Below are 57,671 nucleotides of genomic sequence, written 5' to 3' on the forward strand. Positions count from 1 at the left end.
GAGAGTTTGTAACACCCGAAGCCGGTGGGGTAACCCTTTTGGGAGCCAGCCGTCGAAGGTGGGACAGATGATTGGGGTGAAGTCGTAACAAGGTAGCCGTATCGGAAGGTGCGGCTGGATCACCTCCTTTCTAAGGATATTTAACGGAATGGTTGACCTTTTGGTCAAACCAACATTAACGTTTTGTGTTCAGTTTTGAAGGTTCAGCAATGAATTTTCAAAACTTGTTCTTTGAAAACTGGATAAAACGACATTGAAAGCAACAAAATTCAAGTAATTGATTGTGTAGTTCTTAAGTCTTTTCTTTTTTAGAAAAGCAGTAACTGATCTTTATAGGTTAAGTTATTAAGGGCGCACGGTGGATGCCTTGGCACTAGGAGCCGAAGAAGGACGGCACTAACACCGATATGCTTCGGGGAGCTGTAAGTAAGCTTTGATCCGGAGATTTCCGAATGGGGGAACCCACTGTTCGTAATGGAACAGTATCTTGACGTGAATACATAGCGTCTTGAAGGCAGACTCAGGGAACTGAAACATCTAAGTACCTGGAGGAAGAGAAAGAAATTATTCGATTCCCTGAGTAGCGGCGAGCGAAACGGGAAGAGCCCAAACCAAGAGGCTTGCCTCTTGGGGTTGTAGGACACTCTATATGGAGTTACAAAGGAATGAATTAGGCGAAGCGATCTGGAAAGGTCCGCCATAGCGGGTAAAAGCCCCGTAGTCGAAAGTTCATTCTCTCTTGAGTGTATCCTGAGTACGGCGGAACACGTGAAATTCCGTCGGAATCCGGGAGGACCATCTCCCAAGGCTAAATACTACCTAGTGACCGATAGTGAACCAGTACCGTGAGGGAAAGGTGAAAAGCACCCCGGAAGGGGAGTGAAATAGAACCTGAAACCGTGTGCCTACAAGTAGTTAGAGCCCGTTAATGGGTGATAGCGTGCCTTTTGTAGAATGAACCGGCGAGTTACGATTACGTGCAAGGTTAAGCTGAGAAGGCGGAGCCGTAGCGAAAGCGAGTCTGAATAGGGCGAATTAGTACGTGGTCGTAGACCCGAAACCAGGTGATCTACCCATGTCCAGGGTGAAGGTGAGGTAACACTCACTGGAGGCCCGAACCCACGCACGTTGAAAAGTGCGGGGATGAGGTGTGGGTAGCGGAGAAATTCCAATCGAACTTGGAGATAGCTGGTTCTCTCCGAAATAGCTTTAGGGCTAGCCTCGTGATAGAGAATACTGGAGGTAGAGCACTGTTTGGACTAGGGGGGCATCTCGCTTTACCGAATTCAGACAAACTCCGAATGCCAGATATTTATACACGGGAGTCAGACTGCGAGTGATAAGATCCGTAGTCAAAAGGGAAACAGCCCAGACCACCAGCTAAGGTCCCAAAGTAATCGTTAAGTGGAAAAGGATGTGGCGTTGCTTAGACAACCAGGATGTTGGCTTAGAAGCAGCCATCATTTAAAGAGTGCGTAATAGCTCACTGGTCGAGTGACGCTGCGCCGAAAATGTATCGGGGCTAAACGATTCACCGAAGCTGTGGATGGACATCTAAGATGTCCGTGGTAGGAGAGCGTTCTAAGTGCGTTGAAGTCAGACCGGAAGGACTGGTGGAGCGCTTAGAAGTGAGAATGCCGGTATGAGTAGCGAAAGATGGGTGAGAATCCCATCCACCGTATGACTAAGGTTTCCTGAGGAAGGCTCGTCCGCTCAGGGTTAGTCGGGACCTAAGTCGAGGCCGATAGGCGTAGACGATGGACAACAGGTTGATATTCCTGTACCACCTCCCCGCCGTTTGAGTAATGGGGGGACGCAGTAGGATAAGATAAGCGTACCGTTGGTTGAGTACGCCCAAGCAGTAAGGCGTGGAAGTAGGCAAATCCGCTTCCTGTAACGTTGAGCTGTGATGGGGAGCTCTTTAGAGCGAAGTATCTGATTTCACGCTGCCAAGAAAAGCCTCTAGCGAGGCGGGAGGTGCCCGTACCGCAAACCGACACAGGTAGTCGAGGAGAGAATCCTAAGGTGTGCGAGAGAACTCTCGTTAAGGAACTCGGCAAAATGACCCCGTAACTTCGGGAGAAGGGGTGCTCTCAGCAATGAGAGCCGCAGTGAATAGGCCCAGGCGACTGTTTAGCAAAAACACAGGTCTCTGCAAAACCGTAAGGTGACGTATAGGGGCTGACGCCTGCCCGGTGCTGGAAGGTTAAGAGGAGGGGTTAGCGCAAGCGAAGCTCTGAATTGAAGCCCCAGTAAACGGCGGCCGTAACTATAACGGTCCTAAGGTAGCGAAATTCCTTGTCGGGTAAGTTCCGACCCGCACGAAAGGCGTAACGATCTGGGCACTGTCTCAACGAGAGACTCGGTGAAATTATAGTACCTGTGAAGATGCAGGTTACCCGCGACAGGACGGAAAGACCCCGTGGAGCTTTACTGTAGCCTGATATTGAATTTTGGTACAACTTGTACAGGATAGGTAGGAGCCAGAGAACTCGGAGCGCCAGCTTCGAGGGAGGCGTCGGTGGGATACTACCCTGGTTGTATTGAAATTCTAACCCATACCCGTAAGCCGGGTAGGAGACAGTGTCAGGTGGACAGTTTGACTGGGGCGGTCGCCTCCTAAAAGGTAACGGAGGCGCCCAAAGGTTCCCTCAGAATGGTTGGAAATCATTCGTAGAGTGTAAAGGCACAAGGGAGCTTGACTGCGAGACCTACAAGTCGAGCAGGGTCGAAAGACGGGCTTAGTGATCCGGTGGTTCCGCATGGAAGGGCCATCGCTCAACGGATAAAAGCTACCCCGGGGATAACAGGCTTATCTCCCCCAAGAGTCCACATCGACGGGGAGGTTTGGCACCTCGATGTCGGCTCATCGCATCCTGGGGCTGTAGTCGGTCCCAAGGGTTGGGCTGTTCGCCCATTAAAGCGGTACGCGAGCTGGGTTCAGAACGTCGTGAGACAGTTCGGTCCCTATCCGTCGTGGGCGTAGGAAATTTGAGAGGAGCTGTCCTTAGTACGAGAGGACCGGGATGGACACACCGCTGGTGTACCAGTTGTCTTGCCAAAGGCATCGCTGGGTAGCTATGTGTGGACGGGATAAGTGCTGAAAGCATCTAAGCATGAAGCCCCCCTCAAGATGAGATTTCCCATTACGCAAGTAAGTAAGATCCCTCAAAGACGATGAGGTAGATAGGTTCGAGGTGGAAGTGTGGTGACACATGGAGCTGACGAATACTAATCGATCGAGGACTTAACCAAATCTTGAACGCAATCAATGTCTTTATCCAGTTTTGAGAGAACAAAAAATATTACTTAAAAAGCTTGCATTTAGAAATTTAAGTAGTATAATAAAGCTTGTCTCAAATTAATAAAGTCTAGTGATGATGGCAAAGAGGTCACACCCGTTCCCATACCGAACACGGAAGTTAAGCTCTTTAGCGCCGATGGTAGTTGGGGGCTTCCCCCTGTGAGAGTAGGACGTCGCTAGGCATATTACCCAGGAGGATTAGCTCAGCTGGGAGAGCACCTGCCTTACAAGCAGGGGGTCGGCGGTTCGAGCCCGTCATCCTCCACCATATTATGCCGGTGTAGCTCAGTTGGTAGAGCAACTGACTTGTAATCAGTAGGTCGAGGGTTCGACTCCTTTCGCCGGCACCATTTTTAGAGCCATTAGCTCAGTGGTAGAGCATCTGACTTTTAATCAGAGGGTCGAAGGTTCAAGTCCTTCATGGCTCACCAGTTTTATAGATACTTAAATGCGGGTGTGGCGGAATTGGCAGACGCACTAGACTTAGGATCTAGCGCCGCAAGGCGTGGGGGTTCGACTCCCTTCACCCGCACCATTTAAGTTTAAAGATTGCCAGAATAATTTATTTTGCACATGCGGAAGTAGTTCAGTGGTAGAACACCACCTTGCCAAGGTGGGGGTCGCGAGTTCGAACCTCGTCTTCCGCTCCAAATGTGCCGGGGTGGCGGAACTGGCAGACGCACAGGACTTAAAATCCTGCGGTAGGTGACTACCGTACCGGTTCGATTCCGGTCCTCGGCACCATTTAAAATATGCGCCCGTAGCTCAATTGGATAGAGCGTCTGACTACGGATCAGAAGGTTGTGGGTTCGACTCCTGCCGGGCGCGCCAATAATACGAGAAGTAGCTCAGCTTGGTAGAGCACTTGGTTTGGGACCAAGGGGTCGCAGGTTCGAATCCTGTCTTCTCGACCATATAACTATTAAATTTGGGGCCTTAGCTCAGCTGGGAGAGCGCCTGCCTTGCACGCAGGAGGTCAGCGGTTCGATCCCGCTAGGCTCCACCATGAACCTTGAAAACTGAACAACAAAACGTTAATGAATGTAGTTTCTTCTATTAATTTAGAGAAACAAAATTTTGGACATCAAAATTGATGCCAGCAAAATTTGAGCTAATCAAATTTTCTCTTTTATGGAGAGTTTGATCCTGGCTCAGGACGAACGCTGGCGGCGTGCCTAATACATGCAAGTCGAGCGGACTTGATGGGAGCTTGCTCCTGTCAAGTTAGCGGCGGACGGGTGAGTAACACGTGGGCAACCTGCCCTATAGTTGGGGATAACTCCGGGAAACCGGGGCTAATACCGAATAACACATTTCATCTCCTGATGAAATGTTGAAAGATGGTTTACGCTATCGCTATAGGATGGGCCCGCGGCGCATTAGCTAGTTGGTGAGGTAACGGCTCACCAAGGCGACGATGCGTAGCCGACCTGAGAGGGTGATCGGCCACACTGGGACTGAGACACGGCCCAGACTCCTACGGGAGGCAGCAGTAGGGAATCTTCCACAATGGGCGAAAGCCTGATGGAGCAACGCCGCGTGAGTGAAGAAGGTTTTCGGATCGTAAAACTCTGTTGTAAGGGAAGAACAAGTACAGTAGTAACTGGCTGTACCTTGACGGTACCTTATTAGAAAGCCACGGCTAACTACGTGCCAGCAGCCGCGGTAATACGTAGGTGGCAAGCGTTGTCCGGAATTATTGGGCGTAAAGCGCGCGCAGGTGGTCCTTTAAGTCTGATGTGAAAGCCCACGGCTCAACCGTGGAGGGTCATTGGAAACTGGGGGACTTGAGTGCAGAAGAGGAAAGTGGAATTCCAAGTGTAGCGGTGAAATGCGTAGAGATTTGGAGGAACACCAGTGGCGAAGGCGACTTTCTGGTCTGTAACTGACACTGAGGCGCGAAAGCGTGGGGAGCAAACAGGATTAGATACCCTGGTAGTCCACGCCGTAAACGATGAGTGCTAAGTGTTAGGGGGTTTCCGCCCCTTAGTGCTGCAGCTAACGCATTAAGCACTCCGCCTGGGGAGTACGGTCGCAAGACTGAAACTCAAAGGAATTGACGGGGGCCCGCACAAGCGGTGGAGCATGTGGTTTAATTCGAAGCAACGCGAAGAACCTTACCAGGTCTTGACATCCCATTGACCGCTATGGAGACATAGCTTTCCCTTCGGGGACAGTGGTGACAGGTGGTGCATGGTTGTCGTCAGCTCGTGTCGTGAGATGTTGGGTTAAGTCCCGCAACGAGCGCAACCCTTGTTCTTAGTTGCCATCATTTAGTTGGGCACTCTAAGGAGACTGCCGGTGACAAACCGGAGGAAGGTGGGGATGACGTCAAATCATCATGCCCCTTATGACCTGGGCTACACACGTGCTACAATGGACGGTACAAACGGTTGCCAACCCGCGAGGGGGAGCTAATCCGATAAAACCGTTCTCAGTTCGGATTGTAGGCTGCAACTCGCCTACATGAAGCCGGAATCGCTAGTAATCGCGGATCAGCATGCCGCGGTGAATACGTTCCCGGGCCTTGTACACACCGCCCGTCACACCACGAGAGTTTGTAACACCCGAAGCCGGTGGGGTAACCCTTTTGGGAGCCAGCCGTCGAAGGTGGGACAGATGATTGGGGTGAAGTCGTAACAAGGTAGCCGTATCGGAAGGTGCGGCTGGATCACCTCCTTTCTAAGGATATTTAACGGAATGGTTGACCTTTTGGTCAAACCAACATTAACGTTTTGTGTTCAGTTTTGAAGGTTCAGCAATGAATTTTCAAAACTTGTTCTTTGAAAACTGGATAAAACGACATTGAAAGCAACAAAATTCAAGTAATTGATTGTGTAGTTCTTAAGTCTTTTCTTTTTTAGAAAAGCAGTAACTGATCTTTATAGGTTAAGTTATTAAGGGCGCACGGTGGATGCCTTGGCACTAGGAGCCGAAGAAGGACGGCACTAACACCGATATGCTTCGGGGAGCTGTAAGTAAGCTTTGATCCGGAGATTTCCGAATGGGGGAACCCACTGTTCGTAATGGAACAGTATCTTGACGTGAATACATAGCGTCTTGAAGGCAGACCCAGGGAACTGAAACATCTAAGTACCTGGAGGAAGAGAAAGAAATTATTCGATTCCCTGAGTAGCGGCGAGCGAAACGGGAAGAGCCCAAACCAAGAGGCTTGCCTCTTGGGGTTGTAGGACACTCTATATGGAGTTACAAAGGAATGAATTAGGCGAAGCGATCTGGAAAGGTCCGCCATAGCGGGTAAAAGCCCCGTAGTCGAAAGTTCATTCTCTCTTGAGTGTATCCTGAGTACGGCGGAACACGTGAAATTCCGTCGGAATCCGGGAGGACCATCTCCCAAGGCTAAATACTACCTAGTGACCGATAGTGAACCAGTACCGTGAGGGAAAGGTGAAAAGCACCCCGGAAGGGGAGTGAAATAGAACCTGAAACCGTGTGCCTACAAGTAGTTAGAGCCCGTTAATGGGTGATAGCGTGCCTTTTGTAGAATGAACCGGCGAGTTACGATTACGTGCAAGGTTAAGCTGAGAAGGCGGAGCCGTAGCGAAAGCGAGTCTGAATAGGGCGAATTAGTACGTGGTCGTAGACCCGAAACCAGGTGATCTACCCATGTCCAGGGTGAAGGTGAGGTAACACTCACTGGAGGCCCGAACCCACGCACGTTGAAAAGTGCGGGGATGAGGTGTGGGTAGCGGAGAAATTCCAATCGAACTTGGAGATAGCTGGTTCTCTCCGAAATAGCTTTAGGGCTAGCCTCGTGATAGAGAATACTGGAGGTAGAGCACTGTTTGGACTAGGGGGGCATCTCGCTTTACCGAATTCAGACAAACTCCGAATGCCAGATATTTATACACGGGAGTCAGACTGCGAGTGATAAGATCCGTAGTCAAAAGGGAAACAGCCCAGACCACCAGCTAAGGTCCCAAAGTAATCGTTAAGTGGAAAAGGATGTGGCGTTGCTTAGACAACCAGGATGTTGGCTTAGAAGCAGCCATCATTTAAAGAGTGCGTAATAGCTCACTGGTCGAGTGACGCTGCGCCGAAAATGTATCGGGGCTAAACGATTCACCGAAGCTGTGGATGGACATCTAAGATGTCCGTGGTAGGAGAGCGTTCTAAGTGCGTTGAAGTCAGACCGGAAGGACTGGTGGAGCGCTTAGAAGTGAGAATGCCGGTATGAGTAGCGAAAGATGGGTGAGAATCCCATCCACCGTATGACTAAGGTTTCCTGAGGAAGGCTCGTCCGCTCAGGGTTAGTCGGGACCTAAGTCGAGGCCGATAGGCGTAGACGATGGACAACAGGTTGATATTCCTGTACCACCTCCCCGCCGTTTGAGTAATGGGGGGACGCAGTAGGATAAGATAAGCGTACCGTTGGTTGAGTACGCCCAAGCAGTAAGGCGTGGAAGTAGGCAAATCCGCTTCCTGTAACGTTGAGCTGTGATGGGGAGCTCTTTAGAGCGAAGTATCTGATTTCACGCTGCCAAGAAAAGCCTCTAGCGAGGCGGGAGGTGCCCGTACCGCAAACCGACACAGGTAGTCGAGGAGAGAATCCTAAGGTGTGCGAGAGAACTCTCGTTAAGGAACTCGGCAAAATGACCCCGTAACTTCGGGAGAAGGGGTGCTCTCAGCAATGAGAGCCGCAGTGAATAGGCCCAGGCGACTGTTTAGCAAAAACACAGGTCTCTGCAAAACCGTAAGGTGACGTATAGGGGCTGACGCCTGCCCGGTGCTGGAAGGTTAAGAGGAGGGGTTAGCGCAAGCGAAGCTCTGAATTGAAGCCCCAGTAAACGGCGGCCGTAACTATAACGGTCCTAAGGTAGCGAAATTCCTTGTCGGGTAAGTTCCGACCCGCACGAAAGGCGTAACGATCTGGGCACTGTCTCAACGAGAGACTCGGTGAAATTATAGTACCTGTGAAGATGCAGGTTACCCGCGACAGGACGGAAAGACCCCGTGGAGCTTTACTGTAGCCTGATATTGAATTTTGGTACAACTTGTACAGGATAGGTAGGAGCCAGAGAACTCGGAGCGCCAGCTTCGAGGGAGGCGTCGGTGGGATACTACCCTGGTTGTATTGAAATTCTAACCCATACCCGTAAGCCGGGTAGGAGACAGTGTCAGGTGGACAGTTTGACTGGGGCGGTCGCCTCCTAAAAGGTAACGGAGGCGCCCAAAGGTTCCCTCAGAATGGTTGGAAATCATTCGTAGAGTGTAAAGGCACAAGGGAGCTTGACTGCGAGACCTACAAGTCGAGCAGGGTCGAAAGACGGGCTTAGTGATCCGGTGGTTCCGCATGGAAGGGCCATCGCTCAACGGATAAAAGCTACCCCGGGGATAACAGGCTTATCTCCCCCAAGAGTCCACATCGACGGGGAGGTTTGGCACCTCGATGTCGGCTCATCGCATCCTGGGGCTGTAGTCGGTCCCAAGGGTTGGGCTGTTCGCCCATTAAAGCGGTACGCGAGCTGGGTTCAGAACGTCGTGAGACAGTTCGGTCCCTATCCGTCGTGGGCGTAGGAAATTTGAGAGGAGCTGTCCTTAGTACGAGAGGACCGGGATGGACACACCGCTGGTGTACCAGTTGTCTTGCCAAAGGCATCGCTGGGTAGCTATGTGTGGACGGGATAAGTGCTGAAAGCATCTAAGCATGAAGCCCCCTCAAGATGAGATTTCCCATTACGCAAGTAAGTAAGATCCCTCAAAGACGATGAGGTAGATAGGTTCGAGGTGGAAGTGTGGTGACACATGGAGCTGACGAATACTAATCGATCGAGGACTTAACCAAATCTTGAATGCAATCAATGTCTTTATCCAGTTTTGAGAGAACAAAGTTCTTTCAACTAAATAGTCTAGTGATGATGGCAAAGAGGTCACACCCGTTCCCATACCGAACACGGAAGTTAAGCTCTTTAGCGCCGATGGTAGTTGGGGGCTTCCCCCTGTGAGAGTAGGACGTCGCTAGGCAAATGTAAAACCACTGAGGATTCAGTGGTTTTTTTATTTACTCAAGGCAACAAATTAAATTTAAATTTAAACAAGGATTCTCGAGAAGACGGAGGACCAAGAATAACGGAGAATCTAGGAGAGACGCTCTTACACAAGATGACGCAGTTAGCCAGCCTGTCATTGATTAGCATCGAGAAGCTAATTAGCGGCATATCGTTGTAAGAGTAGACGTCCTATATATTCAGGAGCTGTTAGATTAATCCCGGTAAGAGTGATAATTTAATGGTATAAGGCCATAACAATGTTACAATAGGACATGCTGACAGAATGGAAAGGATTACGCGGAATTTGACCTAAATAGGAGCGGAATCTTCACATTCAGGGGTATACGAATCAAATTCGAGATTATCCTCTCTAGAGAAGTTTAGATATTGAAATTTTAAATATCTAAGGAATGTAGAACAATAATTATGGTAAAAAGATGAGACGCAATTAGAATTATCGAAGTGATTTTGGTCATTGCTAGTAACATAAGCCTGATTGGGCCTGTTTAAAACTACAAGTTTTGGAATACCATCCAAAACAAAATATCATAAAAAGATTGAACTTATTAGAATATCGTGTATAATTATGACTGGTTGACTGATGTTGTATTTTGGTCATTCTTATTGGAGGGATGCTTATGGATCGTAGACATGAAATATTACTTGGAGCTGCAAAATCATTTTCAATGTTTGGATATAAAGCGACAACGATGGAACAAGTAGCAAAAATATCGAATGTCGGAAAAGGTACCATTTATAATTTCTTTACAAATAAAGAAGAGCTTTTGCAAGAAGTCGTTATTTCAATGATTCAAGACATGAAAGCAGAGGCGGAGCGAACGTTATCTCCTAAAGCGAATTTTATTGAAAATGCACATAACGGGTTAATGAAAATGCTTCAATTTCGAGAGCAACATTTACTGTTTGCCAAGTTAATAGAAGAAGAAAAGGCAATTCAAACTCCAGCAGTTAAGCAAATGCTCGTGAAAATTGAGGAGGAGATCGTCACTTTTTTAGCCGACCGTTTACGATTAAGTATCGAAAAAAATGAAATTCGCCCTTGTAATCCAAATCTTGTAGCGTATTTAATGTTTAAGTCATATCTGGCAATGATTGTCGATTGGCAATTAACGCATGAGGAAGCTCTCCATGAAGATGAAATTTTGGAGCTTTTTAAAGAAACTTTATTTAGAGGGATAGCTACGTTACCTTAAAAAATTTGTTTTCTTAGAAAACGAATTTTTTTATCCAATAAAATGACCGAATGACAAAAGTGGTCAATTAGTTCTTAAGGAGATGATACTTTGTTAAAGGCAGAATGGTTAAAAATACTAAAAACAAAAAAAATGCTCATTCCGATCATTGCCATTTTATTTATTCCGGTATTATATAGTGGTATGTTTTTGTGGGCTTTCTGGGATCCATATGCAAACTTAAAAAACATGCCCGTTGCAATCGAAAACGACGATAAAGGTGCTACATACGATGGAGAGCAATTAGCATTAGGGGATTCCTTGGTCGAAAAGTTGATGGATAGTAATCAATTTAAATTTATTGAAGTCGATGCCGATCATGCGGAGAAGCAATTAAAGGAACAAGATTATTATATTTTAATTAAAATTCCTGAAAACTTTTCAGAGCATGCAACAACATTACTAGATAAAAACCCAGAAAAGTTAACTATTGAATATATTCCGAATGAGGGATTCAACTTTTTAGGGGCCCAAATTGGTGAAACTGCAATGGAACGCATAAAAGCAGAGGTTAATACACAAGTATCTAAAACATATGCAGAAAAATTATTTGGTTCCATTGCAAAATTAAGTGGTGGTGTAACAGAAGCAGCAGATGGAGCAAATAAAATTGATGACGGTGCTAAGAAAGTAACTGATGGAGTAGACGATTTACAGGGTTACTTATTACAACTTGCAGAAAGTACGATTGAGCTATCCGATGGTTCGAAAACATTACAAGAAGGTACGGAATCTGCTGCAATAGGGGCAACTAAATTAGCAGATGGTATCAAACAACTTCAAAATGGTGCAACGCCATTAGCTGAAGGTGCAAATACACTCAATGCAGGTACAGTACAATTGAAAAAGGGTATAACGGATTATACAACTGGAGTTACCCAAGTTGCGGAAGGGCAAGCTTCCATTACTAATGGTGGAGCAGAGTTAGCTTCAAACTTACAATTGCTAGCTAAAGGTACATCAGGTCTTGATGACAATATCGCTTCATTAGCAGTTGGCTCAGATGGGGTTACAGCAGGCCTCGAACAACTATCAGCAGCACTTAAGCCAGTTTTAGCAAGTTTACCTGAGAGCGATAAACAAGAGCTAGAACAAACATTACAGCAGCTTCAAGCTGGTAGTGCACAGGTGAGTTCTGGATTAGGACAATTAAAAGAAGGTACAGTGGGAATTGATGATAATATTACAGCATTATCCCAAGGTGCAACGCAATTAAATGAAGGCAATCAAGAGATTAATGCAGGAATTCAGCAGTTAACTAGTAATTCAAAAGCATTAGTAAATGGTATAACAGGTTTGAGTGATGGCAGTGCAACATTAGCAGATGGTATACAACAATTAGCAGAGGGTACAGATAGCGCTGTAACAGGTGCTAATGAGTTATCGAATGGTCTAAATAAATTAGTTGGTGGAACAAATCAGTTAACAGATGGTACTACATTACTATCAGAAAAATCTGATGAACTAGCGAATGGGGCAACTAAATTAGTAGATGGTTCCAAGGAGTTAGTAGGTGGAACTTCAACCTTAGCCGAGAAATTATCCGATGCAAGTGAACAAGCAGATGTTAAGGTATCTGATGAGAATTATGACATGGTGGCTGCACCAGTGGAAATAGAAAAAACGTCTGTGAACCATGTACCAAACTACGGTTCAGGCTTTGCACCATACTTTATTTCCTTAGGCTTATTTGTTGGGGCATTATTAGTATCTATCGTATTCCCTCTAGTGGAACCAGCAATTCGTCCAACAAGTGGGTTTAAATGGTTCTTAAGTAAAGTGTCTGTATTAGCAGTAGTCGGTATTATTCAAGCTGTGATTACAGGTGTAGTGGTAATGGGTGCGTTAGGATTGGAAGTAGATAATCTTGCATTGTTTATGAGTACATGTATTTTGACAAGCTTTACATTCTTAGCCTTGATTCAGTTATTAGTATCAGTGTTAGGTGATCCTGGTCGTTTCATAGCAATTCTTATTTTAATTTTACAATTAACTACAAGTGCAGGTACTTTCCCATTAGAACTTGTACCTAGTCAATTGCATATTTTCAATACATTTTTACCGATGACGTTCTCGGTACAAGCATTTAAAGCTGCTATTTCTACAGGGGATACATCATTCTTAATGTATAACTGGTCAATTTTAGGGATTTACCTTGTAGTATGTTTAGCATTATCAACTTGTTATTTTGCATTGCTATATAAAAAACGTCATTCTATGCAAACAGAAGTTGAACACGCGTAAAAAGAGGACTGTGTTACAAATCCGATGGTATACCGATATCAGTAGAGAAACAGTTACTTTTTTCAATTTCCATTACTCCTTTTCATGTAAATAAAGTTAAAGATGTTCTCACATTCATTTTTGAGAACATCTTTTTTTATTCCACATAATTTTTGGTGGAACGTCATTAAAATTCTAAAAGCTTTCTTAATTGATTAATATACGACTGACTAACAGGAAGCTCTGAGCCATTTTTTAATTCAACAACAAAGTTAGAAGCCAAATCTTTGGTAAGACGTTGTATAGAATAGATATTAATAATATAAGATCGATGAATGCGTAAAAAGTAATCAGGTAGCTTTAGTTGAAGTTCTTTTAAAGTGATATTGGTTTTGTACTGCTCATCATTGGCATAAAACCAAGTCCGTTTTTGCAAACTTTCAATATGAGAGACTTGATCTATTGGGATAGGCGTCCAATCCTCATCTTGCTTGCCGGTTAGAAACTTGTAATGCGCCTGTTTTTCAGGTACATAAGAGGCATGTAAAACAACAATTAATGCTGCTTCCTGTTGTTCGATAATAATCGGATAAGCAATTGCGTAGTAAGGTGTGCCAAAGATGGAATCATCAATAAGGATTTTTGTTTTTTCACGATTCTTCAAAACATGAGCTGCAACGCTATTTGGATGAACCTTCTCGCTAAGCTTATGATGAATATGATGGATGCTGGGACTGTAATAAACATAGGTATCATCTAATGCAATAAGAATTGAAGTATCCTTTGGAATCCAATCTTCTAATAGAATTTTAAATTGTTCAAGCCCTTTATACTCCTCTTTCATTTCCCTAACATTTCCCGTATTCATATTTAGAGCCCCCTTTGTGTTATAACAAATCCTAAATACTTTATCACTATATTTTACCATCTCATCCTAAAATTCCAATAATTCGTCAGAAAATAATGAAAAATCAATAAAGCTGTTATATAGTAATTTACAGCAAATACTTCTGTTATGGAACAGTAAAATATACCTTTTTAACAGTGAGTATTTAAACAAAGGGGAAGGTGTGAATATTCATGACGACAAGAAATGAAAAAATCGAGGCAATTAAAAAAGATTGGGCAGAGAATCCACGTTGGAAAGGGATTGATAGAGCTTATACTGCTGAAGAGGTTGTTAAACTACAAGGCTCTGTTGTAGTCGAGCAGACTTTAGCAAAACGAGGCGCTCGTCGTCTTTGGAAGTCTTTGCAGGAAGAGGATTTCATTAATGCATTGGGGGCATTAACAGGAAATCAAGCAGTCCAACAAGTAAAGGCTGGGTTAAAAGCAATCTACTTATCGGGGTGGCAAGTAGCAGCTGATGCAAACCTAGCGGGTCAAATGTATCCAGACCAATCATTATATCCAGCTAACTCTGTACCACAAGTTGTAAAACGCATCAATCAAGCATTACAACGTGCTGACCAAATTGATCATGCAGAAGGTCGTAACGATGACTTTGATTGGTTTGCTCCAATCGTTGCTGATGCAGAAGCAGGGTTTGGGGGTCCATTAAACGTATTTGAATTAGTAAAAGGAATGGTTGAAGCAGGTGCTGCAGGTGTTCATTTAGAAGACCAATTAGCATCAGAGAAAAAATGTGGCCACTTAGGTGGTAAAGTATTACTTCCAACACAAAATGCAGTTCGAAACCTAGTAGCAGCTCGTCTTGCTATGGACGTAATGGATGTAGATACAATTTTAATCGCTCGTACAGATGCAGATGCGGCTGATATGGTAACTAGTGATATCGACCCACGTGATGCAGAATTTATCACTGGTGAACGTACACCTGAAGGATTCTTCCGTACAAAGGCGGGTATTAAGCAAGCGATTTCACGTGGTTTAGCTTATGCTCCTTATGCAGATCTAATCTGGTGCGAAACATCAAACCCATCAATTGAAGAGGCTCGTGAATTTGCTGAAGGAATTCATGCAAAATTCCCAGGGAAGATGTTGGCATATAACTGCTCCCCTTCATTTAACTGGAAAGCTAAACTTTCAGATAAAGAGATTGCAGAATTCCAACGTGAGATTGCTAAACTAGGGTACAAATTCCAATTCGTAACTTTAGCAGGATTCCACTCACTAAATAAATCCATGTTCGAGCTTGCACATGACTATAAAGATAACGGTATGGCAGCTTACTCTAAACTACAACAAGCTGAGTTTGACTTGGAAGCTAAGGGTTATACAGCAACTAAACACCAACGTGAAGTAGGTACTGGTTACTTTGACGAGGTTGCTCAAGCAATTTCCGGTGGTACATCTTCCACTACAGCAATGGCTGGTTCTACAGAAACAGCTCAATTCGTATAAATTTGAGAATGCCTTGGCTAGTTCTATTAAATTATGAATAAGTTAATCACTTAGGATGTTTTAGTCAAGGCAATTTGATAACTATAAATTTACTAAGGGGGGACGGAATTGGAACAGGCAACATCACAAAAGCTTAAAATTATTGGCGAACTAACAGAACAAGCACAAGAAATATTAACGCCTGAAGCACTTGACTTTATTGTTTCACTTCATGAGAAGTTTAATGAGCGTCGAAAAGAATTGCTTAAAAAGCGAGAAGAACGTCAAAAGCGTCTTGATGAAGGCGAACAGCTTCATTTCTTGCCGGAAACTGAACAAGTTCGTAAAGGGGATTGGACAATTGCCCCACTACCCAAGGATTTACAAGATCGACGCGTAGAAATTACCGGTCCATCTGTGGATCGCAAAATGGTTATCAATGCACTAAATTCCGGTGCCAAAATGTTTATGGCATGTTTTGAAGATGCATCAACACCAACCTGGGAAAACATGATTGCAGGACAGATTAATATGCGTGATTCCGTGCGTAGAACAATTACATTAACTCAGGAGTCAAATGGTAAAACCTATAAGTTAAATGAAGAAACTGCTGTACTTATAGTTCGTCCGAGAGGCTTACATCTTTTAGAGAAAAATGTGTTAGTAGATGGCGAGGTAATGTCAGGAAGTTTCTTTGACTTTGGCTTGTACTTCTTCCACAATGCAAAAGAATTACTTGCTCGAAACACAGGGCCATATTTCTACTTGCCAAAGCTTGAGAGCCATTTAGAAGCACGTCTTTGGAATGACGTATTTGTTTATGCACAAGATTACTTGGGAATTCCACAAGGTACTATTAAAGCAACTGTCCTAATAGAAACAATTGTTGCGGCCTTTGAAATGGACGAAATTCTTTATGAATTACGTGAGCATTCAGCTGGTCTGAACTGTGGACGTTGGGATTATATTTTCAGCTATATTAAACGACTTCGCCATCAACCTGATGTTGTCTTACCGGACCGTGGTCAAGTAACAATGACTGTTCCGTTTATGAAAGCCTATACATCGTTATGTATTCAAACTTGCCATAAGCGTAATGCACCGGCAATGGGAGGAATGGCTGCCCAGATTCCTGTGAAAAATGATGAAGAGGCAAATACAATTGCTTTTTCAAAAGTAGCAGAGGATAAACTCCGAGAAGCTACAGATGGTCACGATGGTACGTGGGTAGCACATCCAGGATTAGTATCTGTTGCAATGGAACAATTTGATGCCATTATGAAAACACCAAACCAAATTGATAAAAAACGTGAAGATGTCATTGTATCTGCTAATGATCTGGTAGCCGTTCCAGAAGGTACAATTACCGAAGAAGGTCTTCGCATCAATGCAAGTGTAGGTGTTCAATATATTGCATCGTGGTTACGTGGAAATGGTGCTGCACCCATTAATAACTTAATGGAAGATGCGGCAACAGCCGAGATTTCCCGTACTCAAGTTTGGCAATGGATTCGTCATGAAAAAGGCGTATTAGAAGATGGACGTAAAGTAACTTTGGAATTAACATTAGGAATTTTAAGTGAAGAGCTTACAAAGATTAAAGCTGCTGTTGGGGAACAAGCATATAACACAGGTCGCTATGAAGAAGCGGCTGAGCTGTTTAAAACTTTAATTGAGCAAGACGAGTTCGTTGAATTCTTAACTTTACCGGGTTACGAAAAAATTAGCTAATTCCTATTAGAAATAGTTGCCTCCAATTCAATCTTTCTAATAGTGTTTAAACAAGGGGATTTTCATAAATTTTGACATGGGGATGGGATGTCTTACTGGCTGTGATGGGCTAGTAGGACATTCTTTTTAATGTTTAGAAGGAATTCTTCATAGGTTAGAAGAAATGAATTAAATAAGAAATTACATACTAAAGGGGAATGTTGAGACATGAAAAATAAAGAATTACTCTTAGTACCGGGCCCAACACCTGTAGTTGATGAAATTTATGATGCTTTAGCAAGTGAGACAAGAGGACATACCGATCCACGATTCACTGCCACGTTCAAGGCAAGTATAAAGCAGACAAAGGAACTGCTCCAAACTGATGGAGAAGTGTTTATTGTGGCAGGTTCAGGTACATTAGCAATGGAAATGGCTATTGTAAACACAGTAGGAAGAGGAGAAAAGTTACTTGTTATTAGTCACGGCTATTTTGGTGATCGTTTTACACCCCTAGCGAACGCCTTTGGAATTGAAGTAGATGTTTTACAGGCTGAATGGGGAAAACAAGTGGACCCAGAACTTGTTCAAGAAAAAATAGCTCTCAATAATTATAAGGCTGTTACGATTACGCATGCTGATACATCAACAGGTGTTGTTTCTGATTTAGATGCACTCATTCCTATCATTAAACAAGCGGGTGCACTGGTTATTTTAGATGGAGTGGTGGCAACAGCAGCACTTGAAGAGAATATGAGCAAGACTTATGGACATCCGGATTATAAAATTGATGTCGTATTAACTGGTTCTCAAAAGGCTATTGGTATTCCACCAGGTTTAGCCATTGTCGCGTTTAACCAAACTGCACTTGCAGCAAGGGAAGCTTTAGGTACAGTCCCAGCCTATTATTCTGACATTAAAAACTGGATTCCGATTATGCAAGATCCGTCTAAATATTTTGCAACACCGCCGGTCAATCTTATTTATGCATATAATACAGCGTTAAAAATAGTGTTAGATGAAGGCATTGAACAACGGGAAAAACGTCACATTGCTTTTGGCCGTGGGGTACGTTCTGCACTTCGAACATTTGGCATGGAATCTTTAGCTGATGAAGAGGTAGCAGCACCAACATTAAGCTGCATGCTATACCCAGCAGGTGTGGACGATGGCTCATTCCGAACACTGCTATCTCATAAGGGCGTTATTGTTGCTGGGGCATTGGCCCATTTAGCCGGTCATGCTTTCCGTATTGGCCATATGGGAAATACCACTGCGAAAATGCTTGAAAGTGCAATTCGCCATATAGGTGAAGTGTTACAAGAATTAGGGTTAGAAATAAATACAGAAGCTGCACTTGTAGCATTTAGAGAAGAATTATCACAAAGTGTTGCTCAGTAAAAATATAAAAGCTCGAGTATGTCTTGGCATACCCGAGCTTTTTCGATTTTTTGAAATAACCTTATTTACTTTCGTTATAAGCGTTCAAGAACTCTGTTACTTTATCACGATTTGCTTCAAGTTTTAATCCAGTGTCAATTAATGGAGAGACAGTTGATACAGCTGGAAGTTTGTTTCCTTGGTAGTAAGTAATGAATTCTTCTTGGTTGATTGAGTAAAGAACAGCTTTACGTAAGTCAGCAGAGTTTGAAATTTCACGACCTTTCGTATTGAACTGTAAGTATGTCACTGCGTTGCTGTCAGCCTCATTTAGAGCTAAGTTTGCATCTTCTTTAACGATATCAAGTTTAGTTTCAGGTACTGTTTGTAACACTTGAATTTCACCACTACGTAATGCAGATAATGCGCTGTCATTATCATCGATAAATCGTACAGAGATGTTTGTAATTTTTGGTTCATACTCGCTGCCTACGCGGTATGCTGGGTTTTTCACAAATGTTGCTTCATAATCATTTTTTTGTACTAAAATGTATGGACCACTTGCAAATAATTGGTTGTTATAAGAATTACCTTCTGTCACAGTTGCTTGGTCACCGTAAGCAATATCTGTGTTTGGATCGTAGTTTGCTACATCATATGTGTTAATGCTTGTTACTTGTTTTTCAGAAACGATACCACCAGATTGGTGAGCTAAATAGTTTAATACTTGTGGGAATGGATTTGGCGTTGTAATTTTTACAACTTGGTATTTCCCAGCCGCATTATCAACTTGATCTTCTGATTCTACTACTTCAGTTACTGCCTGTGGCAACTCTTTTGATAATGCATCTAATACAGTTTCTTCTGAACCAGCAACTTTAGCGTTCTCTAATTCTGTTAAATCTGTCACGACTTCTACAGTATCAATATTTTCATGGATACTATATGTGCGGTGATCAGGAACAGAGTTTTCATCCTTAGCACGGTTTAAAGAAAATACTACATCTTCTGCAGATACTAGTTCACCTGTGTCAACAGCTGCACCATTTTCTACTTTTGCAAAATTAATATCATCACGTAAGATGAAATAATATTCAGAGCTGCCTTCTGCCATAACATGGTTGTATGATAATGAACCATCAGAAACGACTTGGTCATCATCTGTTAAATTCACTAAACGAACGTACATATTTGTATTTAATGTGTTGATAGAACCATCATTTCCTTTGATTGGATCAAGAGAAGTTAATGATGAGATTGCTTGATGTAATACTAATGTTTCGCTAGTGTTTAAAGATGCATCATTAAATGAGATATTTTCCCATACTTGTGCACGAGATTTAGGAAGTAGAACTGTTTCAGGGTTTACCTTAGCAGAGTAAATACCTTGAGCCTTTTTCGAGATATAGAGTGGTGCGATGTAAGCTTGGTCGAATACTAAAAGTTGTTCAAGCTCAGCATAAGCTTCTTTCGCTTCTTCACCAGTTAAAGTACTTGCTTTGTCAATCAACTTATCTAACTCAGAGTCGCTAACAACACTGTAGTCTCCACCAGTTTTAAATAAACCACGAACAGCATAGTCAGGATTCCCTGTTACTGTTGTCCAGCTTGATAATGCCACATCATAGTTCCCCGCATCTTTTTGAGCTGAGAATGAACCGTAATCCGGTTGAATATTTAATACCACTTCAAAACCGTTTTTAGTTAGTTGATCACGTAAAATATTTAAATCATTTTCATTTGCTGTTTGACCTAAAATTTCAATTGTTGGTTTTTCACCAGAAGAAGTCTCGGCATCACCGCCGCCTTCAACATCCGATTTCTTTTGTACACAGCCAGCAAGAGCCAGGACTGCAACAAATAATAGAGCTAATAGCTTTTTCATAGTAATCCTCCTAATAATAGTTTGTTAGTTTGTTAGTTTGTTTTAGGGTCAAATGCGTCCCGCAATCCATCACCAAAGAAATTAAATGATAGCACGAGTAGCATAATACATAACCCTGGGAAAATAGCTAAATATGAATGGGTTTCAAGATAAGTGCTACCGATTTTTAAAATATTCCCCCATTCCGGAATATGCGGTTCTACACCCAGTCCAAGGAAGCTTAAACTACTTGTTGAAATAACAGCACCACCGATTGTTAAAGTAGCTTTTACAATCATAGGGGCTAGCGAATTTGGTACGATATGCTTAAATATAATCGAACTGTCAGAAGCTCCTAATGCTCTAGCAGATTCTACAAACTCGTAATTGGAAATTTGCATTACGGTAGCGCGCATTGTTCGTGCATAAGTAGGAATAGAACCTACACTTAGTGCAATGATCAAATTGACCGTATTTGCACCGAATGCAGCGATAATGGCAATAGCTAGTAAAATACCAGGTATCGCATATAAAATGTCAAGCAGTCGCATGATGATGTTATCTGTCTTTTTGCCGTAGTAACCAGAAATAGCTCCAAGCGAACCACCTATAACGGCTGGTATGATTGTTGAGAAGAACCCAACAATTAACGATATTTGAGCACCAAACACGATTCTTGAAAACAAATCGCGACCGAAATCATCTGTTCCAAGCGGATATTGGAGTGTCGGTGTTTGTAAGATTGCAGAGTAATTATTTTGAGTTGCAAAGTCATAATCGAATGTCCATGGACTTACGACAGACAATGAAAACATAAAAATGATAAAAAACATACCGAAAATGGCCATTGAATTCCGTAGAATTTTACTCCACATTTTTTGCCACTTCTCAATAGAAGAAGCATCTTTCTGTCGAGCCTTTTTAATAAGACCCAACCCTAGCAGGAAAGAAAATAGATTCCCTGTTAAGACTGGTATAAGTAAAACGATGCCGATTGGCAGCATCCATTTTGGTGCAGATGTTGGCGTTACATATTTTGCAACCAGAATTAGCATTGCTGCATAAATTATCGCAAGTACAATAAACGCACCCATTGCTAGTAAAAAGCTATCAATTACATATGGTTTGAAAATGTTTAACACCGATATCCCAATGATAAAAAGCTGAGTTAAAAATGCATAGGTAGCAAATGTATATTCAGGTACTTTGTTTTTTGAAACTAATGAAAATCCATAGCTGCTTGCAAAAATATTTCCAACGAGTACTGTCAAAATCAACGGGTATCCAAGGATACGAGTTCGTTTTTTAATCTCTCTATCATTCGCTAAATCTCTTTTAATAGACTTTGAGATTAACCATACATAAAGAGTAGTTAGCAAATAAATAACGAAAAATGCTAAAACAATCGGTCGAAGAGCTTGGGTATTGAAATTGAAACTATAAAGTAAAAAAAGTAATGAAAAAATAGCAGAAAAGGATAATGTAAAATGAGCATTCCCATATTCCTGTGTAATTTTCAATAGAAGCTTTAGGTTTGATATGACCTTCACATTATCCCTCCTTTTTCATTTTTGAGCGAATTCGCGGATCAAAAAATGCATAAGTAATGTCTATTATTAAGTTAACAATTGAAATCGTAATGGCAATATAGACAACCCCACCTAATATTGCAGGAATATCCGGTATAAACTGCTTATCTACGATGTAGCTTCCGATTCCACTAATGTTAAAGACTTTCTCCGTTACCGAAGCCCCGCCTAACATTCCGCCAAATAAGAGCCCAATCACCGTAATAATTGGAATCATTGCATTTCGAATCGCATGCTTAGAAATGACTTTTCTTTCATTTAATCCTTTTGCTTTTGCCGTAATAATATAATCCTCGTTTATGACCTCAAGCATCGATGAACGGGTCATCCTTGCAATCGAGGCACATAGAGAGGTGCCGAGAACAACTACTGGTAAGACCAGAGATAACCAATTATGTGGATTATACGTTGCAGGGAACCAACTCAGTTCAAGAGAGAATGTTAAAATAAAAATTAACCCTTGCCAGAAACTCGGTATTGAAAGGCCGATTAACGCTACAATCATAAATGTATAATCAAAGAATGAATTTGGGCGAATAGCTGAGATAATCCCAACAGGAATCGCAATGATTACCGCCATCACTAACGATAGAATGGCAATTTTAAGAGTTACAGGAAATTTATTGGCGATACTAGCAATGATGTCTTCTTTCCCTGCAAAGGAAGTCCCTAAGTCGAAGGTAAATAGACCGGATAGGGATTGCCATAATTGAGCTAAATATGGTTGGTCCAATCCGTAAAGACGATTAAAATTCGCTATTTGCTCAGGCGTAGCTTCGATACCTAGAATATTTCGCGCTGGATCTAAAGGTGAAATATAAAGAATGGTAAATACGAGTGTTGCCACACCTAAGATGACAAAGAGAGTCTGTAATACACGCTCGAAAATAAATTGAACAAATGGATTACTATATAGAAGTAATAACATATACATCAAAATACCGGGAATGGCTGAAATCAATAAAAAATTCCGATTAGTCATTTGCTGTTTAAAGTAATAATGATATGAATACTTCTCAAAGCCCAGTGAATTTACTTGCTTATCTACTTCCTTTTGAAGCTTTCCTTGTACAAGTAAATCTACATTTTTGTTCATTTGTTCAGTGGATAAAGATTCATGGAAAAATTCCGCTTTTGTTTTTTCTTGAGATAAAAACTGTTGTCTCCATGTATCAAGCAGCCCTTTTGAGATGAACTCCTCTTCACAGCGTTTATAAGCTTCAGCATACTGATTCTGACCTTTTTTCAGATAGAATAATAGGAAGGTGACGATATGAACTGGCAGCCCCAGAACAAATAAAAGAATTCCGTAGAAATTTCCTCTGTTTATTAACTTTTGATAAGTGGAGCTAAAAAACTTGGAAGTTTTAGTATTTTGAATATTTATGCTATGATTCATCGATTGCCTCCTTTCTTCCAGAAATAACTTCATCTTGTAATAATAGCCTCTCTATATTAAACTATTCCTAGTGGTATAGTAAAGTATGGAAACGTTTATGTCAATATAACCAATTATTACTTTTTTTATAAAGGAAGGTACACATGAATAATACATTATTAGAGGTGAAGGACCTTCAAGTTTCATTCATAGGTGATGAAAAAGAGTTTGAGGCTGTGAAAGGGATTAGCTTTCATGTTGAAAAAGGGGAGACATTAGGGATTGTTGGTGAGTCTGGAAGTGGTAAAAGTGTCACTGCCAGGTCCATTATGCGATTACTACCATCACCGCCAAGTTTTTTGAAAACTGGGGAAATTAATTTCCAAGGAAAGAATCTCATTGAGCAAACAGAAAAAGAAATGGAATCAGTACGCGGGCAGCATATTAGTATGATTTTTCAGGATCCAATGACATCGTTAAATCCAACGATTCGTATCGGGGAGCAAATTGCTGAAAGTTTGAAGAAACACCAACAGGTCTCGAAGGAGGAGTCATACAAAAAAACCATTGAATTGTTAGAACTGGTAGGGATAAAAAATAGTGAAAAGCGCTATTCACAATATCCCCATGAATTTTCTGGCGGTATGCGTCAAAGAGCAATGATTGCAATGGCATTGGCATGTAATCCAGCCCTTCTGATTGCAGATGAACCAACAACGGCCTTAGATGTAACAATTCAAGCTCAAATACTGGCATTAATGAAAAGCATGCAAGAAAAGTTAGGTACTTCTATCATATTAATCACACATGACTTAGGCGTAGTAGCGGGAATGTGCGATCGTGTCATTGTGATGAAAGAGGGGGAGATTGTTGAAGAAGGCACAACAGAAGAAATCTTCAACAATCCAAAGCATGACTATACGAAAAGGCTATTAAATGCTTTACCTAAACTTCATGAAAAAAAAGAGGCGAAAAGAGCGCCGTTATTAAGTGCGAATCTAGATTCTTCTAAGCCACTCCTTGAAATTAAATCATTAAAAAAACATTTTAACTTAGGTCATGGCGATATCTTAAAGGCTGTAGATGATCTGTCTTTTGCAATCTATCCTGGAGAAACTCTTGGTTTAGTGGGGGAGTCAGGTTCAGGCAAATCTACAACAGGACGTACTATTTTACAATTGCATGAGCCGACAGATGGAGATGTTCTATATAAAGGAATTCCTATTACGCGTCTATCCAAAAAACAATTAAAAACAATGAGAAGACATATGCAAATTATCTTTCAAGATCCGTATTCTTCATTAAATCCTCGAAAAAAAGTGTTGGATATTATAGGAGAAGCATTGGATTTACATGGTCTTGCAAAAAATAAAGAAGATCGTAGAACGCGTGTCGAGGAATTATTAGAATTGGTAGGACTAAATAAAGCACATGCAAGTCGCTATCCCCATGAGTTTTCTGGTGGGCAACGTCAACGTATTGGAATTGCACGTGCATTAGCAGTTGATCCAGAGTTTATTGTTTGTGACGAGCCATTATCTGCATTAGACGTTTCGATTCAAAAACAAATTGTCGATCTATTAAAAGATTTACAGCATCGTCTCGGTTTGACTTATTTATTCATTGCTCACGATTTATCTATGGTTAAACATATAAGTGATAGAGTAGCGGTGATGTATGGTGGGAAAATCGTAGAGCTCGCAGAAAGTGAGGAATTATACTCAAACCCTCAGCATCCTTATACAAAAGCTCTTTTGCAATCTATCCCCATACCAGATCCGACTATCGAAAAGAAAAAAGCTAGAGTACTAGACAAAGAATCCAATGTAAACAAGTACGATGTTCAAAACACGGTATTAAAGGAAGTATCTCCAAATCATTGGGTAGCCGTTACTGAAAATTGATAATGAAAGCAACGAATCTCTTTGAACTCTGATGTTCAAAGAGATTTTAATTTATATTCAGTAGTAATAATGAGATGTTTCGGCAAATATAATATATGATATGGAGAAATAAAATATAAATTTCTGGGGAAGGGGCTGTGACACGTGAATTATGAAGCAATGACAAAATCTATTAATATCTCACAAAAAAGAATGGAAGCCGATTTTATCCTAAAAAATGCCTATATAGCAGATGTATTTTCTTTATGTTGGAGGAAAGCAAATATTGTTGTTGCAGATGGGAAAATCATAGCTCTTGATGAGAAGGATGAATTTACGGCGAGATTAGTCGAGGATGCAAATGGTCGATATGTCATCCCTGGTTTAATCGATACTCATATTCATATTGAATCTTCAATGTTGCCTCCATCCCAGTTTAGTCAAATTCTTTTGCCTCACGGAATTACCTCTGTCATTACTGATCCGCATGAAATCGTAAACGTTTCAGGTTCAAAAGGAATGCAATTCATGCTGGATGATTCAAAAAATGCAAAGATGGATATTTACTATATGCTGCCATCCAGTGTGCCGTGTACCTCTTTCGAAAATTCAGGTGCAGTGATGAAGGCGAAGGACTTAGCACCATTCCTTCAAAATGAACAAATTTTAGGACTTGCAGAAGTAATGGACTTTCCTGCTGTTTTGGAAACAGATTCAGATATGATCGATAAGTTATCCCTTGTGAAATCGGCCAATAAACTTATCGATGGCCATGGTTCAGGGCTCACTAGAGAACAGCTACGTGGCTATCGCGCGGCAGGAATTCAAACAGATCATGAATGTGTATCGGCAGAAGAAGCGCGTGAACGAGTTAAACAGGGAATGTATGTGTTAATAAGAGAGGCTTCTGCAGCGAAAAACTTAATAGATTTATTGCCTGCTGTTACGCCGGCGAATGCTCGCCGATTTGCATTTTGTACAGACGATAAGCATCTTGATGAGTTAATTGAAAAAGGAAGCATCGACTATGCGGTTTCCCTCGCTATCAAACACGGAATGACCCCGTTACAAGCCATTCAGCTAGCTACTTTAAATGCGGCGGAATGCTACCGTCTTTACGATAGAGGGGCAATTGCGGAAGGATATATAGCTGACTTTGTCATGCTAGAAGATTTACAAAAGATGACGATTTCAGCAGTATGGAAAAATGGCGATAAGGTAGCGCAAGATGGCAAGGTGCTTTATGAAGCAGAGAACACGGCAAATATCGATGAATCCATTCTGAATTCAGTTCATATTCCTAGTTTATCTGCCGATGATTTGGCCATTCCATTTAAAGAAGGGAATCTAGCAAATGTTATAGGTATTATGCCGAATCAAATCACGACACAGCATCTTGAAAAGGAAGTAGATGTTGAAGATGGTGTATTCGTACCATCTATTGAAAAGGATTTATTGAAACTGGCAGTAGTAGAACGTCATCGTTTGTTAGGTACTATAGGCTTAGGAATTGTACATGGCTTCGGCTTGAAAGAAGGAGCTGTCGCAACAACAGTTGCACATGACTCACATAATGCGATTGTTGTTGGAACAAATGATGAGGATATGCTATATGCTCTAAAGGCTCTACAAGAAATGCAGGGAGGATTAGTAGTTGTAAAGAAAGGAAAGGTAATTGGATCTCTTGCTTTACCGATTGCAGGACTAATGACGACACTTGATGCAGATAAAGCGGCAAGAAAGATGAAGGAAACTCATAAGGCACTCCATGAGATTCATCCAGACCTTTACTTCCATCTCTTCTTAACACTTTCGTTTTTAAGTTTGCCAGTTATACCGGAAATTAAATTAACGGATACAGGTTTGTTTGATGTGAGGAGTTTCCAGCATATTCCCATAGAGGTGACTAAAAAGAACGTTTCACAAGTTTAGTAAATAGCACAATTGGTACTTTAACTTAAATTCTGTTCTATAGGTAGACTAGCATCGAGAGCGGCTTCATTTAATTTCCATTGAAAGATACTTTGAAAAAATATAAAATGCCAACATGCTCAGTTAAGTCAATCAAAAGAAACTTCCTCATCTAAAAGATCCCAATAGAGCTATGCATGAAAAAGGAACTCCATTATCATTACTCAAGTACTTATCAAGCGAAAGATTACTACCTTTACGAAAAATCTTACTGTTCAATCGTAACTTGAAACTTTTACTTTTAAAATTTCGTATTGAAAAAGGAAAACGATTTTATATATAGAATAACCTTTTATGTAGTACTTTTTTGATTAATTGGTAATGATAGTTATGAAATGGATAATTGTTATGGGATTAGAGGAGGAAGTTAAAATGAGTGAGAACTTACACTTAGAAACAACGATAAGCGGGAAGGAAAAACATTATTCTCCAGATAAATTTATAAATAAAGTAAAAAAATACGGGGCCAATTTAGGATTTAAAGCGTTATATAGTGTAGCAATCTTATATTGTGCGTTAAAAAGTCCAGATTTACCTAAAGAACACAAACTCATGATATTAGGTGTGCTAGGCTATTTTATTCTCCCAATTGATTTGATTGGAGACATGTTACCCGCTGTAGGTTTGGCAGATGATATTGTCATTATTACTAAAGCCGTTTCGGTTATTTATTCATCTATTACAGATGAAATGAAGGAAGAAGCCCATGAAGTCTTAAAGAAGATTTTTGGGGACAAGTATCTACCTTCTATCGAGTACGAAATTTAACCTAACTAATACCATTGAAGACTTGAAATCATATGAGGTGATGTACGTTGTTAAAACGAATAACTTTTCTCGTCATAGCTATTGTACTTGCAAGGCCGATATATGATTTCGGCTCACAATGGCTGGATGAAGCCAAGCATTTTTTCAGTGATAATGAAGTAACCATCCAGGATGCAACCACTGATGTATTATCTACAGTGAACTCTGCAAAGGATAATCTTGTGAGTACAGCAGCAGATACATTGATTACAATGGATGTGGATTTGCCGGATAGTGTCCAAACAGTAGAGGAGCTTGAGGATTCCTTTTACTATTATTTAAGTAGATGGGAAACGAATTTTGAAATCCATTATGTTGGCAGTACTGCAGATATTGAAAACCTTATTCAAACGGCTGTTAATCAAGCGGCAAGTCGGGATCATTATATTCTGGGTCATCTAGCAGACCGTAAGATTGAGTATGAGTATAGCAGTTTCGATGCGAAAATAAAGGTTCACCAAACCTACCTAACGAACCTAGCCCAAGAGCAAGTTGTAAACGAAAAAGTAGCAAGTATCCTATCCACCGTTTCACCTGATGAAATGACCGATTTTCAGAAGGTGAAATTTGTGAACGATTATATTGTCAAATCTACAGCCTATAGTACTGAATCGACAGCAAGTCCACATAGTGCATATGCTGTGTTGCAAGAAAATAAAGGGGTTTGCCAAGGCTATGCTTTATTAGCTTTAAAAATGCTCCAAGACCTGGGTGTGGAAACTCAATATGTTGTTGGTGAAGTTTACACGGGTGGACATGCATGGAATCTAGTAAAGGTAGATGGAAATTGGTATCATCTTGATACAACCTGGAATGATCCAACGCCAGATCGTCAAAATGTTGTTCGCTATGAATATTTCTTAATTGATGATGCGAAAATGGAGCTCGACCATACTTGGATTCAGGCAGATTATCCAAAAGCTTCAGATACGAATTTTGACTTTATGGCACAAATTGACCATGCATATGAGCAGGATGGTTTGATTTATTATAGTAATGTAGATGATAATAATATCTTATATCGAATGGATATGAAAACGGGAGAAACGGCACGTCTAACAGATAGCCGTGCACAATTTATTGTAGGATTTGGGGACTGGATCTACTTTAGTAATTACTCGAATGGGGCGTATCTTTCGAAAATTCGAACTGATGGAACAGACGAGTCGATCTTGTATCATGAAGAAGTGGATAACTTATTTGTAGAGGATGGTTATTTATATTTCTCTACAGATCAAGGATTAAAGAAAATGGAATTATAGTAAGAGAAGCCGGATCACATTTGAAGTGAGCGGCTTCTTTTTTGATAACAGTATTATGGATGTAATGCGTACTGTGCTCTTTTGGCAATACTTTCAATGGGATTTTCATCACATAACATATAGGTGATATTTGGGTAGTCTTTGTGAATTAATTGCTGTAAATAGTTTAGTATGAAAGGATGATGCTTTAAAATACCGCCATTAAAATAGAGCGTGAACGCTTCATTCTCATACGAAAGTTTAGCAAGTGCAGCTTTAACTAATGAAAATAGCTCGTTAGAAGCCCATTGCGAAATATAAATGGCTTTCTCGTCCCCAAGTGCAGCTGCTTCATGTAAGACAGAACTAATACTAGCTGTCAGGGCATTCGTATAGTTCGGTTGATAAAGCCAAGTCATAAGCTTGTCGATTGAATCAATCTGAAGCTTCTCAAATACGAGTTTTTTTAGAATAGTTGATTTCTCCAGGTTGTCTTCTGCTCTAAAAATGGCTTTTATAATTTGGCTCCCAATCCAATAACCACTGCCTTCATCGCTTGCGCGGTGTCCCCATCCCCCTGCACGAACAATCTTACCTTTTCCGTCTGTCGCATATGCTATGGATCCTGTCCCTGATATTAATAAGGCGCCAGAATTGTTGCCAACCAAACCAAGAAGGGTTGCTTGAACATCGTTTTCAATTATAAGCTCGTTAATGCGAAAAGCTGTATTTTGAAGGCTTTGATTCACGATATGGGTAACGGTTTCTAAATCTGGTATTGTATCGATGCCTGCTATAGCGAAAACAGCTACATCGATTGTTTCAACATTCGTTGCAAGATAAGCATCTTTGAGTAGGTGACTCAGTACCTCAATCATTGCATTTGCACCTATTGTTTGATAATTAGTTCCGGGTGCTGTTTTTTCAAAAAGCCATTCTCCCCCTGTTGATCGAATGGTTAGTGTGGTTTTAGTTGCACCGCCATCTACTGCCAAAATCGTTGCCTCTTTCATTCCATAGTCCATCCTTTTAGAAATTTGTGAAGCTGTTCTTCACTGTTGCAGATTTTTTCATTTTTCTGATTTACCCATTGACCGAATAATGGAGTGATTTCTTCAGATTGCAGAAGAGAATTAAGCATGGTTTCAGATGAAGGCCCACCTTTAAGTGTGCGTACCTTAACAAAAAAATCAGGCTTTAAAGCATTATAAAAATGCTCTTTAGAAATCTTTAAGGGCTTACCTGTTATTTCAACACATTTTTCATTTGCCAGATCCCACGTTAAGTTCTCGAGGGATTCTTTTTTTGCTTCAAATAGAGTTTTGATACAGCTGCTTACTATACGATGGGACTGTCTAAATGAGATGTTTTCTGAACGTACTAGTGAATCTGCAAGCTCGGTCACATTTGCAAAACTGCTTTCTGCACGCTTTCGAAGCTTTTCTTTATTAACATCCATCGTAACAATCAGGCTTCCAAAAAGTTTATAGATTCCACATAACTTTTCCATTGCTCGCCATAGGTAAGGTTGCATATCATCTTCAGTATCAACGATATCACCAAACGGTGTATTATGAATCATTTGTAAGACTGTTTGAGCATCGCCTACAACTGAGGACAATAAAGCCCGCGTATGCTCAAGGGAGACTGGATTTCGCTTCTGGGGCATGATGGAACTGATCTGGACATAAGGGCTTGCTAAACAAAAGGCATTAAATTCTTGTGTCGCCCATTGCAAAAAGTCTTGTGATGTACGTCCCAAATTTAGTGCAGCAAGCTGTGTGACACTCGCAGCTTCTGCAATGTAGTCTGCACCTGCAACAGCGTCCCAAGCATTCTCGATCATTCCATCAAATGCAAGAAGCTCCTCCATGCGTTCGCGGTTAATCATAAACCCTGTGGTTGTTAATGCTGCAGCACCCATGCTACTTTGGTTAATCGTTTCAAAGGCTGCCTGCATTCTCTTAAAGTCTCTTGTTAGTTGGTCAATCACTGCCTTTAAATAATGGGCAAAGGTTGTTGGTTGTGCTTGCTGTGTGTGGGTATATCCAAGCATGATCGTATCGACGTGTTCTTTGGCAAATGCGATAAGGTGGGAACGCAAGTGTAGTAGTTCTGCCATTAAGGATAGTATTTTTTTTCGTAATGTCATTCGGTAGATGGCAATTCCCATATCGTTCCGACTTCGCCCAATGTGTAAATTACCTGCAACATCTCCAGCTAATTCAATGAGTTTACTTTCAATGCGAAAAAATAAATCTTCAAACTGCGGATTATATTCTTGTTGTTCATAGAATGCCAAATCTAGCTTTGCAATCGCTTGCCCAATTTGCCGAGCTTCATTTTCTGTCACCAGCTTTTGTTCTTCAAGCATTTTTAAATGAGCAATATGAATTTGTAGCATGGATGTTAAAAAATTTCTTTTTGCTTCGTCATAGGCGGGTTGAAGCACGATTTGACGGTAGCTATTGGAAGGGAAATGCTTTCCCTCTTGTTCATCTATTCGACTTTTATAATCCTCAAACATAAAAACACGCCTTTCGCAAAAATACTATAAATTTTTTGCTTCATTCAATTTGAAAGCAATAAAGGTCGATATCAACTTTGACAGCTTCATCGACCTTCATCACTACTTATTACTATTAAATGTTAGGCGGCATTTTTCCTTTGGGCTAGGACAGTTGGTAAAACCATCCCTATAAGAACTAGTACAATCCCAAACAACTGCAGGATTGTAAGTGTTTCGTGTAATATTATGACTGATGCAATAATTGCTACAGGTAATTCCATTGCACTTAAAATAGATGATAGGGCACCACCCACCTTTGGAACGGCAATTGAAAATAAAAGTATCGGTAATATTATCCCGAAGATACCCAGGATAATCCCGAAAATCCATAAATTTGTTTTAAATAATGTACCATTCCAAACAATCTCGGGTGATAAGAAGATTGAAATGACAATCACGGCAACAAGTGACATGAGGAATGTGCGTGTAATTGTAGACATTCCTTCAATTTGTCTTGAGTTAACTTGAATGAAAATCGCAAAGCTTGTAGCTGCTAATAAGCCATAAACCCATCCCTGCCAAGGAATTGTTGAAAGATCTGTATCTAGAACGCCCGCAGCGAGTAATGTTCCACCGAATAAAAACAATAGCGAGAGCGCTTCAAATCGGTTTGGTAATCTCTTGTGTATCATACAGTCAATAAAAAGACCAATCCAGGTGAATTGGAAAAATAGCACAACGCCAAGTGAAGCGGTTAGGTAATTTAAGGCGAGTCCATAAATCATACCTGTATTAGCAGTTAAGGCACCAGCTGCCAAAATTGTGATAATACCAGATTTATTTATTTTTGGTATAGACTTGCGTGTGAATAGGAATAAAATAAGTGCGAGTACAAATCCTACAATATATTGACTTGTTACAGCTTCACTGGTAGTGAATCCGTGTCCCATCGCCACTTTAATAATCGTTGATAAAACCCCATAACTACTCGATGCAATGACGATTAGCAGTGGGTATAATAGCTGTGATTTCATGATGTAAAACCTGCATTTCTAAATAATAGTTTTGACCATATGGAAAAATGGTTCATCGATAATCGTCCAAGGTTCTGTAACTACATAGCCCAGACGCTCATATAATTTCTTTGCTTTGACCTTTTGTGTTTCGACATTTAATGAGACTTTCGTATAGTCGTTAGAAAGGGCAACTTCCTCTGCAAAATGTAAAAGTGCTGTCCCTATACCTAAGCCACGAGCATTTCTGTGAACACAAACGGTATCGATATAAAATTCGTCAGGATAAGCTTCCACATCGATGGAAGTAATTGGTGCGTTTTTTTGTTCAAGCCAGCGTTGTAAGCTAGCATCTAATTTTGCGCCAACTTGTCCGTTATATACGACTAGTATGCCTAAAATGTCCTTCGTTACTTCATCTTCTGCAATATAAGTATGTAAGTAAGAGTGACGATTGTCAGTTCTCCTAAAAAGTACCTCAAGACATGCGAGAATTTGAGATGTTTCAGTTTCACCTGTTAATCGGTTGGCAATGTCCCCAATAGCTTCATAAATAAGCGGAGCTGTGTTTGGGGCATCATCTAATATAGCTTTTCTTATGTAAAATGTCATGTGTAATCTTTCCTTTCATTAAAATTATAACAAATTCTTGAAGGAAGATATGTCCTTTTCACCTGTCTGAATTGTTTTAAATTTTAAGATTTCGTTAATTTTATGTTACGCTGAATTAAGTAAAAATTCGGAGGTCTAACAACTCATGAGTGAGTCTAATAAAGATTTCGTATTAGTATACGGAGACGCTTTTGTTGATTATATAGCCAATGACAGAACCAATACATCGTTTACAACATTCTTAGGTGGGGCTACAGTAAATGTTGCAGCGGGAATTAGTCGAATCGGTGCTCCCTCATCTTTAATCACAATAACAGGTGACGACGAGACTTCAAAATTTGTTCGAGATGAACTAAATCAAGAAGGTGTAAACCTGGATTATGCCATTGTTTCACCCGAAAAACGTGTTAGCGGTGTTTACGTTCATTTAACAGAGGAATGTGAGCGTATTTTCAAAGATTACGTTGATGAGGCGCCTGATTTACAAGTAATACCTGAGCAGTTAAATGAAGAAGCGTTTAAGAAGGCTTCTGTATTTAATGTGTGTTCCGGAACAATGTTTCATCCTACAGCACTTGAAACAACTAAAAAAGCTGTAGAAATGGCAAAGGATAAAGGGGTAGTCATTGCAATCGATGCCAATATCCGTCCGCTACGCTGGAGCAGTGAAGATATTTGCCGTGAAACGATTACTGCATTTTTTGAAGATGCCCATATCTTAAAATTAACAGATGAAGAGCTATTCTTCCTTACAGAAACTACTAGTATACACGATGGAATTGAAAAGTTAAATCAATACCTAGTACCGATTGTGCTAATTACTGTGGGGGCCGATGGTGCATATGCAGTATTAAATGGTGAAGTGATTCATGTACCGACTCAAAAGGTCGAAGCAGTCGATACAACTGGTTCTGGAGACGCATTCATGGCGGGTGTCTTACGCTTTGTCCACTTTAATGGATTACCAACAACTCATGATGAACTAGTTAAATGTGTAAGCTTCGGAAACCGTTTAGGCGCTTTCGCTGCTACAAAGCCAGGTGCTTTAACAGCCTTACCACATTATGATGAAATAAAAGAATGGCTTTAAAATAAAACCGACAGCAAATGCTGTCGGTTTTCGCGTTAATAATGGCCAAAATCAATTTTGGATGCCCTTTAAGAGCATGAGGTGCTTGTTGGGACAAGTTACGATTCGGGATGCAGTCATTAAGGGAATGAATTGCAAGGTAAGATCTGACAGCTATGAAAAGAAATTGAATCTAACAAACAGAGCTGCTCTATGATTTCCATCAAAAACCTACCTTTAACTAATCATCTTCCGTTTTGTCTAAACTAATATATAGTGAGTTATCCGGGAGAACTTGGGCGAAATATACTTCCTTCATATCGATATTTTTCTTTTTCAATTTATGAATAACCCATTCTTCGGTTAGGTCTAACTCCATTAGATTTTTTCTTACAATTTCCCCACTTACAATTATTTCTGTAGGTAAATGGGGGGGGAGAGTAAGGGCTGATTTGGTATCTTCCTTTGTTGCATTGGCGAAGGCGGGCTTCTTTAAAACACTAAGCTCCCCATTCGTTTCAAATACAGCATAATGTACTTCGTTAAAGGAGAAAATCCCTTGTTCTCTTAATAGCATTCCCAGTTCGTCTGTATGAAGGCGGGCTTTTTTCATCCCCTTTCTAATGATGGTGCCATTTTGAATGAGAATGGTCGGTCGGTCATCAATCAGAATCCTTATTTTTGAAAAGTTTAAAGTAAGATAACTTGTTAAAAGAGTAAGGAGAGTCCAACAAATTAGTGCAGTAAACCCATCCCAATAATCCGTGTTATGCTGAGTGGAAACCTCTGCTGTAATAGAACCAATTGTAATACCGGTGATGTAATGGAAAAAGGTTAATTGACTAAGTTGCTTTTTTCCGATTATTCTCGCTAGTACTAGAATGGTGAAGAAGGATAGTATTGATCTTAAAATTGTTTCCCCTAAGTGAAAATTACTAAAACCATCCATCGAAATATCTCCTTTCGCTAATACATTTAGCATGAGCGGAAGGAAGGAACTGTATGCAAACGAAAGAATGTGGAAATATAAAAAAACTGCATCTCAAGGGTTAGATGATTTCTAGCCTTTGGGGTGCAGTTCTAAAATAGTTTAGACGTTCGATACGCCGTAAATCGAATGAATAAGATGAGGGTTGCTGACAAAGCCTTCTTTTATCCTGACTTCATGCATTTTATTTTGATAAGAGAACTTAAAAATACCATTATCGAAATCTGTCCCTATTTCTTTAAAGAAAATCCCTTCGATGGATACGGATTTAGGGCATGTGAAGACAATTTTGTAATTTTCTAGTTCTTGGATAACGTATGCACGCACACCTTTTTCGAATATGCCATGTTCTTCATCTGCGAGAGGGCGTTTTACGGCAACGATGTGAAAATCAACAAATGGGACTTCTTTTAAAAGAACATTTAAGAATGACCCTTTTGTAATCTCTTCCCATCTGCTTTGTGCACTTTGCCCGACAATTATTTGAGTAATATTCTTTTCACGGGCAATCTCGCCAATTACTTTTTGAGTTGGCTGCTTTTCATTATCACGAACAATAAACTCTTCCACTTCAAGTTCTTTGCAAAGATCCGTCCATCTTTCGATATAGCCAGATTTTTCGGCATCAAACGCATCCACTGGTTTCGAATCAATCGTTAATATATAGAGTGGACAATCTAAATACGTCGCAAGTTTATGACCTCTACGAATAAGACGCTCACCATTAAGTCCGTAATATACACAAACTAAAATACTTTCATCCATTCTTTTTAAATGCTTCATAGATAGTTTGCTCCTCTTACTAGTAGTTTGTTATTAAAATATAACAATTATTTTCAAGCAAAAAACTGTATAAATAAGCAAAAGTAAATGCGAATTGAGTGCATCTAATACATTCCTATTGTATACTTATTATTGTAATATTTAATCTTAATAATAGTAAAGAAATTCAAAATTAACATTTTTGTAAATAGTTGAGATTTTGGAATTTAACTTTATGACACATTATTATGAAGTGAGTCATTTTGTAAGTCAAGTGGATAGAGTGAATTCATATAATTTTAAATTTGTGCTATGTTACAAAATTAGGAGGTATTAGCTTGTGACAATCGAAATTGCCATCATACTAATTCCGTTTATTATGGCAGCATTGATTCCCTTATTTAATAGGCGACTGCAAAGGAGATTTATAGGTTGGGTCGTTCTCGTAATTCCTGTTAGTTTATTCCTTATTCTGACTACATATATCCCTCGTATAGCAAGTGGTGAAACCTTTTCCCATACCTATGAGTGGATCCCCTCATTTAATATAAATTTCACGACATATATAGATGGCTTAAGCTTGATATTTAGTTTGTTAATAACTGGTGTCGGAAGTTTAGTGATATTGTATTCCATCTTTTATCTATCAATGAAAGAATCACTACATCATTTCTATTGTTATTTATTACTTTTCATGGGAGCAATGCTAGGCGTTGTATTCTCGGATAATTTAATGGTTCTATATGCCTTTTGGGAATTAACGAGTGTTTCATCCTTCCTCTTAATTGCATTTTGGCATCATCGGAAAGCCTCTAGAGCAGGTGCAAGAAAATCCATGACAATAACGGTATCAGGTGGCGTAGCCATGCTGGTAGGTTTTTTAATGCTTTATGCCATGTCCGGAACATTCAGTATTAGAGAAATTATAGGAAATGTTGATGAGATTAGTGGACAGGTCTTATTTATTCCTGCGCTTGTTTTAATTTTACTGGGTGCATTTACCAAATCTGCGCAGTTTCCCTTCCATATCTGGCTTCCCGATGCGATGGAAGCACCAACACCTGTTAGTGCCTATTTACATTCGGCAACAATGGTTAAGGCTGGAATTTACTTAGTCGCACGTTTTACACCTGTTTTCGGTGGAGAAGTGGTCTGGTTCTGGGCAGTCACTGGAGTTGGTTTGTTAACGCTATTTTGGGGCTCATTTAATGCCGTAAGACAATCTGATTTAAAAGCAATACTAGCTTTTTCCACCGTTAGTCAACTCGGTTTAATTATGAGTTTATTAGGTTTGGGTTCTGTTGCCGTTTATTTAGGCTACTCAACGAGCACTGTTATCTATACGCAAGCAACTTTTGCTGCACTCTTCCATTTAATTAATCACTCGACCTTTAAAGGTGCACTATTTATGATGGTCGGAATTGTCGATCATGAAATCGGAACTCGTGACATTAGAAGACTAGGCGGGCTAATGTCGATCCTTCCATTTACATTTACGATTGCATTAATTGGTTGTTTTTCCATGGCAGGGTTACCGCCATTTAATGGTTTCTTGAGTAAAGAAATGTTCTTTGCTGCTACAGTTAGCATTTTGAATTTAGATATTTTCTCTCTTGCAAGTATAGGTATATTTGTTCCGATTATAGCTTGGATTGCAAGTGTTTTTACCTTTATTTACTGTGTCATTATTGTAAGCAAAACATTCTTGGGAAAAGTCAAACCAGATATTTTAGAAAAGAATCCACATGAAGCACCGGTTGGTATGTTAATCTCTCCGTTTATTTTAATTGGGCTAGTCATTGCAATTTTCTTCTTCCCCAATATTTTAGGTACGTATATTTTAAAGCCAGCAATGTCGAGTGTGTATCCAACATTCCCGGCCGAAGCTGAAATGACACCGCATATTCACGCATGGCATGGATTTAAACCTGAGTTATATATGACGATCGGCGTTATTCTAGTAGGTATTCTTTTATATCGATTCATGAAACACTGGATAAAGATATACCGCATTTTCCCTCAAAATTGGACTCTCAATGCTATCTATGAAAGAGTCATTACAACGAGTGAGAATATGTCGGAAAGTATAACTAAACGATATATGAATGGTCATTTAATGCACTACTTTATCTATATATATGTAAGCTTTGTTGTAATTGTTGCGGGCACTTTCTTGGTCCTTGAAGCATTTGCCTGGAATCCAAGCAAAGATGCTCCTGTAGAGAACTATGAATTACTATTAATATTTGTTGTGATTTTTGCGGCAGTTGCCCTTATTTTTGCAAAATCACGTATTACTGCTGTTTTGTTAAACGGAGTAATAGGTTATGCGATTGCATTCTTTTTCGTTATATTCAGAGCACCGGATTTAGCCCTTACACAGCTGGTTGTGGAATCTGTAACAACGGCATTATATTTAATCTGTTTTAAATATTTAGCAGAGCTAAAACCCGAGCCATCCTCTAAACGACTAAAACTATCAAATGGTCTAATTTCAATTCTAGTAGGAGCAACAGTGACGCTGATTGGTTTGGCGGTCATCAACTACGAGAAATTCGAATCTATTTCGGCTTACTTTGAAGATTCATATAAATTAGCCGGGGGTAAAAATATTGTTAATACCATTCTTGGGGACTTCCGTGCCTTCGATACGATGCTGGAAGTAGTTGTTCTCTTTATAGCCGGATTAGGTGTTTATGCACTTATTAAGCTAAAAGCAGCGAAGAAGGGGGATGCTGACACTTGAAAATAAATGATGTGATATTAAGAACAGTCGTTAAAGGGGTTGTATTCATCATTTTAACCCTCGGTGTTTACCTCTTCTTTTCAGGACATAATGCCCCGGGCGGCGGTTTTATTGGAGGTCTGGTTCTAGGATCGGGAATCGTTCTTCTTTATATTACTTATGATCTTGAAACAGTTCATAAGAAAATGCCTTTTGACTTTAAAAAAGTGGCGGGTCTTGGTGTCCTTTTAGCCACAGGATCGGCCATTGGGGCAATCTTTTTCGATGCTCCGTTTTTATCGCAAACTGATATCTACTTTACATTTCCCGTTATAGGGGAAAAACATTTAACAACAGTTACCATTTTTGAAGCAGGTGTTGCATTAACCGTAATTGGCACGCTTGTTACGATTATCTTAAGTATAAGTGAGGATGAATAGTATGGAATCTTTAATGATGATATTAATTGGTGTTCTCGTTGCTGTTGGCACCTATTTAGTCCTCTCTCGAAATTTGATACGTGTTATTTTAGGGACGGCTGTATTATCCCATGCTGTTCATTTACTTATTTTAACAATGGGGGGGCTGAAAAAAGGTGCTGTCCCATTACTAAGTCAATCTGAAGGACCTTTTACTGATGCATTGCCACAGGCTTTGATCTTAACAGCAATTGTGATTAGCTTTGCTACAACAGCATTTCTACTTGTTTTGGCGTATCGGACATATAAAACGAACGGTTCTGATGATTTACAGGAATTGAGAGGAATGCCCGATGAATAACTTACTTGTTGTCCCGCTAATTATTCCAATCATAACTGCAGTGATTCTCGTATTTTTGCGTGAACAAATTGTTCTGCAACGGATTATTAGTATAATTACGATGATTTTTATTAGCATCATTTCGTTTCTGTTACTGAATTTTGTCCAAACAGATGGGATTATTCGGTTAGATTTCAGTGGATGGTTGCCGCCATTTGGGATACTTTTTGTAGCGGATTCATTTTCGATACTATTAGTGTTAACCGCTAATATCTTAACTACTATTTGTTTACTATACGCGTTTTCAACAATAGGGGAACGACATGAAAAAATGTTCTTTTACCCATTTGTTCTATTTTTGATCGCCGGTGTAAATGGATCCTTTTTGACGGGTGATATTTTCAATCTATTTGTTTGTTTTGAAGTCATGCTTTTAGCTTCGTATGTTTTGGTAGCACTTGGCGGAAAAAAGAGACAGCTGCGTGAATCATTAAAATATGTATTGATAAACGTAGTGGCATCTTGGCTGTTCCTAATCGCACTAGCCTTTTTATACGGTACCGTCAAAACGTTAAATATGGCCCATATCGCACAGCGTGTTGCTGAAGCAGGACAAGATCCTCTGCTAACAACGGTAGCCATTCTGTTTTTAATTGTATTTAGTTTAAAAGCCGGGTTACTACTATTCTTTTGGTTACCAGGTTCATATAGTGTACCGCCAACAGTTGTGCAAGCACTATTTGCAGCGCTATTAACAAAGGTCGGCATGTATGCACTAATTCGTACATTCACTCTGATGTTCCCACTTAACCAAGATGTGACACATACGATTATCGGGGTAATGGCGGGTATTACACTTATCGCAGGTTGTATGGGAGCATTGTCCGGACGTGATATTTATACGATTGCTACATATAACGTCATTATTGGTGTCGGATTTATCTTAATCGGATTGGCAGCTGGGACAGAGGCTGCACTAACAGGTGCAATCTATTATTTAATCCATGACATGCTAGCAAAAGCTCTATTATTCTTGTTAGTCGGTATGATGTTTTATGTAAGCGGCGAGTCTGTTGTAAAGAAAATGAGTGGACTTATACAAAACTACCCTTTATTTGGCTGGATTTATTTCTTTGTCATGCTGGCGTTAGCGGGAATTCCACCTCTAAGTGGGTTTATGGGGAAAGTGTTGATCGGGCAGGGCGCAATTGAGGCAGGTTCCTATGTATTGCTTGCTCTTGGCTTTGCATCAAGTATTATCGTTCTCTATTCCTTACTTAGAATATTCCTTGCATCCTTCTTTGGAGAATCGACGATTAGCTATGAAGATCGTAAGCCAATTCCTAAAGCCGCTTATTTATCCTTTATTCTATTAGCTATTACGATTGCCTATGTGGGAGTGGGAGCAGAGACTCTAGCGGTATACGTAAAGGATGCAGCTGAAACACTAATGAATCCATCAATCTACATTGATGCCATTTTAAAGGGGTGAGTTGATGTTCGCACAGTTTTTATTGAATTTATTTCTTGCTCTTTTGTGGCTGTTATTAGTAGATGAACCAGTTCCACAGTTAACAACTTTCTTCACAGGATTTGTTGTCGGGATCGGGATTTTATATGTCATGCATCGATTCTTTGGAACGCAATTCTATCTAAGAAAAGTAATGAAGATTTTATATTTGATACTGTTGTTTATTAAAGAGCTTCTGACCTCTAGCTACGTTGTTATTAAACAAGTTCTGACACCCAATCTTCAAATTACTCCAGGAATCTTTACTTATAAAACAAGTTTAAAGGGAGAGTGGGAGGTAACGGCCTTGGCTTTGCTGCTAACTCTTACACCAGGATCAGTGGTAATGGAAGTATCGGAAAGTGGAGATGTCTTTTATATACATGCCATGGATTTAGAGGAGTCAAAGGAATCAATTATTCGATCAATGGCGAAATTTGAAAAAGCCATTTTGGAGGTGACACGATAGATGAAAGAATCCATTTTGTTATTGGCGCTACTGTTTTTCATGGTTGCCATTGCTTTATTGCTATATCGTGTAATAGTAGGACCATCCATGCCAGATCGTGCCATCGCATTAGACACTATCGGCGTGAACCTAATCTCCGCAATAGCGGTAGTTTCTATCGTCTTATCAACAAAAGCGTTTTTAGAGGCGATTCTGATTTTAGGGATATTAGCCTTTATCGGAACAATTGCCTTTTCGAAGTATATTGAAAGGGGGATTATCGTTGACCGCAAAGGAGATTCTTGAGTGGGTAGCAGTAATTTTGGTTTTAATTGGCTCCATCATTAGTGTGATTAGTGCGTTGGGCCTCATCAAGTTACCAGATGTGTATACAAGATCCCACGCTGCCACAAAAAGCTCAACTTTAGCAGTTTTGGCTTGTTTATTAGGCGCGTTCATTTACTTTTGGAGTCATGATGGATATGTAAGTATTCGTTTAATATTGGGGATTATCTTCGTCTTTATAACAGCCCCGGTAGCTGGCCATTTAGTATGTCGTGCTGCATACCGTTCCCGTGTACCATTAGCGAGAAGCTCGGGGGAAGATGAATTGAGGCCAATCCTGTTTGACGGAGATATAGCAACTGTCACAACTGAAGCAATAAGAAACAAAGAATCAGAAGATAACTAGTTATCCACATGAAAGAACATTCACTTTTTATAAAGAAGTGGGTGTTTTTTTGTTTGTGGATAACTTTTCGCATGTTTTAGGGAGAAATTTAAATTTTCGATGTGGACAAGTAAGTCATCTTGGGATAAAGCTGTGGAGAAAATCGTTAAAGTGGATAGCTGGCTGTAGGATTGTGGATAAGATTTTCCGGATGTATGGAAATTGAAGTACATGAGTAGCGCAAAAAGTAAGTAATTAAAACAGTAGATATTGACAATTTTATACAAATGAAATATAGTACATTACAACAGTAATGTACTAAATATAGAGCGAAATAATGCTACTCGAAAGGAGAAGCTTTCATGCAGTTAAGCAATGACTGTACAACACCCATCTATATTCAAATTGCAGAATGGATTGAAAATGAGATATTGGCGGACCGCTTACAAGAAACGGGGAAGGTGTATTCTCAATATCAGCTTGCGGAGCTTTTTAATATTAATCCAGCAACAGCAGGAAAGGGACTAACAATCCTACTTGAAATGGGAATTGTATATAAAAAACGGGGAATCGGTATGTTTGTGCAGGAGGGGGCTAAGGAGTTGATAGTAGCAAAAAGACGAGATGAAAAGCTGTCAAAGCTTGCAAAAGAGATTGTACAGGAAGCAAAACGTTTATTTGTTACAGACGAAGAGTTATTGGAGTTAATAAAAAAAGTCCAAAGGGAGGGGTAAAGCCCATGATAGAGATTGTTTGTAATCGAGTTGAGAAAAGATTTCGTAGTAAAAATGCTTTGAATAAACTCTCTTGTTCTATTGAAGGGGAAAAAATAATTGGCTTAATAGGAAGCAATGGGGCTGGAAAGTCAACATGGCTAAAGCTTTTGGCGGGCCATTTAAAACCAACTGATGGGGAAATTCGACTCCTTGGCGAAAATCCCTTCAACAATCTGAAGATAGCCACAAATCTAATCTTAATAGAGGATACAATGACCTTTCCTCCCTTTTTCAATCTCGGGGAGTTGTTTAAAATGGCAAGTGATTTTTACCCCAATTGGCAAGGAGCATTAGCTGAAAGACTGTTGGTTTACGCGGAAATTCCGTTAAATAGCTATCACCATCATCTATCAAAAGGACAAGTATCAACGTTTAATCTGATCTATGGTCTTGCAACCAGATGTGCAATTACATTACTGGATGAGCCGATGAATGGAATGGATGAGGGAATTCGAACAGATATGTACCGAGCCATTTTAAAGGAGTATATAGCATATCCTCGAACACTGATTATTTCAAGTCATCATCTAAAGGAAATTGAACATCTACTGGAGGAAATTATGTTAATTGATGAAGGGGAAGTAGTGCTGCATTTACCTCTTGAAGATGTGAAGCAAATGATGGTGCGACTTCAAGGGGACGTAAATGAGATTAAGGAAATGACAAATTATCAGGATGTACTTTATGAAAGACAAGATGCTATAAACTACGAGGCTATTATTGAACGAAATAAGATTGATAGAAGCTATACGCAACAGACGGCCGTACAAATGCAATCAGTATCGGCAAGTGAAGTATGCAAATTTTTAACTACTAAACAGAAGGGTGGAATTGACGATGTCTTTAAATCATAAAACATTTCATCAAGTTGTTCTGATGCAAGCTAAATGGAAGATAAAAGCATATAGTCATGCGCTGGTTCCCCTTTTAATTCTGCAAATCTTTATGGGCTTCATTAATTATGGTGGTGGTAGTGGTATGTCAACTATAGGTAATGGGACATTTTCAGTTAAGATACATTTCTATAGTTTAGATGTGTTTCTTATGGCTACTTGTCTTTGGGCTTTTATTACTGCTTTTTTAATCCAAACAAAGGGCTATCGGCAGTTTGATCTATCTACAGTGACAACTCGAGCAACTGGTAGTATCTCAAATACAATTGTACTAATTGTTTATAGTTTCATCGGCGCTATCATTGTATTTATGTCACTTTATATTTTAGTAGCATTAATTCATCTTTTTAAGGGAATTAGTATGGTTCCGGATGTAAGCCTGTTTAATTTTATGCATTTTTTCATCGCATTTTTAGTACTACTGCTCGCAGCTTCTAGCGGTTATTTTTTGTCGTCACTTTTTAATCTCTCAAAGATAATAGGCGGTGTATTTATTCTTGTGTTGGTGTATTTCTTTTTCCGAGTTCTAGATGAGCAGCTGTTAACCATCTTAAAATTTTATTTTGAAGCAGGATATTCTTTATTTATGGTAAAAGCAATTTTAACCGCTGGCATATTATTTTCACTACCAGTTATTTTTCTTAATAGAAGAGAGGTGGTTAGACGATGACAATACTTATGGTAATTATACCTATGTTCTTACTGTTTATCTTCTTCTCGCTATTTTTATATGTTTCAAAAGGAATGAAATTTAGAAAGTATTTTTGGACGGTTAACAGAATAGGTATAGTATTAATAGGCTATATAGGGCTTGGTTTGTTCGCGTTAATTTATTTATTTTTTACTAGTAATGAAGATATTAAAATTGTATCTTCAGAGGAAATTCAAGAAATTACTAAGGACGAAATGCAGTTCTATAATTTTTTTATGTCTGAAAAGGAAGACAAATTTAATGATAAATATTTAGTTGATGAGTGGTCCATGGAGTTTACCTCTGATGAAGTGACTTTAGCAAAGGAAGTAGAAGATACTTATGGCAATGTTTTTGTCATAATTGATTGGCGTGATGACGCAAGCTCAAATGAGATTTATGCAAAAACATATCAAACACCTTATATCTTCAGAGGAATCAATTTGACAAGTGAACTAACTAAAAATCAGTTTGAATTCACAGGTGATAAACTTCTTGTAAAGAACCCACCTGTTCAACAATTTACTTATAATAGTATCAATCCGAAGATAGAAATCTTGGAGAATCTGCAAGCAATGTATTCAAACAATTCTGTAGTTGACAATTCTGTAACAGGTACAACGTTTCTTTACTTGAATGTTCCAAATCATGTTACTATTATTGATGAGGGTGAGCTTCGGTTTTACCCATAATCTTTGAAATGAATTGAGCGAGTGCTTTGAAAAAACTTCTTAAATTTTGCCTTTTTATAATAGCAATATACTTATTTTTATATATAAATAACCATTGGATTATTACGACCGAGCATATTTATGAATCGGAAAAGGTACCGGAAAGCTTTGATGGCTTTCGAATTACCCAAGTTTCTGATTTGCATGATGCCTTGTTTGGGGACAATCAAGCCAAACTCGTGAAAAAAGTAGCGGCTACTAATCCAGATGTAATTTTTATTACGGGGGATGTCATTGACAGCAATCGCTATAATCTAGAGCAGAGCTTGCAGGCAGTACGGGAATTTGTGAAAATTTCAGATGTTTACTATGTGATTGGAAATCATGAGGTAGCAACAAACAAAGTTGAAGAAATATATGAAGCATTGTCCGCAATTGGTGTTCATGTCATGCCAAATACTTCTATGATTTTGGAGCGTGAAGGGGAAAGCATTGCGATTTTAGGGATTGAAGACCCTCTTAATGGCTATGAAACACAAAGTATGCTAGGTACGGCATTGGCTGGTGTAGACAGAGAAGATTTGACTGTTCTCTTAGCTCACCGTCCGGAGAAGTTCAATACGTATGTCGCTAATAATATTAACTTGGTGTTCTCGGGCCATGCACATGGAGGACAGATTCGACTTCCTTTTGTTGGAGGACTAATAGCACCTGGACAAGGATTCTTACCGAAATATACAGCAGGAACTTTTGAAGATGGGGAGACAACCATGAATGTAAGCCGTGGCTTAGGAAATAGTACAGTGCCTTTTCGTATATTCAATCTGCCACAGCTAGTAGTGGTAGAGTTAAAGTCTAAATAATAGTATTGTTAATGGAAATGGGGGAATCGAAGCATGTTCATTTATCCAGTAGATGAAGAAATCAGCTTGAGACTTGTTACAGAAAGAGATGCAGAAGAAATCTTTCAAATGATTGATTCCTCTCGCACACATTTTCGTGAATGGTTGGGCTGGTTAGATTATTCAACGAAAGTTCAGGATACATTGGTCAACATTAAAAATAATCTGCTTCAGTTTATAGCAAATGAAGGTTTGGATACGGCCATTGTTTATAAAGGGAAAATAGTTGGGAAAATTGGTTTCAACAAAATCAATAAGTCCAATAAAACTGCCTATGTTGGCTATATGTTAGATGAAAAGTTTCAAGGGAAAGGTATCATGACAAGATCAGCTAAAGCCATCGTCAAGATAGCTTTTGAAGAATATGGATTGAATAAGGTCGAAATCCATGCTGCTGAAGGAAATACAAAAAGCCGTAGTATTCCCATAAGATTAGGCTTTAAAGAAGAAGGAACTATTCGCAGTGCCGAATGGCTGTATGACCATTATGTAGACCACGTTGTTTATGGCATGCTAAAAGAAGAGTGGAAGTAAGAGCAAGCTAGAAAGAAAGCTTGCTCTTTTTGTATGCTTGATTAATAAGTGTCTACAAAAAGCAAATTCACTGGCAAAATGCACTAAGTATAAATGAAATTCTCCTTAGACTGGCCAAAGCTGATTAGAATCCCGCCACTTTCTTCAAATATACAGCCAAATTCCAAAAGCTAAACCAACTTCCTCATTTCCCCCAAAAGTTCCTCTGCAGAAAGAAGTCTTTCTCCACCACCTTGAACAAAAGAGTCATTCCCGCCGCCTTTTCCATTGATTAATGGAAGAATGCCACCAGAGATTTCTTTCATGGTTTTATCAACCTGATTTCCGCGAGCAGCGATAAATTGAATTTTATCTTCATTTTCCGCTGCCAGTAGACAAATTCCCTCACTCATCAGTGAGATTACTTCACGACCAAGCTTTTGTAAGGTTTGTACAGTACGATTTTTAAATGAGGCAGCTACAATTCCAGAAGCACGACTTGCTGCAATAAGCTCCATTGCTTCGTACCTAAGCAGTTGATTTTGTGCTTCTTCTAAGTTTTTTTCGGTTTCTTTTATATCATGAAAAACTTTCCGTAATGCATCCCCTGCTGATTCCTCTGGTACACTCAATTGGCGGGCAACATCGGACAATACACTTTTTCGCATGGCTAGCTGACTTAACACCCGATTCCCACACACAAAAGAAACGCGTGTATTCTTTTTCATTTTTTCTGTACTCATGATTTTAATGCTACTTACTTGACCTGTAGATGTAGGATGGATACCGCCACAACCGTTGTAGTCATAATCTGGAATGATCACAAGGCGAATATCTTCATCAACAGAAATGTCTTTTCTCAAAGGGTAATGGGCTAATTCTTCATTAGTTACCCATTTTGTCTCGATTGGTCGATTTTCGAGCACAATTTCATTTGCTCGTTTTTCTGCCTGAGCCAGTTGTTCATCTGTAATTTGAGCGGCGGCAATATCAATCGTGACAAGTCCCATTCCTAAATGAAAGCTAACAGTTGGGAAATCGAACAGCTCCACAAAGGCTGCTGTTAAAATATGCTGGCCACAATGCTGTTGCATATGATCAAAACGGCGTTCCCAGTCGATATGTCCTGTAACTTCACCTTCCAGCGCTTTTATGTCTCCTTCAACATAATGTCGAATGTCATCCTCTACTTTTTCTACATTTATTACCCGTAAATCATTAATTCTTCCTATATCATGGGGCTGCCCCCCTCCAGTTGGATAAAATGCTGTATTTGATAGGACAATATAGGGTCCTGTTTCGTCAAGTCCTGTTCGTAAAACGTCCGCTGTAAATTGTTGCATCATTGGATCTTGGTAATAAAATAAATCTTTCATAAGGAATAGCCCCTTTACCATTAACTATTTTTCCTTATTGTTGCATACTCGTTAAAAAGTGTCACTTAAATGAGAAAATTTATGTTTTATTTACATTTTAACTATTTTCATAGTAAATTCCTTGGTGTAAACTAAAGTCACGCTAAATATCAAATATGTATTATTTTTAGACAATTTAGACAATATTTATCAAATAAAGTATACATAAGTAGGGGTTAATTCTATGAGAAAATATGCCATTTTGTTAGTATTAAGCATTTTTGCTGTGGTTCTTTCTGCCTGTTCAGATGGTGGACAAAATACAGAAACAGACAATATTAAGGTAGGGATTATGCTTTCGGATGCGGGGCTAGGAGATCAATCCTTCTCTGACATGGGATTCGCAGGTCTCGAACAAGCGCGTGATGAATTAGGGATTTCCTTTGATTATAGAGAATTGGAAGAATCGGAAACCTATGAGCAAGGACTAGAGGAATTAGTCGAGCAAGGAAATGATTTAGTTATTGGTTTAGGCTTCTCGATTCAAGAAGCATTAGAGACTGTTGCGAAGAAATACCCGGATGTCTCTTTTTTAATTATTGATTCACAATCGGATTTACCAAATGTCTATAATATTACCTTTAAAGAAGATGAAGGTTCTTTTTTAGTCGGCTTAGTAGCGGGTATGAAAACGCAAAGTAACGTTGTTGGATTTGTGGGTGGAGAAGATGTAGAACTAATTCACAAATTTGAAGATGGATTTGTGGCTGGGGTAAAGGCAGTAAATCCAGAGGCTAAAATTCTGTCTAGATATTCAGGAACTTTCGGTGATGATAAGCTAGGGGAAAGTATTGCCAAAGAAATGATTGCAGCAGGAGCGGATTATATCTATCCCGCAGCAGGCTTTACTGGGGTAGGGGTTATCCTTGAATCTCAAAAAGCTGGGACTTATTCCTTTGGTGTAGACAGTGACCAGTTTTATCTTGCTGAAGGCTCAGTTGTGTCTTCAATGGTTAAACAAGTGGATGTAGCCATCTATGATACGGTAAAAGAATTAGTTGAAAAAGGGTCTATTAGTGAAAAGAATAAACAACTGGGTTTAAAGGAAAACGGAGTTGCCATTGCACCTATTCGAGTAATTAACCTATCACCAACAGAGCAAGATACGCTTGAAAAGTACATCGAAGAAATCTCCAACGGAACAGTTACAATACTAGAATAGGGTGATGAAGATGAAGTTAAAACAACGATTATTACTACTTTCCATTATTCCCTTACTACTCTCTACAGGAATTATTGGGTTTAATATAAGTCAATTATTTACATTGCAATCTTCAACAGAAGAAATAGTGAATTCGCTAATTTCAGTAGAAGAATTAAATAGCTCTGCCCAAAGCTTACAGAAGTCATTGGATAGTTATGCTTTTAATATCTCGGAGAGCAATAAAAATAATATCGAACAAGATTTGCAATTAGTGAAAGCTAACTATGATGAATTAGCGCCTTTTCTAATAAGCAAAGAGCAAAAAGAATTCAGTGACAAGATTGCTCGTAAATACGACCAAATCCTTAATGAATCTACACCGGCTGTAGAAGAGAATAACCAAGCCGAAATTAAGAGACAATCTTTCAGAATAAAAGGTCTAATTAATGATGTCATTGAATTGAAAAGGAATATTACATTCCAATATCAACAAATGCAAAAAGAATTAGAAAGTAATATTACTCACATTATAAATATTTCAATTATCTTAATTGCCATTCTGTTAATTGGAAGTATCATCACAGTGCTGGTGCTTACAAAACGCATTGTTGGTCGTATCGAACAAGTAACTCGTAATGCGGAAGAAATTGCAAATGGTAACTTAGCAATTGAACTGGAAGATGCAACAACAACAGATGAAGTAGGGTCCCTTCAGCTGGCATTTAAAAAGATGTCAATAAACCTAAGAGAATTTTTATCTCATGTTCAAGATAGTTCAAGTCAGGTTGCGGCTTCAGCTGAGGAATTAATGGCTAGTGCTGATGAAACAATGAAGGGGGCAGAGCTAATTTCTGACTCCATTCAACAGGTTTCAAGTGGAGCAGAAAAGCAATCCTTTATGTCGGTTGATTCGGTTCAATCCGCAGATAAGAGTAAATCTTACGTGGATGAGATTTCGAACAATGCTAAACTGGCACAAGAGTTATCGATTTCAACAGGCAAGAAAACAGAACAAGGGTCTAACTATGTGGAAGTAACTGTTTCGCAAATGGAAAGAATTAATGAATCCGTTGAAGAAACTGATCACGCATTATCAGTTCTAAACAATCAAACAAAAGAAATCGTAAAAGTTTTATCCCAAATTACTGAGGTTGCAGACCAAACAAATCTTCTTTCATTAAATGCATCAATTGAAGCGGCAAGAGCTGGAGAAGCAGGAAAAGGGTTTGCAGTTGTTGCGGATGAGGTTAAAAAACTTGCCGACCAAACAAGACAGCTAGTAGCAAATATTACGGGAATTGCAAAACAAATTGATGTAGATACTGAAAAAACGGTAACATCGATTAATGACGTGAAGGACCGTGTTCAAAAAGGATTGGAAATTGCATTTGATACACAAACTACTTTTGGTGAAATCCAAGAGGCAGTAGGACAGGTTCAAACACAAGTAGTAAATATTACGACGATTTCAAATCAAATCGAAGCTGAGGTTTCCAAAGTATCGACACATGCGAAGGAAATGTCAGAGGTTTCAAGATTAACTTCTGATAACTCCACATCCGTAGCCGCTACTTCTGAAGAGCAGTTAGCCTCAATGGAAGAAATCTCCGGTGCAGCAGTCTCGTTGGCAAATCTTGCGGAAGAATTACAATTGCGTTTATCTAAATTTACAATTTAATATAGGTATGTGTATTATAAAACTATATACAATAACGTTTATAGTACATTGTTAGAGAAACGTAAGGGAGTTTGATGTATGGAGATTACACAATTTTCGATAGAAGAAATTAAAGATCCAACTAACATTATTGAAGGAAAACGTTTTGAATTTCTTTTAGATATTGAAGTTGACGAAGAAGATGAGTTATATACAGAAGCAGGGTTAGAAATACGTGTTTTAGTCGGTCAAAAAGCAGAGAACGAAATTTTTATTTTAAATTATTTCCTGATTGATAAAGGCGATCATTCATATCTAGATTTTGAACTTGAAGAAGATGAAAAAGCAATGATTTTGAACTTCTGCAAAGAAGAGTTAACGAAAGAAATTATAGAGTAGATTTTGAGAGGTGCAACAAAAAATGTTGCGCCTCTTTATTTTTTGATAGGTAATTTAAAGCGTGTAATTATAAATACAAATAGCCTGGCTCCAAATAGAGAACCAGGCTATCTCACGTATAAAGGGAGCTGTTGTGCCATGAAAGGATAGCTTCCAGCTCGTTAACAATCATACTTTATTTATGTTAAAAATAGGGTGGTTTTACAAAGTCTTAATAATAATTAATAAACTTAATAATTGCGTAAAGAAGTTTGTGTATGGATAATTATGTTAAAAATAAAATGGATTGGGGGAGATGCATTTGTTTTTCATAGGGTTTATCTTTTTCAATTTGGCACTTGTGGCTATCCAATCAGCAATCAGTTTAAAAGGATATTATAAAAGTAGTTTAACGTTGACTGTTAGTTTTACTTTAGTAATCCTGATCATGACACCTTATATTGATTTGATAGTCATTAGTTATGTCATCTGTGTTCAATTTTGGATTATGTCATTACTTTGTTTTTTAAAACACGCTATCGTATTATATAAAATTACATAGATCTATGATTTCGCTGTTAAAGGATTCTACTCCGGCGGAAACCTGAAAATTCACATCAATTGTCACATGCAAAATTACCAAACTCGCTAAACAATAAGACATTCCTATTGAAAAACAAGAGAAGTACGAAATAATAAAAGTGATTATGAAATAATCGTAATCGCTTTTTTCTATTTGTAGAACATATACAATTAGAGTGAAGAACTGGTAAAAAAATGAAACCAATTCTGAAATGCCTATGTCTAAAGAGTGAATGGAGGGACGTTGGTGGTAAAAAAAGTAATACATACAAATGAAGAAATAGATATTACTTCTGAAGACAAAGAAATGCTAATTGAGCAATTAATGGATCTCTATACTGAGAAGGTATATCTACTTGCCTACTCCTTTGTAAAGGATAGGGGGATAGCAGAAGACATTTCACAAGAAGTTTTCCTAAAAGCTTATAGATATATAAATAACTTTAGAGGAGAAGCGTCATTAAAGTCCTGGATTTATCGCATTACGGTGAATACTTCAATGGATTTTTTGAAGAAAAAGAGCATGAAGCAGCTGCTAATAGAAAATAGTTTCTTTGAAAGCTTTAATCGAACAGAGAGTGCTGAAACCTCTTATCTTGAGACTGATCGCAATGAACATCTTTTGCAAATTATCATAACTTTGCCAATGAAATATCGGGCAGTCATTGTACTTCATTATTTTTATGATTTAACGATTAATGAACTTTCAACCATTTTAAATATAAAAACAAATACTGTAAAAACAAGACTCTCTAGAGGACGAGATATGCTGAGGAGGAAAATTGAGGCCAAGAAAGGAGATGTATTTAGTGGATAAGGAGTTTAAAAAACTACGTGAATATTATCGGGAGAATTATTTTAATGAACAAGTAAGCAAGCGAATTAAAGATAAAGTTCATCAAGGGATTAAAAATAAAGAGATGGTTCCATTAGAAAAAAAGCGTAGTTACAGCATCACAAAAAAGCTAGCGTATAGTGCAACTGCCTTTATAGTACTATTAGGACTCTTTCTAGGATCTGCATTTATATCCCCAACAATGGCAGAAGTAGTCTCCAAAATTCCATTTTTAAATATGATTTTCGATCAGAAGCCTATTAGTCAGGCCATCATGGAAGAACTGGAAGAGCAGGGTTATGAGATTACCGGCTCCGGTTATAGTGTCCAAGATAAAACATTTTTTGTAACAGTTAGCGGATCAGACGAATATTACAACCAGGTTGAAGGAGAAATCGAGAAAGTCACAGAAGAGCTTATTTCTTCAAGAGGGTATGATGATTTTAGTGTTGAGGTAGAGAAGGAAAGAACAACTGAGCCGAATGTTAATGTAGAAAATAACCCCAAATATCAAAATGGCGATTTAGTGATGGAGAGTCTAAAAGAAGTTGTACCAAAGCTTCAACAACAGGGTTATAAAATTCAGGATTCATACGGTGTTTTTTATCCTAGCCCAGACTCTCAAGAAATCCATGTAACTTTGGACATCGAGGATACTGAAACTCGAACGGATGAAATTGAAAATGCCATTCTAGAAGAGATTAAAAAGCTAGAGATTCAAACAGAAGTTATAGTTAAGATTAATTCTATCAATAGACAAGAAAAAGAAACAGAAATGCAATGGAGCATGAATGTGTTGCCGGTTATCTTTGAAGGGATGTTAAACAAAAAGGAGTACAAAACAAAAGGGGTGGGGTATTCTTACAAGAAAGGCACTATGAATATTTATATAACAACAAAAGTAGAAAAATCCGATAATGAAGCTTCTGATTTAGCAAAGAAAATCGAAAAAGCTATTCAAGAATTCCTGCAATCAGATGATCTAAAAGGAATCGTCGGTGACACTCCCTATAAAATTATCGTTCGTGATAAAGATGGGAAGGATATTAAATAAGGATACTGGTGTTATTACCGATTTGGAAAAAGATCCCTGCTGATGTAGGGATTTTTTGACTTTATAATAAGTAAGTGCACTCTTTTCAGGGTATCCGGACACAAGAACTGCTGAACGCACGGTAATAGTTTGAACACAAAAGTAGCTAACGCTCACAAACCGGATCCATCCGCTCCAAACTCATGTTATGTGCCCATAAACACACTATATCCGCCCACAAATGTAACTTTCTGATCATAAACTCATACTCTAAGTGTTATTTAATTCCTCTTTATCAATAGGAACATAGGATTTTTCCGACTCTATAAAAAAGAAGGCGATATTGGAATTTTGATAGATTATTGTATAGGGGGCCTTGGCTGTTTGAGCCAAATACTCTTTCATAATAAAGACTGAATAATAGGTTGAGGATAGATTTTCTTGGCTTAAGTCATCTTAATGAATGTTTATGAATGTGATATTCTTCTCTCGAACTTCAGGAGCCTCCCCAACAACTCCAATGGTCAAGGGTTTTCCTTCACTTCATTTTTATCATCCACACACGCAGATAAAATGGAAGTCAGAAGATTTTGTACTTCATGAAATAAAAAGCTCCCTTCCAATGAACAATTTATTTCCCATGCTTTTTCACAAAATTTATCAAATAAACTAATAGGGAAATTAAAAACGAAAGTAGAATAATAAGAATAGTTCCGAATGTATATACTGCTGTTTCAACATAGTCTCCACCATCGAAAAGGTTACCTAAAACAAAAAATAGAATAACACTAATGAATATACATAGAAAAAATATACTAATATATCTGGACATAATTTCCTCCTTATCGATTTACAAGCTGTAAATTCAATATTTCATCTTGAAACAATGTATGATATTACTATATTTTACCATAAATAATTTTTAGAAGAGTTCTAGATTGAAACTTTCTGAAATGGGGTTGTTATCGAAGGCATATCTAGGATAGGTGTCCAGACTATTGTACATATTCACCAAAACGCATTTATTCATCTGCCTTGTATTTGACGCTTCTTTACACTCATATATTAGAACTAAAAAGGAAGTGTATGAGCTGAGAAAGTGTAAAGTCATTTTGATTGGCTTCATGGTCAGTATGTTTGCTGCGATATTTTTATTCTTAAATAATAGTTCAAATGAAAACCAAACTGATGAATCGGTTGTGGTGATAGATGCTGCACAATTAGATAATTACAAAGAGATAGCAATTCCAGCTGTACAAATTAAAAACATAAAGATTTGATGTAAATTGAGAATTTACTATATGGAGATAAAGGGATATTACACAAATTAATCAATGAGCTAATGGAAAAGGGCTATTCATCACACACTTTGACGCTATCTTATTCTCCAAAGGATGTTCAAATAAATATTATACTCTTAGATAGGATAGCTACCGAAAAGGAACAGGGAATTTTGAAGTCCATTTTCCTCGAAATTATTAAAGAAAACAATCTTGATCCAAATATTTTCACTCTAAAAGTAAGTGATGAGAAGGATGAGAAAAATAAGAACGGGGGTACCTCCTAAATAATTGCCCAGCTAAGTCACATTATCAATAAATGTATATATTTTCTAATAAATCCATTGAAAATAGGGGAAACGAAAGGGGTAAAGGGATATCTGATGAGTAATCAAAATAGAATTGAACCGTTTGTTGCAGCAAAACTTTTTGTGGATAAATATTACCTGAATTGCCAAGGTGCCTTGCTTGCTGGAAGTGTTGTAAGAGGGGAGGCTACGGATACTTCAGACCTTGATATCGTAATCTTTGACGCTCAAATTTTGAATTCTTTTAGGCAATCAATCATAGATTTCGATTGGCCAATCGAGGTTTTTGTACATAATTTAAGTTCTTATAAACCATTTTTTGAAGCTGACTATCAAAGGGCAAGGCCGTCTTTACCTAGAATGATATCGGAAGGAATAATTATTAAAAATCTTGGCGTTATAGAGAAGATAAAAGATGAAGCAAATGGTATTTTATGCGGAGGACCTGAAGAATGGCCATTGGAAGTAATCCAATCTAAAAGATATTTTATGACGGACGCTCTTGAAGATTTTATTGGTTCAACTAACAGAGCAGAGGAACTTATGATTGCCAATACTTTGTCGGATCTTATCCAAGAGTTTGTTTTGAGGAGCAACGGTCGATGGATAGGTTCTTCAAAATGGATAATACGGGAATTAAATCTCTTTGATGCCGATTTCACAAGACAATTCACTGATGCTTTTGAAACTTTTTATAAGCATGGTGATAAATCAAAAGTTATTGAATTAGTTGAACAAATTTTATCTCCCTATGGAGGTCGCTTATTTGCCGGATTTCGGTTAGATTCAAATTAATATCTCAATTTATCAAGTCAAAAATTGTTTCGATTGGAGGGAGAAAAGTGAGTACTACTTATGTAAACTGGGGTGAATCAAAAGTTAAATTGACTTGGAAGAAAAAAAACGAGCTTCCGCAGCTTAATTTGATCACAAGTGTACACGGATTTTGTTTTTATGATAATCAATTACTATTGGTGGATTTAAATCATAGAGGATGGGATTTTCCAGGAGGCCATATCGAACCTGGAGAAACCCCAAATGATTGCTTTAAACGGGAAGCTTTGGAGGAAGGGTATGTGGAAGGTGCATGTAAATTGTTAGGATACATAACTGTAGACCACAGTGAAAATCCTGTATGGACAGTGCATAGCCCATACCCGAAGATCGGTTTTCAAGTGTTTTACAAAATGAATATAACTCAACTACTACCGTTCGATGGTAAGTATGAATCTTCTCAACGTAAGTTGATCAATCCAAATGAGGTTTCTTTATACTATGAAAAATGGAACGATTTTTATCAAGAAATATTGGATTGTGCTTTACAAGCATAACCAATAACATCAAGATAGAAAGTTCCTTTTATTTTTAGTGAAAAATGGAAATGTAAGAAGTATCGCACAGTTTAAATTTCTATTTGCAATCCTATACTTAAAAATAAAAAAGGATTGAACAACATCATGAAAAACAGAAAACTTACCTTCAGTGTACTAACAGTATTTTTAACTCTAGTGGCTTCATTATTTTATAACCTCTCTTCTACAGAAGGTAAAACACCTGAAGAATCTACAAAGGATAGCTCTGAGATACAGGAAGAAAATCAGAAGATGTTAGAGGAGATGGAGGATTTCCTATTTAGTAATAATGGCATTATGGAGCAAGCATCCGATGAGTTAATGAAATATGGATACAAAACTCGAACAGCACTTGCCTTTTACTCTAAAGAGGATATCCAATTAAAATTTATCTTAGTAAATAAAGAAGCAACAAAATCAGAGCAAGAGAAGGTAAAATCAATATTCTTTGAATTGGTTGAAAAGAACAATCTAGATCCTGCTGCGTTCACTGTTAAAGTCGGTGATGAAAATGATGGGCCAGACTGGTAAACGGTTTATATAGTAAAATAATTTGGGGACTTTAATCCATCAAGGGTTGAGGTTCTTTTTTATTAAAACTATAGAACAATCAACTTCATTTTTTATGGATGTTTAAGTTTATCTACAGGAGTAGTCTTAGTAAGAGACTGAAAATTCCCCATGATAATGCGTAACACTGTTCATATTTTCATCTTTTTCCCCATATAATTTTCAGATAATTTACACTATAATATTCATAATATATACAAGTATATGGAAAATCTGTTATAATACTGTTATATAAAATGGATTCTGTATTATAACATAGGTAAATCGATTAAAATATTTGTGCATTTGTACAAGTCACTTTGTACTTAGGGGGATGGGAAATGACAATTTTAAAGGGGTTAAAAATTCTCGACTTTTCTTCATTATTGCCTGGTGCTTTTACGACTATGATGTTTGCGGATTATGGTGCTGATGTAATCCACGTTGAATCTTCACGTAGAGTAGATATGATGCGGATTATGCCACCATATAATGAGGATAAGGAATCCTATATTCATCAGCATCTGAATCGTTCCAAGAAATCGCTTACGCTTAACTTAAAAACACCTGAAGCGATTGAAATCGTAAAATCCTTAATTCAGGAATATGATATTGTAATTGAAGGATTTCGACCAGGAGTAATGGAACGGTTGGGTATTGATTACGAGTC

At 38.9% G+C, this 57,671-nt stretch carries 45 protein-coding genes, 9 tRNA genes and 6 rRNA genes (2 of these 60 cut by a window edge); 49 read left to right on the top strand and 11 right to left on the bottom strand.

The genetic code is table 11. The annotated features are described in order from the left end of the window. The 17 genes from C1N55_RS00555 to C1N55_RS00635 all read left to right on the top strand — a co-directional run. Nucleotides 1–130, top strand: a 16S ribosomal RNA gene (locus C1N55_RS00555); it begins 1,424 nt to the left of the window's first position. A 205-nt stretch (nt 131–335) separates the two neighbouring features. After that, nucleotides 336–3,255 (top strand): 23S ribosomal RNA (locus C1N55_RS00560). A 115-nt stretch (nt 3,256–3,370) separates the two neighbouring features. Then, nucleotides 3,371–3,486: ribosomal RNA gene (gene rrf / locus C1N55_RS00565) — 5S ribosomal RNA — on the top strand. 10 nt (nt 3,487–3,496) lie between these two features. Beyond that, nucleotides 3,497–3,572, top strand: a tRNA-Val gene (locus tag C1N55_RS00570). A 6-nt stretch (nt 3,573–3,578) separates the two neighbouring features. After that, nucleotides 3,579–3,654 (top strand) — tRNA-Thr (locus C1N55_RS00575). A 6-nt stretch (nt 3,655–3,660) separates the two neighbouring features. Next, nucleotides 3,661–3,735 (top strand) — tRNA-Lys (locus C1N55_RS00580). Nucleotides 3,736–3,754: 19 nt separating this feature from the next. Continuing rightward, nucleotides 3,755–3,839, top strand: a tRNA-Leu gene (locus C1N55_RS00585). Between the two features lie 40 nt (nt 3,840–3,879). Then, nucleotides 3,880–3,954, top strand: a tRNA-Gly gene (locus C1N55_RS00590). Nucleotides 3,955–3,959: 5 nt separating this feature from the next. Continuing rightward, a tRNA-Leu gene (locus C1N55_RS00595) sits at nt 3,960–4,048 on the top strand. A 10-nt stretch (nt 4,049–4,058) separates the two neighbouring features. After that, nucleotides 4,059–4,135, top strand: a tRNA-Arg gene (locus tag C1N55_RS00600). A gap of 6 nt (nt 4,136–4,141) precedes the next feature. Continuing rightward, nucleotides 4,142–4,218, top strand: a tRNA-Pro gene (locus C1N55_RS00605). A 16-nt stretch (nt 4,219–4,234) separates the two neighbouring features. After that, nucleotides 4,235–4,310 (top strand) — tRNA-Ala (locus tag C1N55_RS00610). Between the two features lie 122 nt (nt 4,311–4,432). Beyond that, a 16S ribosomal RNA gene (locus C1N55_RS00615) occupies nt 4,433–5,986 on the top strand. A 205-nt stretch (nt 5,987–6,191) separates the two neighbouring features. Further along, a 23S ribosomal RNA gene (locus C1N55_RS00620) occupies nt 6,192–9,110 on the top strand. 63 nt (nt 9,111–9,173) lie between these two features. Further along, a 5S ribosomal RNA gene (rrf, locus tag C1N55_RS00625) occupies nt 9,174–9,289 on the top strand. Together the 16S, 23S and 5S rRNA genes with 9 tRNA genes alongside form the textbook arrangement of a ribosomal RNA operon. A gap of 664 nt (nt 9,290–9,953) precedes the next feature. After that, entirely contained in the window at nt 9,954–10,529 is a 576-nt protein-coding gene (locus C1N55_RS00630) for a TetR/AcrR family transcriptional regulator (RefSeq protein WP_137727018.1), read from the top strand. Nucleotides 10,530–10,619: 90 nt separating this feature from the next. After that, nucleotides 10,620–12,812, top strand: coding sequence for a YhgE/Pip domain-containing protein (locus C1N55_RS00635; protein ID WP_137727019.1), 2,193 nt, complete (start codon nt 10,620–10,622; stop codon nt 12,810–12,812). 166 nt (nt 12,813–12,978) lie between these two features. On the opposite strand, the gene C1N55_RS00640 is transcribed toward C1N55_RS00635, so the two are convergent. Then, a complete protein-coding gene (locus tag C1N55_RS00640) occupies nt 12,979–13,659 on the bottom strand; it encodes a LytR/AlgR family response regulator transcription factor (RefSeq protein WP_137727020.1) in 681 nt (226 codons plus the stop codon). 212 nt (nt 13,660–13,871) lie between these two features. On the opposite strand from C1N55_RS00640, the gene aceA reads away from it, so the two are divergent. The 3 genes from aceA to C1N55_RS00655 all read left to right on the top strand — a co-directional run bounded on the left by aceA (nt 13,872) and on the right by C1N55_RS00655 (nt 18,245). Further along, a complete protein-coding gene (aceA, locus tag C1N55_RS00645; protein WP_137727021.1) occupies nt 13,872–15,155 on the top strand; it encodes an isocitrate lyase in 1,284 nt (427 codons plus the stop codon). A gap of 108 nt (nt 15,156–15,263) precedes the next feature. Then, nucleotides 15,264–16,865: a malate synthase A gene (aceB, locus tag C1N55_RS00650; protein WP_137727022.1), complete on the top strand. Its 1,602-nt coding sequence runs from the start codon at nt 15,264–15,266 to the stop codon at nt 16,863–16,865. A 207-nt stretch (nt 16,866–17,072) separates the two neighbouring features. Beyond that, nucleotides 17,073–18,245 carry a pyridoxal-phosphate-dependent aminotransferase family protein gene (locus tag C1N55_RS00655; protein WP_137727023.1) on the top strand — a complete coding sequence of 391 codons (1,173 nt, stop codon included), beginning with the start codon at nt 17,073–17,075 and terminating at the stop codon, nt 18,243–18,245. 61 nt (nt 18,246–18,306) lie between these two features. Here C1N55_RS00655 and C1N55_RS00660 read toward each other — a convergent pair whose 3' ends face one another. From C1N55_RS00660 to C1N55_RS00670, 3 genes are read right to left on the bottom strand one after another with little or no spacing between them, the layout of a single operon-like run. Then, nucleotides 18,307–20,109, bottom strand: coding sequence for an ABC transporter substrate-binding protein (locus C1N55_RS00660; protein ID WP_137727024.1), 1,803 nt, complete (start codon nt 20,107–20,109; stop codon nt 18,307–18,309). Nucleotides 20,110–20,141: 32 nt separating this feature from the next. Next, on the bottom strand, nt 20,142–21,638 hold the full coding sequence (locus C1N55_RS00665; RefSeq protein ID WP_137727025.1) for an ABC transporter permease: 1,497 nt from the start codon (nt 21,636–21,638) through the stop codon (nt 20,142–20,144). A 1-nt stretch (nt 21,639) separates the two neighbouring features. Next, on the bottom strand, nt 21,640–23,076 hold the full coding sequence (locus C1N55_RS00670) for an ABC transporter permease (RefSeq protein WP_137727026.1): 1,437 nt from the start codon (nt 23,074–23,076) through the stop codon (nt 21,640–21,642). A gap of 143 nt (nt 23,077–23,219) precedes the next feature. On the opposite strand from C1N55_RS00670, the gene C1N55_RS00675 reads away from it, so the two are divergent. From C1N55_RS00675 to C1N55_RS00690, 4 genes are all read left to right on the top strand, one after another. Then, nucleotides 23,220–24,959, top strand: a complete 1,740-nt coding sequence (locus tag C1N55_RS00675) for an ABC transporter ATP-binding protein (protein WP_137727027.1) — start codon at nt 23,220–23,222, stop codon at nt 24,957–24,959. Between the two features lie 159 nt (nt 24,960–25,118). After that, nucleotides 25,119–26,870, top strand: a complete 1,752-nt coding sequence (gene ade / locus C1N55_RS00680; RefSeq protein ID WP_137727028.1) for an adenine deaminase — start codon at nt 25,119–25,121, stop codon at nt 26,868–26,870. Between the two features lie 411 nt (nt 26,871–27,281). Continuing rightward, on the top strand, nt 27,282–27,677 hold the full coding sequence (locus C1N55_RS00685) for a YkvA family protein (protein WP_137727029.1): 396 nt from the start codon (nt 27,282–27,284) through the stop codon (nt 27,675–27,677). Nucleotides 27,678–27,724: 47 nt separating this feature from the next. Further along, nucleotides 27,725–28,978, top strand: a complete 1,254-nt coding sequence (locus C1N55_RS00690; protein ID WP_137727030.1) for a DUF5050 domain-containing protein — start codon at nt 27,725–27,727, stop codon at nt 28,976–28,978. Nucleotides 28,979–29,031: 53 nt separating this feature from the next. Here the strand turns inward: C1N55_RS00690 and C1N55_RS00695 are convergent, their stop codons facing one another. The 4 genes from C1N55_RS00695 to C1N55_RS00710 form a co-directional block, all read right to left on the bottom strand. After that, nucleotides 29,032–29,970 carry an N-acetylglucosamine kinase gene (locus tag C1N55_RS00695; protein WP_168193758.1) on the bottom strand — a complete coding sequence of 313 codons (939 nt, stop codon included), beginning with the start codon at nt 29,968–29,970 and terminating at the stop codon, nt 29,032–29,034. After that, nucleotides 29,967–31,484, bottom strand: a complete 1,518-nt coding sequence (argH, locus tag C1N55_RS00700) for an argininosuccinate lyase (protein WP_137727032.1) — start codon at nt 31,482–31,484, stop codon at nt 29,967–29,969. The genes C1N55_RS00695 and argH overlap by 4 nt, the downstream gene beginning before the upstream one ends. A 122-nt stretch (nt 31,485–31,606) precedes the next feature. After that, on the bottom strand, nt 31,607–32,500 hold the full coding sequence (locus tag C1N55_RS00705; RefSeq protein WP_137727033.1) for an EamA family transporter: 894 nt from the start codon (nt 32,498–32,500) through the stop codon (nt 31,607–31,609). Between the two features lie 18 nt (nt 32,501–32,518). Next, a complete protein-coding gene (locus tag C1N55_RS00710; RefSeq protein WP_137727034.1) occupies nt 32,519–33,091 on the bottom strand; it encodes a GNAT family N-acetyltransferase in 573 nt (190 codons plus the stop codon). 145 nt (nt 33,092–33,236) lie between these two features. On the opposite strand from C1N55_RS00710, the gene C1N55_RS00715 reads away from it, so the two are divergent. Beyond that, nucleotides 33,237–34,181 carry a carbohydrate kinase family protein gene (locus C1N55_RS00715; RefSeq protein ID WP_137727035.1) on the top strand — a complete coding sequence of 315 codons (945 nt, stop codon included), beginning with the start codon at nt 33,237–33,239 and terminating at the stop codon, nt 34,179–34,181. 220 nt (nt 34,182–34,401) lie between these two features. Here the strand turns inward: C1N55_RS00715 and C1N55_RS00720 are convergent, their stop codons facing one another. Both C1N55_RS00720 and C1N55_RS00725 read right to left on the bottom strand, forming a co-directional pair. Continuing rightward, on the bottom strand, nt 34,402–35,109 hold the full coding sequence (locus C1N55_RS00720) for a DUF421 domain-containing protein (RefSeq protein WP_137727036.1): 708 nt from the start codon (nt 35,107–35,109) through the stop codon (nt 34,402–34,404). A 141-nt stretch (nt 35,110–35,250) separates the two neighbouring features. Further along, the gene (locus tag C1N55_RS00725) at nt 35,251–35,931 is read right to left on the bottom strand and encodes an adenine nucleotide alpha hydrolase family protein (RefSeq protein WP_137727037.1); all 681 of its coding nucleotides are present in this window, start codon (nt 35,929–35,931) and stop codon (nt 35,251–35,253) included. Between the two features lie 319 nt (nt 35,932–36,250). On the opposite strand from C1N55_RS00725, the gene C1N55_RS00730 reads away from it, so the two are divergent. From C1N55_RS00730 to C1N55_RS00790, 13 genes are all read left to right on the top strand, one after another. After that, nucleotides 36,251–38,656, top strand: coding sequence for a Na+/H+ antiporter subunit A (locus tag C1N55_RS00730; protein WP_137727038.1), 2,406 nt, complete (start codon nt 36,251–36,253; stop codon nt 38,654–38,656). Beyond that, on the top strand, nt 38,653–39,075 hold the full coding sequence (locus tag C1N55_RS00735) for a Na(+)/H(+) antiporter subunit B (RefSeq protein ID WP_137727039.1): 423 nt from the start codon (nt 38,653–38,655) through the stop codon (nt 39,073–39,075). Before C1N55_RS00730 ends, C1N55_RS00735 begins: the two co-directional genes overlap by 4 nt. Nucleotide 39,076: 1 nt before the next feature. Beyond that, entirely contained in the window at nt 39,077–39,415 is a 339-nt protein-coding gene (locus tag C1N55_RS00740) for a Na(+)/H(+) antiporter subunit C (RefSeq protein WP_137727040.1), read from the top strand. Next, on the top strand, nt 39,408–40,886 hold the full coding sequence (locus C1N55_RS00745; RefSeq protein ID WP_137727041.1) for a Na+/H+ antiporter subunit D: 1,479 nt from the start codon (nt 39,408–39,410) through the stop codon (nt 40,884–40,886). The genes C1N55_RS00740 and C1N55_RS00745 overlap by 8 nt, the downstream gene beginning before the upstream one ends. 4 nt (nt 40,887–40,890) lie before the next feature. Then, nucleotides 40,891–41,373: a Na+/H+ antiporter subunit E gene (locus tag C1N55_RS00750; RefSeq protein WP_137727042.1), complete on the top strand. Its 483-nt coding sequence runs from the start codon at nt 40,891–40,893 to the stop codon at nt 41,371–41,373. Beyond that, nucleotides 41,374–41,658: a Na(+)/H(+) antiporter subunit F1 gene (locus tag C1N55_RS00755; RefSeq protein ID WP_137727043.1), complete on the top strand. Its 285-nt coding sequence runs from the start codon at nt 41,374–41,376 to the stop codon at nt 41,656–41,658. It begins immediately after the preceding gene. Then, on the top strand, nt 41,636–42,043 hold the full coding sequence (locus tag C1N55_RS00760) for a Na+/H+ antiporter subunit G (protein WP_137727044.1): 408 nt from the start codon (nt 41,636–41,638) through the stop codon (nt 42,041–42,043). The genes C1N55_RS00755 and C1N55_RS00760 overlap by 23 nt, the downstream gene beginning before the upstream one ends. Nucleotides 42,044–42,384: 341 nt before the next feature. After that, nucleotides 42,385–42,756 (top strand): GntR family transcriptional regulator, encoded by a 372-nt coding sequence (locus C1N55_RS00765; protein ID WP_137727045.1) that lies wholly within the window; start codon nt 42,385–42,387, stop codon nt 42,754–42,756. A 5-nt stretch (nt 42,757–42,761) separates the two neighbouring features. Further along, nucleotides 42,762–43,652: an ATP-binding cassette domain-containing protein gene (locus tag C1N55_RS00770; RefSeq protein WP_137727046.1), complete on the top strand. Its 891-nt coding sequence runs from the start codon at nt 42,762–42,764 to the stop codon at nt 43,650–43,652. Continuing rightward, nucleotides 43,636–44,361 carry a hypothetical protein gene (locus C1N55_RS00775; RefSeq protein WP_137727047.1) on the top strand — a complete coding sequence of 242 codons (726 nt, stop codon included), beginning with the start codon at nt 43,636–43,638 and terminating at the stop codon, nt 44,359–44,361. Before C1N55_RS00770 ends, C1N55_RS00775 begins: the two co-directional genes overlap by 17 nt. Next, on the top strand, nt 44,358–45,074 hold the full coding sequence (locus C1N55_RS00780) for a hypothetical protein (RefSeq protein ID WP_137727048.1): 717 nt from the start codon (nt 44,358–44,360) through the stop codon (nt 45,072–45,074). The genes C1N55_RS00775 and C1N55_RS00780 overlap by 4 nt, the downstream gene beginning before the upstream one ends. A gap of 26 nt (nt 45,075–45,100) precedes the next feature. Beyond that, nucleotides 45,101–45,916 (top strand): metallophosphoesterase, encoded by an 816-nt coding sequence (locus C1N55_RS00785; protein ID WP_137727049.1) that lies wholly within the window; start codon nt 45,101–45,103, stop codon nt 45,914–45,916. 33 nt (nt 45,917–45,949) lie between these two features. Beyond that, entirely contained in the window at nt 45,950–46,489 is a 540-nt protein-coding gene (locus tag C1N55_RS00790; RefSeq protein WP_137727050.1) for a GNAT family N-acetyltransferase, read from the top strand. Nucleotides 46,490–46,659: 170 nt separating this feature from the next. Here C1N55_RS00790 and C1N55_RS00795 read toward each other — a convergent pair whose 3' ends face one another. Continuing rightward, nucleotides 46,660–47,844 (bottom strand): alanyl-tRNA editing protein, encoded by a 1,185-nt coding sequence (locus C1N55_RS00795; RefSeq protein WP_137727051.1) that lies wholly within the window; start codon nt 47,842–47,844, stop codon nt 46,660–46,662. A gap of 223 nt (nt 47,845–48,067) precedes the next feature. On the opposite strand from C1N55_RS00795, the gene C1N55_RS00800 reads away from it, so the two are divergent. The 11 genes from C1N55_RS00800 to C1N55_RS00855 form a co-directional block, all read left to right on the top strand. After that, nucleotides 48,068–49,045 (top strand): BMP family lipoprotein, encoded by a 978-nt coding sequence (locus tag C1N55_RS00800; protein ID WP_137727052.1) that lies wholly within the window; start codon nt 48,068–48,070, stop codon nt 49,043–49,045. Between the two features lie 10 nt (nt 49,046–49,055). Beyond that, nucleotides 49,056–50,705: a methyl-accepting chemotaxis protein gene (locus C1N55_RS00805; protein ID WP_137727053.1), complete on the top strand. Its 1,650-nt coding sequence runs from the start codon at nt 49,056–49,058 to the stop codon at nt 50,703–50,705. Nucleotides 50,706–50,783: 78 nt separating this feature from the next. Beyond that, nucleotides 50,784–51,083, top strand: coding sequence for a DUF6509 family protein (locus tag C1N55_RS00810; protein WP_137727054.1), 300 nt, complete (start codon nt 50,784–50,786; stop codon nt 51,081–51,083). Between the two features lie 301 nt (nt 51,084–51,384). Next, nucleotides 51,385–51,624: a hypothetical protein gene (locus C1N55_RS00815; protein ID WP_137727055.1), complete on the top strand. Its 240-nt coding sequence runs from the start codon at nt 51,385–51,387 to the stop codon at nt 51,622–51,624. Between the two features lie 267 nt (nt 51,625–51,891). Next, entirely contained in the window at nt 51,892–52,461 is a 570-nt protein-coding gene (locus tag C1N55_RS00820; protein WP_137727056.1) for a sigma-70 family RNA polymerase sigma factor, read from the top strand. Beyond that, nucleotides 52,454–53,533, top strand: coding sequence for a DUF4179 domain-containing protein (locus C1N55_RS00825; protein WP_168193759.1), 1,080 nt, complete (start codon nt 52,454–52,456; stop codon nt 53,531–53,533). Before C1N55_RS00820 ends, C1N55_RS00825 begins: the two co-directional genes overlap by 8 nt. 977 nt (nt 53,534–54,510) lie before the next feature. After that, a complete protein-coding gene (locus C1N55_RS20380) occupies nt 54,511–54,792 on the top strand; it encodes a hypothetical protein (RefSeq protein WP_168193760.1) in 282 nt (93 codons plus the stop codon). Nucleotides 54,793–55,175: 383 nt separating this feature from the next. Continuing rightward, entirely contained in the window at nt 55,176–55,895 is a 720-nt protein-coding gene (locus tag C1N55_RS00840) for a nucleotidyltransferase domain-containing protein (protein ID WP_137727060.1), read from the top strand. Between the two features lie 47 nt (nt 55,896–55,942). Beyond that, nucleotides 55,943–56,431, top strand: a complete 489-nt coding sequence (locus C1N55_RS00845) for an NUDIX hydrolase (RefSeq protein ID WP_137727061.1) — start codon at nt 55,943–55,945, stop codon at nt 56,429–56,431. Between the two features lie 126 nt (nt 56,432–56,557). Then, on the top strand, nt 56,558–56,983 hold the full coding sequence (locus C1N55_RS00850) for a hypothetical protein (protein ID WP_137727062.1): 426 nt from the start codon (nt 56,558–56,560) through the stop codon (nt 56,981–56,983). Between the two features lie 359 nt (nt 56,984–57,342). Next, nucleotides 57,343–57,671: the 5' end (the start) of a CaiB/BaiF CoA transferase family protein gene (locus C1N55_RS00855; protein ID WP_137727063.1), read on the top strand. 853 nt of this gene lie beyond the right edge of the window; 329 of the gene's 1,182 nt are visible here — the first part of the coding sequence; its start codon is at nt 57,343–57,345; the stop codon falls past the right edge of the window.

It is taken from the genome of Lysinibacillus sp. SGAir0095 (genome assembly GCF_005491425.1).
Lineage (GTDB): Bacteria > Bacillota > Bacilli > Bacillales_A > Planococcaceae > Ureibacillus.

What these genes read in the sequence shown, in the direction of transcription:
- C1N55_RS00655 (WP_137727023.1), top strand. Translation starts at nt 17,073, where the DNA reads ATGAAAAATAAAGAATTACTCTTAGTACCGGGCCCAACACCTGTAGTT.
- C1N55_RS00765 (WP_137727045.1), top strand. Translation starts at nt 42,385, where the DNA reads ATGCAGTTAAGCAATGACTGTACAACACCCATCTATATTCAAATTGCA.
- C1N55_RS00660 (WP_137727024.1), bottom strand. Translation starts at nt 20,109, where the DNA reads ATGAAAAAGCTATTAGCTCTATTATTTGTTGCAGTCCTGGCTCTTGCT.
- C1N55_RS00745 (WP_137727041.1), top strand. Translation starts at nt 39,408, where the DNA reads ATGAATAACTTACTTGTTGTCCCGCTAATTATTCCAATCATAACTGCA.
- C1N55_RS00670 (WP_137727026.1), bottom strand. Translation starts at nt 23,076, where the DNA reads ATGAATCATAGCATAAATATTCAAAATACTAAAACTTCCAAGTTTTTT.
- C1N55_RS00715 (WP_137727035.1), top strand. Translation starts at nt 33,237, where the DNA reads ATGAGTGAGTCTAATAAAGATTTCGTATTAGTATACGGAGACGCTTTT.
- C1N55_RS00685 (WP_137727029.1), top strand. Translation starts at nt 27,282, where the DNA reads ATGAGTGAGAACTTACACTTAGAAACAACGATAAGCGGGAAGGAAAAA.
- C1N55_RS00775 (WP_137727047.1), top strand. Translation starts at nt 43,636, where the DNA reads ATGTCTTTAAATCATAAAACATTTCATCAAGTTGTTCTGATGCAAGCT.
- argH (WP_137727032.1), bottom strand. Translation starts at nt 31,484, where the DNA reads ATGTTTGAGGATTATAAAAGTCGAATAGATGAACAAGAGGGAAAGCAT.
- C1N55_RS00790 (WP_137727050.1), top strand. Translation starts at nt 45,950, where the DNA reads ATGTTCATTTATCCAGTAGATGAAGAAATCAGCTTGAGACTTGTTACA.
- C1N55_RS00755 (WP_137727043.1), top strand. Translation starts at nt 41,374, where the DNA reads ATGAAAGAATCCATTTTGTTATTGGCGCTACTGTTTTTCATGGTTGCC.
- C1N55_RS00800 (WP_137727052.1), top strand. Translation starts at nt 48,068, where the DNA reads ATGAGAAAATATGCCATTTTGTTAGTATTAAGCATTTTTGCTGTGGTT.
- C1N55_RS00640 (WP_137727020.1), bottom strand. Translation starts at nt 13,659, where the DNA reads ATGAATACGGGAAATGTTAGGGAAATGAAAGAGGAGTATAAAGGGCTT.
- C1N55_RS00675 (WP_137727027.1), top strand. Translation starts at nt 23,220, where the DNA reads ATGAATAATACATTATTAGAGGTGAAGGACCTTCAAGTTTCATTCATA.
- C1N55_RS00810 (WP_137727054.1), top strand. Translation starts at nt 50,784, where the DNA reads ATGGAGATTACACAATTTTCGATAGAAGAAATTAAAGATCCAACTAAC.
- C1N55_RS00720 (WP_137727036.1), bottom strand. Translation starts at nt 35,109, where the DNA reads ATGGATGGTTTTAGTAATTTTCACTTAGGGGAAACAATTTTAAGATCA.
- C1N55_RS00780 (WP_137727048.1), top strand. Translation starts at nt 44,358, where the DNA reads ATGACAATACTTATGGTAATTATACCTATGTTCTTACTGTTTATCTTC.
- C1N55_RS00750 (WP_137727042.1), top strand. Translation starts at nt 40,891, where the DNA reads ATGTTCGCACAGTTTTTATTGAATTTATTTCTTGCTCTTTTGTGGCTG.
- C1N55_RS00770 (WP_137727046.1), top strand. Translation starts at nt 42,762, where the DNA reads ATGATAGAGATTGTTTGTAATCGAGTTGAGAAAAGATTTCGTAGTAAA.
- C1N55_RS00850 (WP_137727062.1), top strand. Translation starts at nt 56,558, where the DNA reads ATGAAAAACAGAAAACTTACCTTCAGTGTACTAACAGTATTTTTAACT.
- C1N55_RS00840 (WP_137727060.1), top strand. Translation starts at nt 55,176, where the DNA reads ATGAGTAATCAAAATAGAATTGAACCGTTTGTTGCAGCAAAACTTTTT.
- C1N55_RS00805 (WP_137727053.1), top strand. Translation starts at nt 49,056, where the DNA reads ATGAAGTTAAAACAACGATTATTACTACTTTCCATTATTCCCTTACTA.
- C1N55_RS00630 (WP_137727018.1), top strand. Translation starts at nt 9,954, where the DNA reads ATGGATCGTAGACATGAAATATTACTTGGAGCTGCAAAATCATTTTCA.
- C1N55_RS00705 (WP_137727033.1), bottom strand. Translation starts at nt 32,500, where the DNA reads ATGAAATCACAGCTATTATACCCACTGCTAATCGTCATTGCATCGAGT.
- C1N55_RS00725 (WP_137727037.1), bottom strand. Translation starts at nt 35,931, where the DNA reads ATGAAGCATTTAAAAAGAATGGATGAAAGTATTTTAGTTTGTGTATAT.
- C1N55_RS00740 (WP_137727040.1), top strand. Translation starts at nt 39,077, where the DNA reads ATGGAATCTTTAATGATGATATTAATTGGTGTTCTCGTTGCTGTTGGC.
- C1N55_RS00795 (WP_137727051.1), bottom strand. Translation starts at nt 47,844, where the DNA reads ATGAAAGATTTATTTTATTACCAAGATCCAATGATGCAACAATTTACA.
- ade (WP_137727028.1), top strand. Translation starts at nt 25,119, where the DNA reads ATGACAAAATCTATTAATATCTCACAAAAAAGAATGGAAGCCGATTTT.
- C1N55_RS00710 (WP_137727034.1), bottom strand. Translation starts at nt 33,091, where the DNA reads ATGACATTTTACATAAGAAAAGCTATATTAGATGATGCCCCAAACACA.
- aceA (WP_137727021.1), top strand. Translation starts at nt 13,872, where the DNA reads ATGACGACAAGAAATGAAAAAATCGAGGCAATTAAAAAAGATTGGGCA.
- C1N55_RS00695 (WP_168193758.1), bottom strand. Translation starts at nt 29,970, where the DNA reads ATGAAAGAGGCAACGATTTTGGCAGTAGATGGCGGTGCAACTAAAACC.